This window comes from Epibacterium sp. Ofav1-8 (genome assembly GCF_022348185.1).
GTDB lineage: Bacteria > Pseudomonadota > Alphaproteobacteria > Rhodobacterales > Rhodobacteraceae > Epibacterium.
This window is the reverse complement of record NZ_JAKRFD010000004.1, coordinates 112781-170451: the sequence shown is the minus strand read 5'-3', so window position 1 is coordinate 170451 and position 57671 is coordinate 112781. Positions and strand designations below refer to the sequence as shown.

Annotated in this window: 49 protein-coding genes, 1 tRNA gene and 1 other RNA gene (1 of these 51 cut by a window edge); 28 read left to right on the top strand and 23 right to left on the bottom strand. The window is 63.0% G+C overall.

Annotated features, from left to right (window positions below):
• Window positions 1–97: 97 nt before the first annotated feature.
• The 4 genes from MHM97_RS08220 (at window position 98) to MHM97_RS08205 (ending at window position 7280) form a co-directional block, all read left to right on the top strand.
• Window positions 98–1777: a sensor histidine kinase gene (locus MHM97_RS08220; protein ID WP_370645705.1), complete on the top strand. Its 1680-nt coding sequence runs from the start codon at window positions 98–100 to the stop codon at window positions 1775–1777.
• Window positions 1778–1801: 24 nt separating this feature from the next.
• The gene (locus tag MHM97_RS08215) at window positions 1802–3139 is read left to right on the top strand and encodes a sigma-54-dependent transcriptional regulator (RefSeq protein WP_239321705.1); all 1338 of its coding nucleotides are present in this window, start codon (window positions 1802–1804) and stop codon (window positions 3137–3139) included.
• Window positions 3139–3828 carry an HAD family hydrolase gene (locus tag MHM97_RS08210; RefSeq protein ID WP_370645696.1) on the top strand — a complete coding sequence of 230 codons (690 nt, stop codon included), beginning with the start codon at window positions 3139–3141 and terminating at the stop codon, window positions 3826–3828. The genes MHM97_RS08215 and MHM97_RS08210 overlap by 1 nt, the downstream gene beginning before the upstream one ends.
• Window positions 3829–4424: 596 nt before the next feature.
• Window positions 4425–7280, top strand: a complete 2856-nt coding sequence (locus MHM97_RS08205) for an Rne/Rng family ribonuclease (protein ID WP_239321701.1) — start codon at window positions 4425–4427, stop codon at window positions 7278–7280.
• Window positions 7281–7389: 109 nt separating this feature from the next.
• On the opposite strand, the gene MHM97_RS08200 is transcribed toward MHM97_RS08205, so the two are convergent.
• Complete coding sequence (locus MHM97_RS08200; RefSeq protein WP_239321699.1) at window positions 7390–7626, bottom strand: sulfurtransferase TusA family protein; 237 nt, start codon at window positions 7624–7626, stop codon at window positions 7390–7392.
• 94 nt (window positions 7627–7720) lie between these two features.
• Between MHM97_RS08200 and MHM97_RS08195 the strand changes: the two genes are divergently transcribed.
• From MHM97_RS08195 to MHM97_RS08185, 3 genes are all read left to right on the top strand, one after another.
• Window positions 7721–8473 carry a cytochrome c biogenesis CcdA family protein gene (locus MHM97_RS08195; protein ID WP_239321697.1) on the top strand — a complete coding sequence of 251 codons (753 nt, stop codon included), beginning with the start codon at window positions 7721–7723 and terminating at the stop codon, window positions 8471–8473.
• Between the two features lie 80 nt (window positions 8474–8553).
• Window positions 8554–9801, top strand: coding sequence for a hypothetical protein (locus tag MHM97_RS08190; RefSeq protein WP_239321695.1), 1248 nt, complete (start codon window positions 8554–8556; stop codon window positions 9799–9801).
• Window positions 9798–11156 (top strand): cytochrome P450, encoded by a 1359-nt coding sequence (locus MHM97_RS08185; RefSeq protein WP_239321693.1) that lies wholly within the window; start codon window positions 9798–9800, stop codon window positions 11154–11156. The genes MHM97_RS08190 and MHM97_RS08185 overlap by 4 nt, the downstream gene beginning before the upstream one ends.
• Here MHM97_RS08185 and MHM97_RS08180 read toward each other — a convergent pair.
• The 4 genes from MHM97_RS08180 to fumC all read right to left on the bottom strand — a co-directional run bounded on the left by MHM97_RS08180 (window position 11153) and on the right by fumC (window position 14251).
• Window positions 11153–11383 carry a ribbon-helix-helix domain-containing protein gene (locus MHM97_RS08180; protein WP_239321691.1) on the bottom strand — a complete coding sequence of 77 codons (231 nt, stop codon included), beginning with the start codon at window positions 11381–11383 and terminating at the stop codon, window positions 11153–11155. The genes MHM97_RS08185 and MHM97_RS08180 overlap by 4 nt on opposite strands.
• A gap of 3 nt (window positions 11384–11386) precedes the next feature.
• Entirely contained in the window at window positions 11387–12481 is a 1095-nt protein-coding gene (locus MHM97_RS08175) for a Hint domain-containing protein (protein ID WP_239321689.1), read from the bottom strand.
• Between the two features lie 196 nt (window positions 12482–12677).
• A complete protein-coding gene (locus tag MHM97_RS08170) occupies window positions 12678–12854 on the bottom strand; it encodes a DUF4169 family protein (RefSeq protein ID WP_239321687.1) in 177 nt (58 codons plus the stop codon).
• On the bottom strand, window positions 12854–14251 hold the full coding sequence (gene fumC, locus MHM97_RS08165) for a class II fumarate hydratase (protein WP_239321685.1): 1398 nt from the start codon (window positions 14249–14251) through the stop codon (window positions 12854–12856). Before fumC ends, MHM97_RS08170 begins: the two co-directional genes overlap by 1 nt.
• A 287-nt stretch (window positions 14252–14538) precedes the next feature.
• Between fumC and MHM97_RS08160 the strand changes: the two genes are divergently transcribed.
• Complete coding sequence (locus MHM97_RS08160) at window positions 14539–15081, top strand: hypothetical protein (RefSeq protein ID WP_239321683.1); 543 nt, start codon at window positions 14539–14541, stop codon at window positions 15079–15081.
• A gap of 109 nt (window positions 15082–15190) precedes the next feature.
• Here MHM97_RS08160 and MHM97_RS08155 read toward each other — a convergent pair whose 3' ends face one another.
• The 5 genes from MHM97_RS08155 to MHM97_RS08135 all read right to left on the bottom strand — a co-directional run bounded on the left by MHM97_RS08155 (window position 15191) and on the right by MHM97_RS08135 (window position 19034).
• Entirely contained in the window at window positions 15191–15670 is a 480-nt protein-coding gene (locus MHM97_RS08155; protein ID WP_239321681.1) for an SspB family protein, read from the bottom strand.
• Between the two features lie 115 nt (window positions 15671–15785).
• Complete coding sequence (gene chrA / locus MHM97_RS08150) at window positions 15786–17072, bottom strand: chromate efflux transporter (RefSeq protein WP_239321679.1); 1287 nt, start codon at window positions 17070–17072, stop codon at window positions 15786–15788.
• A 172-nt stretch (window positions 17073–17244) separates the two neighbouring features.
• Entirely contained in the window at window positions 17245–17679 is a 435-nt protein-coding gene (locus MHM97_RS08145; RefSeq protein ID WP_239321678.1) for an ester cyclase, read from the bottom strand.
• A gap of 211 nt (window positions 17680–17890) precedes the next feature.
• Window positions 17891–18242, bottom strand: a transfer-messenger RNA (tmRNA) gene (gene ssrA / locus MHM97_RS08140).
• Between the two features lie 60 nt (window positions 18243–18302).
• Window positions 18303–19034, bottom strand: coding sequence for a FadR/GntR family transcriptional regulator (locus MHM97_RS08135; RefSeq protein ID WP_239321676.1), 732 nt, complete (start codon window positions 19032–19034; stop codon window positions 18303–18305).
• A gap of 124 nt (window positions 19035–19158) precedes the next feature.
• Here MHM97_RS08135 and MHM97_RS08130 point away from each other — a divergent pair, with 124 nt between their 5' ends.
• From MHM97_RS08130 to MHM97_RS08080, 11 genes are all read left to right on the top strand, one after another.
• Window positions 19159–19932, top strand: a complete 774-nt coding sequence (locus MHM97_RS08130; RefSeq protein ID WP_239321674.1) for a DUF2182 domain-containing protein — start codon at window positions 19159–19161, stop codon at window positions 19930–19932.
• Window positions 19933–19950: 18 nt separating this feature from the next.
• A complete protein-coding gene (locus tag MHM97_RS08125) occupies window positions 19951–20595 on the top strand; it encodes a DUF1326 domain-containing protein (protein WP_009176404.1) in 645 nt (214 codons plus the stop codon).
• A gap of 69 nt (window positions 20596–20664) precedes the next feature.
• Complete coding sequence (locus MHM97_RS08120; protein WP_239321672.1) at window positions 20665–21780, top strand: dimethylsulfoniopropionate demethylase; 1116 nt, start codon at window positions 20665–20667, stop codon at window positions 21778–21780.
• A 14-nt stretch (window positions 21781–21794) separates the two neighbouring features.
• A complete protein-coding gene (acuI, locus tag MHM97_RS08115) occupies window positions 21795–22790 on the top strand; it encodes an acryloyl-CoA reductase (RefSeq protein ID WP_239321670.1) in 996 nt (331 codons plus the stop codon).
• Between the two features lie 133 nt (window positions 22791–22923).
• A complete protein-coding gene (locus MHM97_RS08110) occupies window positions 22924–24141 on the top strand; it encodes an aminotransferase class V-fold PLP-dependent enzyme (RefSeq protein ID WP_239322036.1) in 1218 nt (405 codons plus the stop codon).
• 30 nt (window positions 24142–24171) lie between these two features.
• A complete protein-coding gene (locus MHM97_RS08105) occupies window positions 24172–25596 on the top strand; it encodes a cryptochrome/photolyase family protein (protein WP_239321668.1) in 1425 nt (474 codons plus the stop codon).
• 131 nt (window positions 25597–25727) lie between these two features.
• On the top strand, window positions 25728–26168 hold the full coding sequence (locus MHM97_RS08100) for a TrgA family protein (protein ID WP_239321666.1): 441 nt from the start codon (window positions 25728–25730) through the stop codon (window positions 26166–26168).
• A 25-nt stretch (window positions 26169–26193) separates the two neighbouring features.
• A complete protein-coding gene (locus MHM97_RS08095) occupies window positions 26194–27300 on the top strand; it encodes an NUDIX domain-containing protein (protein ID WP_239321664.1) in 1107 nt (368 codons plus the stop codon).
• Window positions 27301–27392: 92 nt separating this feature from the next.
• A complete protein-coding gene (locus MHM97_RS08090; RefSeq protein WP_239321662.1) occupies window positions 27393–28427 on the top strand; it encodes a cysteine synthase A in 1035 nt (344 codons plus the stop codon).
• Between the two features lie 5 nt (window positions 28428–28432).
• On the top strand, window positions 28433–31009 hold the full coding sequence (locus tag MHM97_RS08085) for a DUF3772 domain-containing protein (RefSeq protein ID WP_239321660.1): 2577 nt from the start codon (window positions 28433–28435) through the stop codon (window positions 31007–31009).
• Between the two features lie 259 nt (window positions 31010–31268).
• Window positions 31269–31358 (top strand) — tRNA-Ser (locus tag MHM97_RS08080).
• A gap of 133 nt (window positions 31359–31491) precedes the next feature.
• Here the strand turns inward: MHM97_RS08080 and mtnA are convergent.
• The gene (mtnA, locus tag MHM97_RS08075) at window positions 31492–32586 is read right to left on the bottom strand and encodes an S-methyl-5-thioribose-1-phosphate isomerase (protein ID WP_239321658.1); all 1095 of its coding nucleotides are present in this window, start codon (window positions 32584–32586) and stop codon (window positions 31492–31494) included.
• Window positions 32587–32785: 199 nt separating this feature from the next.
• Between mtnA and MHM97_RS08070 the strand changes: the two genes are divergently transcribed.
• The 3 genes from MHM97_RS08070 to MHM97_RS08060 all read left to right on the top strand — a co-directional run bounded on the left by MHM97_RS08070 (window position 32786) and on the right by MHM97_RS08060 (window position 35721).
• Window positions 32786–33613, top strand: a complete 828-nt coding sequence (locus tag MHM97_RS08070; protein WP_239321656.1) for an inositol monophosphatase family protein — start codon at window positions 32786–32788, stop codon at window positions 33611–33613.
• A gap of 67 nt (window positions 33614–33680) precedes the next feature.
• Window positions 33681–34493 (top strand): enoyl-CoA hydratase, encoded by an 813-nt coding sequence (locus MHM97_RS08065; RefSeq protein WP_239321654.1) that lies wholly within the window; start codon window positions 33681–33683, stop codon window positions 34491–34493.
• A gap of 568 nt (window positions 34494–35061) precedes the next feature.
• Window positions 35062–35721 carry a Hint domain-containing protein gene (locus tag MHM97_RS08060; protein ID WP_239321652.1) on the top strand — a complete coding sequence of 220 codons (660 nt, stop codon included), beginning with the start codon at window positions 35062–35064 and terminating at the stop codon, window positions 35719–35721.
• An 18-nt stretch (window positions 35722–35739) separates the two neighbouring features.
• On the opposite strand, the gene MHM97_RS08055 is transcribed toward MHM97_RS08060, so the two are convergent.
• The 6 genes from MHM97_RS08055 to MHM97_RS08030 form a co-directional block, all read right to left on the bottom strand.
• Window positions 35740–36357, bottom strand: a complete 618-nt coding sequence (locus tag MHM97_RS08055) for a nucleotidyltransferase family protein (protein WP_239321650.1) — start codon at window positions 36355–36357, stop codon at window positions 35740–35742.
• Window positions 36358–36552: 195 nt separating this feature from the next.
• The gene (locus MHM97_RS08050; protein WP_239321648.1) at window positions 36553–38970 is read right to left on the bottom strand and encodes a GcvT family protein; all 2418 of its coding nucleotides are present in this window, start codon (window positions 38968–38970) and stop codon (window positions 36553–36555) included.
• 261 nt (window positions 38971–39231) lie between these two features.
• On the bottom strand, window positions 39232–40545 hold the full coding sequence (locus MHM97_RS08045; RefSeq protein WP_239321647.1) for an HlyC/CorC family transporter: 1314 nt from the start codon (window positions 40543–40545) through the stop codon (window positions 39232–39234).
• 149 nt (window positions 40546–40694) lie between these two features.
• The gene (locus tag MHM97_RS08040; protein ID WP_239321645.1) at window positions 40695–41648 is read right to left on the bottom strand and encodes a site-specific tyrosine recombinase XerD; all 954 of its coding nucleotides are present in this window, start codon (window positions 41646–41648) and stop codon (window positions 40695–40697) included.
• An 18-nt stretch (window positions 41649–41666) separates the two neighbouring features.
• Window positions 41667–43196: a hypothetical protein gene (locus MHM97_RS08035; protein WP_239321643.1), complete on the bottom strand. Its 1530-nt coding sequence runs from the start codon at window positions 43194–43196 to the stop codon at window positions 41667–41669.
• Complete coding sequence (locus tag MHM97_RS08030) at window positions 43186–43335, bottom strand: hypothetical protein (protein ID WP_239321641.1); 150 nt, start codon at window positions 43333–43335, stop codon at window positions 43186–43188. The genes MHM97_RS08035 and MHM97_RS08030 overlap by 11 nt, the downstream gene beginning before the upstream one ends.
• A gap of 83 nt (window positions 43336–43418) precedes the next feature.
• On the opposite strand from MHM97_RS08030, the gene MHM97_RS08025 reads away from it, so the two are divergent.
• A complete protein-coding gene (locus MHM97_RS08025; protein ID WP_239321639.1) occupies window positions 43419–44009 on the top strand; it encodes a shikimate kinase in 591 nt (196 codons plus the stop codon).
• Window positions 44009–45124, top strand: coding sequence for a 3-dehydroquinate synthase (gene aroB, locus MHM97_RS08020; protein WP_239321637.1), 1116 nt, complete (start codon window positions 44009–44011; stop codon window positions 45122–45124). The genes MHM97_RS08025 and aroB overlap by 1 nt, the downstream gene beginning before the upstream one ends.
• Before the next feature lie 108 nt (window positions 45125–45232).
• On the opposite strand, the gene ssb is transcribed toward aroB, so the two are convergent.
• Window positions 45233–45769 (bottom strand): single-stranded DNA-binding protein, encoded by a 537-nt coding sequence (gene ssb, locus MHM97_RS08015; RefSeq protein ID WP_239321635.1) that lies wholly within the window; start codon window positions 45767–45769, stop codon window positions 45233–45235.
• Between the two features lie 274 nt (window positions 45770–46043).
• Here ssb and MHM97_RS08010 point away from each other — a divergent pair, with 274 nt between their 5' ends.
• From MHM97_RS08010 to MHM97_RS07995, 4 genes are all read left to right on the top strand, one after another.
• Entirely contained in the window at window positions 46044–46619 is a 576-nt protein-coding gene (locus tag MHM97_RS08010) for a lytic transglycosylase domain-containing protein (RefSeq protein ID WP_239321633.1), read from the top strand.
• Between the two features lie 150 nt (window positions 46620–46769).
• Entirely contained in the window at window positions 46770–47144 is a 375-nt protein-coding gene (locus MHM97_RS08005) for a hypothetical protein (RefSeq protein ID WP_239321631.1), read from the top strand.
• Window positions 47145–47284: 140 nt separating this feature from the next.
• The gene (locus MHM97_RS08000; RefSeq protein ID WP_239321629.1) at window positions 47285–48427 is read left to right on the top strand and encodes a cytochrome-c peroxidase; all 1143 of its coding nucleotides are present in this window, start codon (window positions 47285–47287) and stop codon (window positions 48425–48427) included.
• A 129-nt stretch (window positions 48428–48556) separates the two neighbouring features.
• Window positions 48557–49972 (top strand): tetratricopeptide repeat-containing sulfotransferase family protein, encoded by a 1416-nt coding sequence (locus MHM97_RS07995; RefSeq protein WP_239321627.1) that lies wholly within the window; start codon window positions 48557–48559, stop codon window positions 49970–49972.
• A 347-nt stretch (window positions 49973–50319) separates the two neighbouring features.
• Here the strand turns inward: MHM97_RS07995 and MHM97_RS07990 are convergent, their stop codons facing one another.
• The 5 genes from MHM97_RS07990 to MHM97_RS07970 all read right to left on the bottom strand — a co-directional run.
• Window positions 50320–52407 (bottom strand): dipeptide ABC transporter ATP-binding protein, encoded by a 2088-nt coding sequence (locus MHM97_RS07990; protein ID WP_239321625.1) that lies wholly within the window; start codon window positions 52405–52407, stop codon window positions 50320–50322.
• 94 nt (window positions 52408–52501) lie between these two features.
• Window positions 52502–53938, bottom strand: coding sequence for an ABC transporter permease (locus MHM97_RS07985; protein WP_239321623.1), 1437 nt, complete (start codon window positions 53936–53938; stop codon window positions 52502–52504).
• 15 nt (window positions 53939–53953) lie between these two features.
• Complete coding sequence (locus tag MHM97_RS07980) at window positions 53954–55006, bottom strand: ABC transporter permease (protein WP_239321621.1); 1053 nt, start codon at window positions 55004–55006, stop codon at window positions 53954–53956.
• 174 nt (window positions 55007–55180) lie between these two features.
• Window positions 55181–56845 (bottom strand): ABC transporter substrate-binding protein, encoded by a 1665-nt coding sequence (locus MHM97_RS07975; protein WP_239321619.1) that lies wholly within the window; start codon window positions 56843–56845, stop codon window positions 55181–55183.
• Between the two features lie 259 nt (window positions 56846–57104).
• Window positions 57105–57671 carry the 3' portion of an AraC family transcriptional regulator gene (locus MHM97_RS07970; protein ID WP_239321617.1) on the bottom strand. 264 nt of this gene lie beyond the right edge of the window, so the window shows 567 of its 831 coding nt (coding positions 265–831); its start codon lies off the right edge, out of view — the gene reads right to left on this strand; the stop codon is at window positions 57105–57107.

Below are 57671 nucleotides of genomic sequence, written 5' to 3'. Positions count from 1 at the left end.
ACAGAAGACGCGGGCGCCCTCCGAGCGCCCTGCCAAGCGTCATGTGTCGCGCTCACGCACCATTTCGTGGCGCGTGCGCGTGGCGCTGGTTGTGTTCATGGCGATTGCCGGGGGCACGGTCTGGTTCACCAATACCACCCTGACCCACAGCTTTACCGAGGCCACCCGCAACCGTGCCGAATTGCGGCTTGCACTCTATTCCGGCAACCTCGTCAGCGAATTGCGCCGCCATGCGATCGTGCCGCAGCTGTTGTCGCGCGATCAGGCCCTGATCTCCGCCCTGCAAAGCCAGGATTTCTCGCTGTCCACGCAACGCTTGATCTCCTTTGTCGAGGAGATCGGCGCGGCGTCGATCACGCTGATGGATCGGGACGGGCGCACGGTGGCAGCCACGGATCGCATTCGTCTCGGCGAGGTCTATCGCAACGCGCCCTATTTCGTCGAAGCGATCCGTTCGAACTCCACGGTGTTTTCGGTGATCCCGCGCGAGGTGCGGGGCTATCTGTTCACCTACTCGCGCCGTCTTGTCGACAGCAGTGGCACGCTGGGTGTCATCATGGTCGAGGTCGACCTGCAGAAGTTCGAGCGCGCCTGGGCGGGGATTTCCGATGCGGTGATGGTCGCCGACAGCACCGGCACCGTGGTACTCGCCACCGAGGCGCGCTGGCGGGGCCTGTCCGAGGCTGAGGCGCTAAAGGAACAAACCCCCGAAGGCGCGATCCAGCGGGCGATCCGGGCCACTGCGGATTGGACCGCGCTGCCGACGGATGTCTACCTGCAGGGCGAGGCGGTGATGCGGCTGGAGACGCGGGTGCCGTTTCAGGGCTGGCGCATGATGTCCTACACCACCTATGATTCGATCCGGGAGCAGGTGAATGCCGTCATTGCCCTCGAAATCATGGGCTTCGCGATCCTGCTGGCGCTGGCCTTCTACGCGCTGAGCCGCAAGACCGCGCTCAGGATGGCATTGTTCCAGCGCGAGTCGGCGGAGCTTCGCGTGTTGAACACCCGGCTCCAGCGGGAAATCGCCGAACGCGAACGGGTGCAGGAGACACTTGCGGTGGCTGAACAGAGCCTTGCGCAAAGCTCCAAACTGGCCGCCCTGGGCGAGATGTCCGCTGCTGTCAGCCATGAACTCAACCAGCCGCTGGCGGCTATGAAAACCTACCTCGCCGGGGCGCGGCTGCTGTTGCAGCGCAACCGCCCGGACGAGGCGCTGTCCTCCTTTGGCCGCATCGACGACCTGATCGAGCGGATGGGCGCGATCACCCGGCAGCTTAAATCCTATGCGCGCAAGGGCGGGGATGCGTTCAGCCCTGTAAACATGGGCGATGCGTTGGCGTCCTCGCTGTCGATGATGGAGCCGCAACTGCGTCAGCGCCATGTGAAAATTACCCGTATACTTCCGGAACAGCCGGTCTATGTCATGGCGGACCGGATGCGGCTGGAACAGGTGATGGTGAACCTCTTGCGCAATGCGCTGGATGCCACCAAATCCGTCGATGAACCCGAGGTGGAGATTATCCTTGCCGCAGGGGAAACCGCGACACTGACCGTGCGGGATAACGGCGACGGCATTCAGGACTTCGACAGCCTGTTCGAACCGTTCTATACAACCAAGCAACCCGGCGACGGCGTTGGTCTTGGGCTTGCTATCTCCTCGGGGATCGTGAACGACCTTGGCGGTCGCCTCACGGCCCGCAATTCCGAGGCGGGCGGCGCGGTGTTTGAAATGCAACTGCCGATCCTTGTGGACGGCATCGAGGCCGCCGAGTAGGCGGCACGACCTGGAGGGCAACTTATGGCACAGGCCATGAAAATTGCGATTGTGGATGACGAGCAGGACATGCGTCAGTCGATCAGCCAGTGGCTGGCACTGTCTGGCTATGACACTGAAACCTTTGCCAGCGCCGAGGACGCGCTGAAGCAGCTGGGGCCGGATTATCCCGGTATCGTGATCTCCGACATCAAGATGCCCGGCATGGACGGGATGCAGTTCCTGAAGAAACTGATGGGATCGGACAGCTCCCTGCCGGTGATCATGATTACCGGCCACGGCGATGTGCCGATGGCGGTCGAGGCGATGCGCGTCGGCGCCTTCGATTTTCTCGAAAAACCCTTCAACCCGGATCGCATGTCGGAGCTGGCCAAGCGCGCAACCGGCGCGCGCCGTCTGACGCTCGACACCCGCGCATTGCGCCGCGAACTCTCCGACGGCGGCCAGATCATGAAGAAACTCATCGGCACCAGCCCGGTGATGGACCGTCTGCGCGAGGATATCCTCGATCTGGGCCAGGCCGACGGCCATGTGCTGATCGACGGCGAGACCGGCACCGGCAAGACCTTGGTGGCCCATGCGCTGCATGCGGTGGGCAGCCGCGCGGGCAAGAAATTCGTGCTGGTGTCCTGTGCCGCGCTGGAAGAAGACGCGCTCGCCAAACGTCTGTTCGGCCCGATGCAGCCCGAAGACAGCATGCTCCCGGCCGTGGAAGAGGCCCGCGGTGGCACGCTGGTGCTGGAGGATGTCGAGGCGCTAAGCGAAGCGCTGCAAGCCAAGCTGTTGAACTTCATCAACGAGCAGGGGATTCCGGGCGAGACGCGCATCATCGCGATCTCCAACCTGCAGGAGGCGGGCAAGACCTCCGAGGATGTGCTGCGTGCCGATCTCTTTTATCGTCTGGCCGCACTGCGGATCACCGTGCCGCCACTGCGCCAGCGTGGCGAGGATATCCTGACGCTGTTCACCCGCCTGTCCGAGCAATTCTCCGAGGAATACGGCTGCGACGCGCCACAGGTGACCGCGCAGGAGGCCGCGCAGCTGTTGCAGGCGCCCTGGCCGGGCAATGTGCGCCAGCTGATCAATGTGGCGGAACGGGCGGTGCTGCAATCGCGGCGCGGCTCCGGCACCATTGCCTCGCTGTTGATGAGCGACCACGAAGACATGCAACCGGTGATGACGACCGAGGGCAAGCCGCTCAAGGAATATGTCGAAGCGTTCGAACGGATGCTGATCGACAACACCATGCGCCGTCACAAGGGCTCTATTGCGTCGGTGATGGACGAGCTGTGCCTGCCGCGCCGGACGTTGAACGAAAAGATGGCGAAATACGGCCTGCAACGCTCCGACTATCTGGGCTGATGCCGGCGGCGTATCTCTTTGATATGGATGGGCTGCTCCTGGATACGGAGCAGCTCACCCTGGATGCGTTCCTCGATTGCGGGCCGGAATTCGACCTCGATCCGCATGAGATGCAGAGATTTTTCATGGGGCTGATCGGCACGGCCAAGGCGCAGGGCGAGCAGATGGTGCGTGAGTTCATCGGTCCCGAACGCGATTTCGAGGCGCTCGATCAGGCCTGGCAGCATCACAGCCAGAAACGCCTTGCGACCGGGATACCCATCAAGCCGACAGTCGCCGATACCCTTGCGGCCCTGCATGCGGACGGCCACGCCATGGCGGTTGTGACCTCGACCTTGGGCGACAAGGCGCGTCATCACCTGGACCGTGCGGGGCTGTTGCCCTGTTTTCGTGCGGTGATCGGCGGCGATGAGGTTCCGGCCAACAAGCCCGATCCGGCCCCTTATGTGCAAGGGGCCGAGCGGCTGGGGGCGGCACCGGGGGATTGTGCGGCCTTTGAGGATAGCGACCTTGGCATCACCGCGGCGGCGCGGGCCGGGTGTTTCGCCGTGCAGATCCCGGACCTGCGGCCCGTATCGCGGGCCTTTCCCGCGGTGGGGCAGCGCTTTGCGCCGACGCTGAAGGAGGCGGTGGCCACCGCACAGGCGCATTTTCAGCAGACGCGCCGTACGGTCAGCCCGGCAGAGTGATGCCTGTTTGCGGGCTTTTCGCGCCAAAATGTCGGATTGGGCGCGCCTGTTAATCTTGCCTTGGATATTTGCGGGCATGACTGGAAAATATCGTTCGCGACGGCCCCGGCGCAGAATGACCATTGTCATTACCTATCCACAGGCCTTATGCTGACTATACGAACACTGCATCTGACGGTGTTCCCACATGAGATTTTCTGTCCTCATGTCCGACCGGCCAAAGCCGGGGCAGGGGTGACAGACCAGATCGTCTCGCAGATTGCGAGGCAGAAGAGTGCCTGCTTTGACGCGGCCGTACCTCGGTCAGATCAAAGAGGAAATAACGGGCAGGGATCGGGATACTCCCACCTGTCGGAGAAGAACCGCGATGACGCGCGCGAGACTATTGAGCACAGAGACAGGTTTTCCGCACTTATGCCGGAAATCCCTTTTGTGCACTCCCTGGTCCGCCACGCAGTCGAAAATCGCCCTGACAAGACACCACCCACAACATGCACGTCCACCCGGACCCGGCGCGGGATCAGGGGCAATCGCCCCGCGTCCCATGCGCCCCGACCGGCGGCGGCCTGTGCTGGCATGGTGCAATCCAAGGACTAATGGCGAAGAAAATGCTGATCGACGCCACCCACGCGGAAGAAACCCGCGTCGTGGTGGTGGATGGAAACAAAGTTGAGGAATTTGACTTTGAGTCTGAAAACAAACGCCAGCTTGCTGGCAATATCTACCTCGCAAAGGTAACCCGCGTCGAACCGTCGTTGCAGGCGGCATTTGTGGACTATGGCGGCAACCGCCACGGTTTCCTTGCGTTTTCCGAAATTCACCCGGACTACTACCAAATCCCCGTTGCGGACCGTGAGGCCCTGATGGAGGAGGAGCGCGCCTATGCCGAGGCACAGCGCGCACGGGACGAGGAAGACGAAGACCCCAAGCCCAAGAAACGCACCCGCTCGCGCAGCAAGACCCGCGCCGAGAAGGCCAAGACGTCGGATGCGGTGGAAACCAAGGACGTCGCCGCCGCCAATGGCGAAATCTCCGGCATGGAGACCATCGACCTGACCGAGGAAGAGGTCGATCTTGCCGAGGTGCCGGAAGCGACCTCGCCGATGGAAACCGTCGCCGAAACCCCCGTGGAGGAGCCCAAGGGGGACGACAGCGCCGAGACCGCCCCGGCGGCCGAGGCTGACGTCGATGATGCCGCTGACGAAGGCGTATCCGCAGAGGCCGCGCCCGCTGAGGACGTCCAGGATGACGACACGGCGCCGGCGGCCAGGGACGACGCGACCGAGGACAAAGCCTCTGACGCGGCCGACAGGGATGACAGCATCGAGTCGGTGGCCGACGACGATGACCAGGAAGACATTCGCCCGCCGCGCAAGCCGCGCCCGAAGCGCTACAAGATCCAGGAAGTCATCAAGGTGCGTCAGGTCCTGCTGGTGCAGGTCGTCAAGGAAGAGCGCGGCAACAAGGGGGCGGCGCTGACCACCTATTTGTCGCTGGCCGGTCGCTATTGCGTGCTGATGCCCAACACCGCGCGCGGTGGCGGCATTTCCCGCAAGATCACCAATGCGGCGGACCGCAAGAAGCTGAAGGACATCGCGGCGGAACTGGACGTGCCGACCGGCGCGGGCCTCATCGTGCGCACCGCCGGGGCAAAACGCACCAAGGCGGAGATCAAGCGCGACTATGAATACCTGCAGCGTATGTGGGAGCAGATCCGCGAACTGACGCTGAAATCCATCGCACCGGCGAAGATCTACGAAGAAGGCGACCTGATCAAACGCTCGATCCGCGATCTGTATAACCGCGAGATCGACGAGGTTCTGGTCGAGGGCGAACGCGGCTACCGCATCGCCAAGGACTTCATGAAGATGATCATGCCGTCCCACGCCAAGAACGTGAAAAACTACCAGGATCAGCTGCCGCTCTTTGCGCGCTATCAGGTGGAGAGCTACCTCGGCGGCATGTTCAATCCGACCGTGCAGCTGAAATCCGGTGGCTATATCGTGATCGGCGTGACCGAAGCGCTGGTGGCGATCGACGTGAACTCGGGCCGGGCGACCAAGGAAGCCTCGATCGAGGAAACCGCGCTCAAGACCAACCTGGAGGCCGCCGAAGAGGTGGCGCGCCAGCTGCGTCTGCGCGACCTTGCCGGTCTGATCGTCATCGACTTTATCGACATGGACGAGCGCAAGAACAACGCCGCCGTCGAGAAGAAGCTGAAAGACAAGCTGAAGACCGACCGTGCCCGCATTCAGGTCGGCCGTATCTCCGGCTTTGGTTTGCTGGAAATGTCGCGTCAGCGTCTGCGCCCCGGCATGATCGAGGCAACCACCGCGCCGTGCCCGCATTGCCATGGCACTGGCCTGATCCGCTCGGATGACAGCATGGCGCTGTCGATCCTGCGCCAGATCGAGGAAGAGGGCACCCGCCGTCGCTCTCGCGAGGTGCTGGTGAAATGCCCGGTGGACATCGCCAACTACCTGATGAACCAGAAGCGCGAGCATATCGCGCAGATCGAGGCGCGCTATGGTCTGTCGGTGCGTATCGAAGGCGATGTGACGCTGGTCAGCCCCGATTTCTCGCTTGAGAAGTTCAAGACCGCCTCGCGCGCCATTCCTGCGGTGACCAGCCCGGTGGTGTCGGTCGACGCCTCCATCATGGATCAGATCGACGCGGTGGAAGAGGTTGCCGAAGCGGTCGTCGAGGAGGCTCCGGCCCCCGTTGAGGCCGAGGAGACCGAAGGCGAAAGCAAACCCAAGCGCAAGCGTCGTCGCCGTCGCCGCAAGAAGTCCGGCAATGGTGAGAACGGTCAGGACAACGGTGGCAATACCGCGTCCGAGGCTGCGGCACCTGAGGAGACCAAAGAGGCCGAGACCGCTCAGGACGCAGAGGCGAAAACTGACGCCAGCGCAGAGCCCGCAGCGGAGGCTGAGGGCGACGCCGAGGCGGAGCCTAAGAAGAAGAGAACCCGGACCCGGACCCGCAGCCGCTCGCGCAAAAAGGCGGATACGGAGCAGGTGACAGAGGCGGAAACCCCCGCCGAAAGCGACGCATCCGAAGCGGCTGAAGCGGGTGCAGAACCCGCCGCGGTCGAGGCCGCTGCCGATGTGGTCACGGAGGCCGCCGACGTGGATGCGCCGGAAGCCGATACCCCCGAGGCAGCCCCCGCACCGGCGGCGGAAGATGCCGCGCCCGTCGTCGCTGAGGCAGAGGCTGACACGCCTCAGCCAGAAGCGGAACAGGCGGCGTCTGAACCCGAGACGACCGGCGAGGAGGCTCCTGCTGCGGCGCAACCGACGGAAGACGCCCCTGTTGAGGCACCTGTCGAAGAGGCCCCGACCGAGGAGAGCGCGCCAGAGCCCGAACCCGAGCCGGAGCTTGTGACAGCGGAGTCCGAGCCGGAACAGCCTGCAAAGCCCAAGCGGCGCGGCTGGTGGTCGGTCGGTCGCTAAGACCAGAGGACAAAACACAAAAGGCGGCCCTCAGCGGGTCGCCTTTTTCATTTCAGGGGGGGCATACAGCGGCGCGGACAGGGATCTGCGGCAGCGGGACTGGCCCGTGTCAGTCTGCGCCCTTGCGGATCAGATAGATCTGGTGCGCGCCGGCGTCTTCCATGCCCAGAAACCCATGCCCGGCCTCGGTGCAGAAATGCGGCACATCGACGATCGCCGCCGGATCATCGGCCAGAATGCGCAAGACACCCCCCTTTGCCAGGGGCTCCAGGCGTTTGCGGGCTTTTAAAACGGGCAGCGGGCAGAGGAGGCCGATGGCGTCCAGCGTGGCGTCAAAATCTGTCATGCCTTCCGAGATAAGCCGCGTGTTACAGCCTGTCCACAAGGATGTGACAAGCCGTGCAGGTGACGCCGCGAATGGCTTCGACTATGCAGGCGCTATGTTTGGAATCGAGATCATCGACGCGAGCCTTCTGCCCGCCATGTTCGTGGCCCTTGTCGGGGGCATCATCAGCTTTCTGAGCCCCTGCGTGCTGCCGATAGTGCCGCCCTATCTGGCCTATATGAGCGGTGTCACCATCGGCGAGATCCAGGGCACGGCGGCGGCGCGGCGCAAGGCGATTCTGGCGGCGGTGTTCTTTGTCATGGGGCTGTCGACGGTGTTCCTGCTCCTGGGCTTCACGGCCTCTGCGTTTGGGGCATTTGTGCTGCAAAATCAGGAGCTTTTCGCCAAAGCCTCGGGCGTCGTTGTGATCGTGTTCGGGCTGCATTTCCTGTCGGTGTTCCGTATCCCGCTCCTGGATCGTGAGGCCCGGATGGAGACCGGGGAATCCGGCGGTTCGGCGCTTGGTGCCTATGTTCTGGGGCTGGCTTTTGCCTTTGGCTGGACGCCCTGTATCGGCCCGCAACTTGGCGCGATCCTGTCGCTGGCGGCCTCCGAGGCCTCGGTCAGCCGGGGGACGATCCTGCTCGGCGTCTATGCGTTGGGGCTTGGGGTGCCGTTTCTGCTGGCTGCGGTATTCCTCAACCGCTCCATGGTGCTGATGAACCGGATCAAACGTCACATGGGATTGATCGAGAAACTGATGGGCGGGTTGCTGTTGTTTGTTGGATTTATGCTGGTGACGGGATTGTTCACCAGCTTCTCGTTCTGGCTGCTGGAAACCTTCCCCGCGCTTGCCACGCTCGGCTGATCCGCTGCACGCACCGTCTTACGCTGCGCGTAAAGCTGCGCTAGGCTCATGGTCAAAAGATCGGGGCAAGAAGATCGGGCATGAGCAGCAACTCCAGCACAAGACCGGTGCGCCGGCGTCGGGTGTTCTACATTCCGGGCTATGATCCGTTCCACCCGCGCCGGTACCGCGAGCTTTATCGCAGCGAGGGCGCAGAACAGGCGCAGATTTCCGGCTATGCACTATCGCTCAGCCCGAAGACGACCGGGGGGCCATTTGGCTGGCATGTCTCGGCCGAGATTGAGGGCGCGCGGGTCGAGACGGATATGGAGGTTCTGGTCTGGTCGGATCTCGTCAAACACAGCATGAACAGCTCGATTGTTGCCACCTATTGGCAACTTCTGCGTACGGCCTGGATTTACATCGGCTCCGGTGCCTTGTGGCGACTGATGCATTTGCGCAAAGGACCGGTAATCGCCGCGCTTTATCCGGTGGTGATTTTGCTGCTTCAGGCGGGACTTGCGGCGCTGCTCGGGGTTGGGGTGGCATCTGGGCTAGGGGTTCTGGCGGGGCTTGTGGCGATGCCGGAATTGGTACTGCGCGCCGCGCAGATCGTCGCAGGCGCAGGGGCGGCTGTGGCGCTTTTGATGGCGTTCAAATCCCGCGACAATAAGCTCTTTGTTTATTATCTGATGCATGACTACGCCTATTCTGCGGGCCAGCGCGGCGCTCTTCCGGCGGAGCTTGAGGCCCGCATGCAGGCGTTCACCGCTGCCATTCACGCCGCACTGGAAGAGAACGCGGTGGATGAGGTTCTGGTTGTAGGGCATTCGTCGGGGGCGCATATCGGCGTCTCTGTGCTGGCGGATCTTCTGCACGCGGGCCTGCCGGAGGAACGCCCCGCCCTGAGTTTCCTCACGCTGGGGCAGGTGGTGCCAATGGTCTCCTTCCTGCCGCGTGCCACGCGCCTGCGCCGGGATCTGCAAGAGATGTCAGAGCAGGAATTGATCCCCTGGTATGATGTCACCGCCCCCGGCGACGGCTGCGCCTTTGCGCTTTGTGATCCCGTTGCGGTGACGGGCGTCGCCACACAGGCGCAGCGTTGGCCCATCGTGTTTTCTGCAGCCTTCACCCAGACGCTTAGTCCCGCGCGCTGGAAGGCGTTGAAACGGCGCTATTTTCGGCTGCATTTCCAATATCTCTGCGCGTTCGACCAGCCCAAGGATTACGACTATTTTCGCATCACCGCCGGACCTTTGACCCTTGGAGAGAGGTTGCGCGACCGGGGGCATTCCCGGTCACGACTGGCAGACCCTGTGAGCGGGTATCGCTCCATGAGTGAAAGATGAGCGTGCTGCCCCCCAAACCTCCGGCGCGTCCGGACAAAGTCTCGCTCTGGCGGTATCTGAAGCTGTTTCGCGCCGATATCCTGTCGGCCCAGCCGCAGCGGCTTTATCGCGCGTGGATGGCTGAGTTTCGCACACCGTTCTTTCGCTCCTTTCTGGTGAACCAGCCGGAGCTTCTGGATGTCCTGTTGAAACAGCGCCCGGATGATTTTCCCAAATCTGATCGCGTGGGCGAGGGGCTGAGGCCGCTTTTGGGAAACTCCGTCTTTCTGACCAATGGCGAAACATGGAAACGGCAGCGGCGCATCATTGATCCGGCATTCGAAGGCGGGCGGCTGCGCGAGACGTTTCCCGCGATGCATGCCGCAGCCGAGGCAGGTGTTGCGCGCCTGTTGCCACGCGCGGATGGCACCCCGCTGGAGATTGAGGCCGAGACCTCGCATATTGCGGCAGATGTGATCTTTCGCACCCTGTTTTCCATCCCGATCGAACATGAGGTGGCTTCTGAGGTCTTTGCCCGCTTTCGCGCCTACCAGCAGGCGCAACCGATCCTTAATCTTGCGGCCTTTGTGCCCGTGCCGCGCTGGATGCCGCGTTTCTATCCGAAAGGCACGCGCACAAATGCCGCCCACATTCGCCGCCTGATCTCTGATCTGACACACGCGCGTCTGGCCGAGATCGAGGCCGGAACCGCCCCTGATGACCTCGCCACCAAGATCATGACGACGCGTGACCCGGACACGGGCGCTGGTTTTGATGCCGAGGAAATGGTCGATCAGGTGGCGATCTTCTTTTTGGCGGGGCATGAAACCAGTGCGTCGGCGCTGGGGTGGGCGCTCTATTTGATGGCACTTTATCCAGAGTGGCAGGACAAGCTGGCGGCAGAGGTCGCGGAACACGGCACTGGGGATTTTGCGGCGGTGTCTCGGTTGCGCCTGACGCGGGATGTGTTTCGCGAGACACTGCGCCTCTATCCGCCGGTGCCGATGATGGTGCGTGAAGCGCAATGCCCGGAGAGGTTCCGTGACCGTGAGGTGCCAAAAGGATCGCAAATGGTGCTGAGCCCGTGGCACCTGCACCGGCACGAACGGCTGTGGGAGCGACCGGATGACTTTGATCCCGGTCGCTGGCAGACCGAGAATGGCAAGACCTGCGCGCGGAACGCCTATATGCCATTCTCAGCCGGGGCACGGGTCTGCACAGGCGCAGGATTTGCGATGGTTGAGGGCGTCTTGATCCTCGCCCAGCTGCTGCACCGTTTTCGCGTTGAGCGCGTGGAGGGGCGTGACCCGCAGCCCGTGGCCCATCTGACAGTGCGCTCGCGCAATGGGATCTGGCTGCGTCTCACAGAGCGTTAGCTGTCAGCCTCGGCCTTCAGCGCCATGAGCACATAGAGGCGAATAGCAGAGGCCAGACCGCAATCGGTGCCGCGCTGTTCGTCAATGTCGGCGGCCAGTTCATTGATGGCGCGCCCCTCTGTTGCGGCAAGGCGTCGGAATTCAGCCCAGAAAGCATCCTCCAGCGAGACCGAGGTGCGATGGCCCCGCAGGGTCAAAGAGCGTTTCTTCGGGCGCTCGCCAATCATGGGTCAGGCCCGCAGCAAACGGGCTTCGCGCACGCTCACCGCAGGGTAGCAGGTTGGCCCGTAGGCGCGCAGATCGGTCGCCAGCTCGGGAAAGATCTGGAACAGTTCCTGGCGCACCGCGTCCTCCGCCGCGCTCAGTACCCATTCGCCGGGATGGTAGCTTTCTGAAAACAGCCCGTCGACCTCGATCACCTCGTGCTGATCGAACAGCAGATGCACGTAAGTCACCGGTGCACCGCTCTGATCCTGATAGACGGAACGCCCGTTCACCAGACCCTTTGCCGGCGCGAGAATGGCGCTATCGGCAAAGAGCAATGCGCTCATGTGGCTCTCGATCAGCATGCGGTGCTGTGGCGAGACCTTCATCCGTCGCTGAGGGCATCCGGGCCCCAGCGCATTTCGTTCGAACACGATGGGGGCCAGATGAGGCTGATCCGCGATCATGGGGCGCGACAGGGTGCGGCGGTGGATCCAGCGGATCGGCTGGTAGCCGCGATCACGGGTCAGCACGTAATCCCCCACCGCAAGCGTCCGGATGCGCTGGGGGCCCTTGGGGGTGGTGACCTGCGAATTGGGTGTGAAACACACCACGACGGCGCCTTCGATTTCGGAATATTCGCCAGGATCGGTGGCATCCTCTCCGACATATTGCGGATAGAGATAGCGATAGTAGCCGGTCAGCTCGTCATCATTGATGACATTGTGGCTGGTATAGCTGTAATCCACATCGCGCAGCAGCGGGGCGCTCGGCAGGTAGCCGACGAAATCACCTCCGCTTTCAAGCACATAGACCTGGATCTCACTGCCGTCGTCGCCGGTCAGCGTCAGCTGGCTTTCGGCATAGATACGGTCGTTGAAGACAAAGCTGCCGTCGACATTGGCGAGGGTGGTGCCATCGCTCTCATACACGGTGCCGCGCTGGTTGCCGTCGGCGCCGGTTTCGTCACTGGTGAAATCCCCGTCGAGGGTGGCGTCATTGTCCTGCAGAGTGACAACGCGGCGGTCTTCTTCGGTGTCGTAGTTCGGGTCCAGACGCACGGTGCCGCCGGAAAAATCCAGCGCATCCGCCGTGTAGACGAAGTAGGTAAATGTGGGCATGCCTGTGATGCCTCCGTGGAACCGATGCTGCTCGACAGTGAGTGGGCCTTGGGGCCTCTTGCGAAGAGATTATGCGTTTGATCGGGCCAAAGGTAAAGAAAGGATGAACAATCCGCACCGACTCCGGCGGGAAACGGCAGGCGGTGTTGCAGAGACGCAAAGCGGTCAGGCTGTCGTCCCCTGTGGCGATGCGCGCTTAGTCGTCCAGTTTATGGCCGTCCTGTCGGGCCTGGTCGCGGCTCAGTTCGGCCTTGTCGCGGGCCTTTTCGGCTTTGCTGCGCCCAAATTTCACAGCATTCTGATCCGCGCGGGCCTTTTTCTCGGCCCGCGCTTTTTCTTTCCGAAACCGGTTCAGGTTGACCGGCTTTGCCATCACTTGGCCTTGGGGCCGATCATCTGCTCGGGGCGGACAACCTTGTCAAAGGTCTCCTCGTCCACAAAGCCGAGTTTGATCGCCTCTTCCTTCAGGGTGGTGCCGTTCTTATGCGCGGTCTTGGCAACGGTGGTGGCGTTGTCATAGCCGATGGTGGGGGCCAAGGCGGTCACCAGCATCAGGCTTTCCTTCATCAGCTTTTCGATGCGCGGCTCGTTGGCCTGGATGCCGTTCAGCATCCGCTCGGTGAAGCTGTCCGCCGCGTCGCCCAACAGCTGAATGGACTGCAGCAGGTTATAGGACATCATCGGGTTATAGACGTTGAGTTCAAAGTGACCCTGAGAGCCTGCGAACTTGATCGCGGCGTCGTTGCCCATGACATGAGCTGCCACCTGTGTGAGCGCCTCGGCCTGGGTCGGGTTCACCTTGCCCGGCATGATCGAGGAGCCGGGTTCGTTCTCCGGCAGGATCAACTCGCCCAGACCGGAACGCGGGCCGGATCCAAGGAACCGGATGTCGTTGGCGATCTTGTAGCAGCTGCCGGCGATGGTCGCGAGGGCGCCGGAGAGGAACACCATCGCATCATGCGCGGCGAGGGATTCGAACTTGTTGGGCGCGGTCACAAAGGGCAGGCCGGTGATTTCGGCCATGTTTGCCGCGACTTCCTCGCCCCAGCCTTCCACGGTGTTGAGGCCGGTGCCAACCGCGGTGCCGCCCTGTGCCAGTTCATAGATGCCGGGCATTGCCGCCTCGACACGGGCCAGACCCTGACGGATCTGATGCGCGTAGCCGCCAAATTCCTGACCGAGCGTCAGCGGCGTGGCGTCCTGCGTATGGGTGCGGCCGATCTTGATGATGTCTTTGAATTCCTCGGCTTTGGCCTCGAGCCCTTCGGCCAGCTTGGTCAGGCCCGGCACCAGCACGTCACGCACCGACATCGCGGTGGCGATGTGCATTGCGGTCGGGAAGGTGTCGTTGGAGGACTGCCCCATGTTGCAGTGGTCGTTCGGGTGCACCGGATCCTTGGAGCCGATCTCGCCGCCGAGGATCTCGATCGCGCGGTTGGCGATCACCTCGTTGGAGTTCATGTTGGACTGGGTGCCGGACCCAGTCTGCCAGACCACCAGCGGGAAGTTGTCGTCGAACTTGCCTTCTATCACCTCACCGGCAGCCTGAATGACCGCATCGCCGATTTTGGCATCCAGCTTGCCGGAGGCCTTGTTGGCCATGGCGCAGGCTTTCTTGATCACGCCCAGCGCGCGCACGATGGCGACGGGCTGTTTTTCCCAGCCGATCGGGAAGTTCATGATCGAACGCTGAGTCTGTGCCCCCCAGTATTTGTCGGAAGGGACCTCAAGCGGGCCAAAGCTGTCGGTTTCGGTGCGGGTGTTCGACATTGTGTCTGTCTCCGTCGCTGGTTCGGCCACTTGGCGCATGCAAGTGGTATACTGATGTATGCCGTTTACCCGGGCTGGCCGCCTGACGCAATTGTTCTGCGTGGTGATGCCCGGAGCATCGGGTCCTCAGCGGTCGGTATACTGCCGCAATTCCGCAAGTGCCATTGCCAGTTTGGGCAAGATGCATAGATTACATCAAAAGAGAGTCGCCAGACCGCCATTCAACAGGAGCTCGAACCCGCGATATGCACAGTATCACCATCCGCCGCACCAGGGCCCTGCCTGACATGACACGTCTCTTGCTGTGGGGCCTTGCCATTCTTGCGGCGGTGGTGCTGGCAACGCAGGCCGCCTATGCCAACGCTGACCTGCGGCGGTTTGTCGGCAAGTATTCCGGCAATGCCGAGGTCGAGCAACTGGATGGGTCGATCGAGCAACGCGACATGAGCGTCACCATCGGTGAAACCTACAATGGGTTCGAAGTGCAATGGAGCACCGCGATCCGCCGGGCGGACGGGCGCAAAAAGACGAAGTCCTACGAAATCGAGTTTCAGCCGACCGAGCGACGGGGCGTGTTTGCAGCGGCGATGAAGACCAATGTGTTTGGTCACACCGTGCAGATGAACCCGATGAAGGGCGAACCCTTTGTCTGGGCGCGGGTGATTGATGATACGCTTACCGTGTTCTCGCTCTATGTGGCGGAAAACGGCGACTACCTGATGCAGCAATATGACCGCACCCTTGCAGATGGGGGCTTGAGGCTGGATTTCTCGCTGCACCGCAACGGCCTGCCATCGCGCACGGTCTCGACCTTCCTGACCCGCGAATAACCCGGCGCGCGGTGATCCGACCGTCATTCAAAACGGCGCCGCGGCCTATGGCCGGGCGCCGTTCTGCATTCGTTGGGCGGCGCGCGCGGGGGCGGCGCCTCGACACTGACTATTTGCGAAAACTGTCGAGGGAGACCACATCGGCATCCTTCTTGGTGTCGGACACGTCTTCCTCCTCATCATCGGGCAGGTCGCTGGCCACTTCCAGCGGCGGCAAGTCCTCGTCATCATCCTCGGCGGCACTTTCAAACCGCAGCCCGAATTCCACCGACGGATCGACAAAGGTCTTGATCGCGTCATAGGGGATATAAAGCGGCTCCGGCGCATCGCCGAAATTCAGCGTCACCGCGAACCCCTCTTCGCCCACGTCGAGATTGTCGAACCAGTGCTGCATGACCACCGTCATCTCGCCCGGGTAGCGGTCCGACAGCCAATCTGCCAGCTCGGCATCCGGATGCGAGGTGTCGAAGGTGATGAAGAAGTGATGAGCCCCCGGCAACCCGTTGGCGGCAACGTCATCGAGGACATTGCGGATCAGGCCCCGCATGGCACGATGCATCAGGTTTCCATAATCGATCTGACGGGACATCGTCTCACCCTTTGTTATTGGCAGGTGCGGGCTTGGCTCCAACAGCGGGTCCCACACCCGTTCCTCTTCAGTTTTGGACCTATTTTGAAGGCATTGCAAGCCAAGGCGGCAGTCTTTAGCCCAGCGTGAAGCTATCGGCAATCAGCCCGAGACATGCCATGGCTGCCAGCAACCAGAGGATGCGGCCGCGCAGGGCAATGGCCAGGACCGGAGCCATCAATGCCAGTGCTACCGCACGTGGGTCAAGGCTCTGCAATGCGGGGGCCGGCAGGCCGATGGGACCGAGCTGGATCTCGTCCAGACTACGAAACAGCAGGTGGAGCAGGAACCACACCGAGAGATTGAGCATCATGCCGGCAACGGCGGCGGTGATGGCGTTCAGGGCGCCGCGCAAACGGGGGTGGTGCGTCAGGCGTTCGACATAGGGGGCCGCGGCAAAGATCCACAGGAAGCACGGCGTGAAGGTGGCCCAGAGCGCCACAGCCCCGGCGGCCAGCGCGGTTGCCGCGCCGCCTGTCTGTGCCCCGGCGAGCATGGCGATGAACTGTGTGACCAGCACAAGCGGGCCGGGCGTGGTTTCCGCCAGCCCCAGCGCGTCAATCATCTGGCCGGTGGTGATCCAGCCATGGGTGGTGACGACGGTTTGGGTCATATAGGCCAGCACGGCATAGGCGCCACCAAAGGTGACCACGGCCAGCTTTGCAAAAAACCATCCGATCGTGGCAAGAAACGTGGCGCCCGACAGGCTCAGCGCCAGCAGCGGCAGCAGCCAGAGACCCGCCCAGATCACGATGGTGCGCCAGTGGTTGGCTGGCACCGACAGATGCGGTGCCAGGTCGTCCTGCGGTGCGGTCCGGCCGATCAGGCCGATCACCCCGGCGCCGAGCACGACCAGCGGAAACGGCAGATCCAGCGCGAAGATCGCCACAAAGCCGCCCAGGGCCAGCGCCCAGGCCGCGGCGGTTTTCAGCGCCTTGCGCGAGATCCGCCAGAGGGCCTGAAGGACAATGACGACCACTGCGGCTTTGATACCCAGAAAGGCCGCCTGGACCGCGGGCAGGGTGCCGAAGGAGACATAGAGCCAGACAAGCGCGGCGATCACCAGGGCGCCGGGCAGGATGAAAAGGCTGCCGGCCAGCAACCCTCCGGCGATGCCGCGCAACCGCCAGCCGGCGTAGGTCGCCAGTTGCATCGCTTCGGGGCCGGGCAGCAGCATGCAGAAGGACAGACCGCGCAGAAACTGGTCCTCGTTGAGCCAGCCATGCCGGTCGACAAGTTCGCGGTGCATCAGGGCGATCTGCGCCGCCGGTCCGCCAAAGCTGAGCAGCCCGATCAGGCCGAAACAGTGAAACAGCCGCGTCCAGCTGGGACAGGGCTCTGTTGATCTGGCGTCGTCCGGCATCCCGCGTCCCTGATTCCCGCTCCGGCGCCGTTGTAACAGAGCACCGTATCAAGACCAGCGCTTTGGCGATCTTTGTCCACGGAGCGTCGGCGCAGGGGCCTATCGATGGGGCTGGTTCGGGGCAGGGGCGACAGTCTGCCCGGATCAGTCTGTCTGGATCAATCTGCCCGGATTAATCTGACCAGGTCAGGCGGGCGCCGGTCAGGCAGACGGGCAGGGAATCGGCGGGCAGTTGCCCGAGCTGTTCAAACATGCGCAGGTAGTCGAAATTGGAATAGAATTCGCAGAACTTGCCATTGCGCACCCGCACCATCATCTGGCCGGTGAAATCCAGCTTGCGGGTATGGCTGTGATCCAGCGCCTCGACCTTGACCCGCACCATGCACAGGTCGCCATCGTCAAGACTGTGGGTAATGGTCACCTGCGGCTGATCCAGCAACGCCTTCATTGCGGTGACGACTTCCTTGTAGTCCACGCCCGGAGAAACGACGGAATCCAGCGCGCCATTGAAGACCACGTCAGGGTCCAGCAAATCGTCGATTATTTCGAGGTTGTCCTTGTTCCAGACTTCTTCGAACCAAAGTTGCAGGAGGGCGCTGTTCGTCATGGATAGATGTGCTTCAGATGTCTCTATGAGCGTGAAGGCGCTCCCCTACAGCGCAAGCGCAGGGAAAGTCGAGAGCAGAGTGTGATATAAGCCGTAAAGACACCGTGAAATATTGAGGTGCGGTCACGCGGCCACTTGGGCAGGGCGCGTGAAGCGGCTGCCACGCCACATGATGCGGCCAATCGGTGTATGAGGTGCGGCGCGGGAGTGAAGTGCAGGTTTCTGTTGCCAGGTACCTGCGAACCCCGCCTAACGCGGCTAGGCGCTAGGGCTTAAAGTCGGTTCGACTCGGACTGCTTACGCAGCCAGAGCAACCGGAGCACGATTGTCGTTTGCAATTGTACTGTTTTCGCCGGTAACGGTGGCAGACAGCCGAGACAAAGCTAACCCCTTTAGACGTCCGTCGATCCTATTTCGGCCCCATAATCCCCAAACGAAGGATATTTGGTGGAGCCGCCGGGTACCGCCCCCGGGTCCGATCCGCTTATTACGAGCGCGTTTATGTCCATAGTTCCCGAAGGAACACACCGAATATAGGGTGGTTCACTGTGGAGTTAAAGGGGGAATTGACGCGCTGACGCGCGTGGCCTCCGGCGGGGATATTTGAAAGAAGATGAAGAGGGTCAGCGCTTTGCCGCGCGGCGGGCAAAGACATCGGCGGCGAGGTTTCGTGTTTCCTCCTCCAGCGCGCTGAGGCCCGCGACGGCTGCGTCTCCATTGCCGGCTTCAATGGCATCGGTGATGCTGGTGTGCAGCGCAAGGATGGTGGCGCGATCCCGCGCTGTGAAGGTGATCATGTTCATCAGCGGCTGCATCGCCTCCACCGCACCGGCAAGCTGATAGGATAGCACCGGATTATGCGCCCCATCCACCAACGCGCGATGAAAGGCCACATCTGACGCACAAAAGGCCTCATCCGTGAGGCCGGGTTGGCCCTGGCGAAAGATCTCTGCCCGCATGGTCGCAAGCTGATCTGCGGTGCGGCGGCTGGCCGAAAGCGGCGCGCAGGCCCGTTCCAGCGCATATCGGGCCTCGCAGGCGGTGTCGAAGCTTACGGCGTTCATGCTCAAGAGCAGCGTCGAGGTGGTGATCTGCTGGCTGTAGGCGTCCTCGAAACTGAGACGGTTGACGAAGGCCCCACCGGTTGCGCCGCGTTGGGTGCGGATCAGGGATTGCGCGGCGAGGCGTTTCAAACCTTCTCGTACGGTTGCGCGAGACACTTGAAATTGCTCGGCCAATTCCGATTCCGAGGGCAGGCGTTCGTCGACGATCAGATCGCCTGCAACAATGGCATCACGAAGGGCCGTGGCAATCTGGGCAGAGAGATCTGCGGTGCTGTTTGGGTCGATCTTCAAAACGGTTTGCCCTCACGTCAGATGGGGTGTCGGGAAATTTTATTTGTCAGACATTTAAAAGTCTGACATTTGATTCACAAGAGCTATCGAGTCGCAGCGATACGGGGAGGTCATCGCAAAAGCCATGCTGAAAACGCGCCTGACAGAGAGTATTCGCCAGATGAGCGGCCTGCATTGGCTCTTGCTCTTTGGCGGTATTCTGCTGGCCTGGGCTGCGTTGTTTGCCATGTCGGTGCCCGCGGAGATGCGCGATGCGGGGGTGCTTTATGGTGCGGATTTCTGGGTGTCGCTGTGTACCATGACGCCGGATGCGGCAGGCGCGGGCAAGATGGCGCTGATGTGGGTGTTGATGTCGGCGGCGATGATGGCGCCCACGGCGCTGCCAGCCTTTGCCACCTATGATGATCTGAGCCAATCGGCGGCTGGCACCCGGTTTGGGGATCTGGTTCTTGGCTATCTGATGGTCTGGATCGGATTTTCGCTGCTGGCAGCCGCGCTGCAACTGGCGCTGGTCCATGCGGATATGGTCAGCGTCTTTGGCGACAGCCGCTCATCCCTCATGTCGGCGGTCCTTCTGCTGATTGCGGGGGGCTACCAGTTCACGCCGCTCAAAGACGCCTGCCTGTCCAAATGCCGCCGCCCGCTGGTGTTCTTTATGCAGCATTGGGAGGAGGGCCCATTGCGCAACGGTTTGCGCCTCGGTGCGGTCTGTCTGGGATGCTGCTGGGCGCTGATGCTTCTGGCCTTTGTCGGTGGGGTCATGAACCTCGTCTTCATGGGGCTGGCGACGATTTTTATGGTTCTGGAAAAACTGCCCGAGATCGGGCGCTGGCTGACCCGTCCAATGGGCGCTGTCCTCTGCGCGTCGGGACTTTGGCTTCTCGTGACATCTGTTTGAATTGGGAGGAAAAATCACATGGCAAATCCGCAAGTCGCATCGGCGCCCGAGCTCATGCCTTGGGCGATCAAAGGAGAGCTGATCCTGAACTGCAACTGTACGGTCTTTTGCCCCTGCGTGGTGTCGCTGGGCAAGCATCCGCCCACCGAAGGTTACTGTCAGGCCTGGGCGGGCGTGCGCATCGATGAAGGGCACTATGGCGACGCCGATCTGTCTGGTCTGAATGTCGGGCTGATCCTGGAAATTCCGGGACTGATGGCGCGCGGCAACTGGAAGGCGGCGGCCTATATTGACGAGCGCGCAAGCGAAGAGGCCTATGATGGTCTGATCGATATTTTCTCTGGAAAAGCAAGGGGAACCACGGGGCTCTTCAAGGTGTTGGTGAGCGAATTCCTCGGGGCGGAGCGCGCGCCGGTGCTGTTTGAAACCGAAGGCAAGACCCGTCGCCTGATCGTGGGCAAGCAGATCCACGGTGAGGTCGTTCCGGTGGGCGGGGCCGACAGCGAACAGGACATTGTGGTCACCAACACAGAGTACTGGATGGGCCCGGACATCACCGTTGCCACGGCCACCAAGGGCCGCGTGCGCGCCTTTGGCCGGGTATGGGATTTTGACGGGCGCTCTGCCGAGATCTGCCAGATCGACTGGAAAGGTCCACGCTAAGGTGGCACCGGGCGGCGGCCAGACTGGCGCGCCGCTCATCCCAACACTCGTGCCATGAAAGGGATCGCCATGGCCGTTATTCAACCTAATATCTCCCTGTCCCGCCGCCTGCGCCGCACCCCGTTTTCCGACGGGGTCGAGGCCGCAGGTGTGAAAGGCTACACGGTCTATAATCACATGCTTCTGCCGACGGTGTTCGACAGCGTCGAGGCGGATTATCACCACCTCAAACGCCATGTGCAGGTCTGGGACGTCGCCTGCGAGCGGCAGGTGGAGTTGCGCGGCCCCGATGCGGGGCGCCTGATGCAAATGCTGACCCCACGGGATCTGCGCGGCATGATGCCCGGTCAGTGCTACTATGTGCCCATCGTGGATGAAACCGGCGGCATGCTGAATGACCCGGTGGCGGTGAAACTGGCCGAGGACCGCTGGTGGATCTCAATCGCCGACAGTGATCTTCTCTATTGGGTGAAGGGCATTGCCAATGGCTGGCGGCTGGATGTGTTGGTGGATGAGCCGGATGTCTCACCGCTCGCCATACAGGGACCGAAGGCCGAGGATCTGATGGCGCGCGTCTTTGGCGAGACCGTGCGCGCGATCCGTTTTTTTCGCTTTGGCGTATATCAGTTCGAGGGGTGCGATCTGGTGGTGGCGCGCTCGGGCTACTCGAAACAGGGCGGTTTCGAGATCTACGTTGAGGGCAGCGACATCGGCATGCCGCTCTGGCATCGGCTGTTTGAGGCGGGCGCGGATCTGGAGGTGCGGGCAGGTTGTCCGAACCTGATCGAGCGGATTGAAAGTGGTCTGCTCAGCTACGGCAACGATATGACCGACGACAACACGCCGCATGAATGCGGGCTGGGCCGCTTCTGCAACACCCATACGGCGATCGGCTGTATCGGGCGCGACGCCCTGTTGCGGGTCGCTAAGGAAGGCCCGGTGCAGCAGATCCGCCCCATCGCCATTGCGGGCGACGCGGTGCCGCCCTGTGACCGGTTCTGGCCGCTCTATGCCAATGGCCGCCGGGTGGGGCGGGTGTCCTCGGCCACATGGTCGCCGGATCATACCACCAATGTCGCCATCGGCATGGTGAAGATGACCCATTGGGACGCGGGCACGCGGGTCGAGGTTGAGACGCCGGACGGCATGCGCGATGCGACCGTCCACGAAACATTCTGGAATTAACGGGAGAGATCAACATGTTCAAAGCACTGGTGATGACGAAAGACGCAGACAGCGGCAAGGCCTCTGCGGCCATTGAAGAGCTGGACGAGGATCAGTTGCCCGACGGTGAGGTCACTGTTGCGGTCGACTATTCCACCGTGAACTACAAGGACGGCCTCTGCCTCAGCGCCAAGGGTGGCGGTTTGGTGCGCAATTATCCGCATGTGCCGGGGATCGATTTTGCAGGCACCGTGGAGGCATCATCGGATCATCGCTACAAACCCGGCGACAAGGTGGTGCTGACCGGTTGGCGCGTGGGCGAGGCCCATTGGGGCGGATATGCGCAAAAGGCGCGGGTCAAGGCGGATTGGCTGGTGCCACTGCCGGATGGGATCACGGCGCGCCAGGCCATGGCGGTGGGGACCGCCGGTTTCACCGCGATGCTGGCGGTGATGGCGCTGGAAGATCACGGTCTGAAACCGGGGAACGGCCCGGTTCTGGTCACGGGGGCTGCGGGCGGTGTCGGATCGGTGGCGACCGCGATCCTTGCGCATCTGGGCTATGAGGTGGCAGCGGTCACCGGGCGGCCAGAGACGGCGGACTACCTCAAAAGCCTTGGCGCGACGGAGATCGTGCCGCGCACGGATCTGAACGAGACCGTCAAACGCCCGCTGGAAAGTGAGACCTGGGCCGGCTGCGTTGACGCCGTAGGCGGCGACATGCTGGCGCGGGTGCTGGGCCAGATGAAATACGGCGCCTCGGTTGCGGCGGTGGGTCTCGCGGGGGGGGCGGCGCTTCCGGCAACCGTGATCCCGTTCCTGCTGCGCGGCGTGAACCTCTTGGGCATCGATTCCGTGATGCAGCCGTTTGAGAACCGTCAGCGGGCATGGCAGCGGATTGCCTCGGATCTGCCGATGGACAAGCTCGACGCCATGGTGCACCCCGCGACGCTAGCAGATCTGCCGCAACTGGGCGCGGATATTCTTGCCGGGCAGGTCAAGGGGCGCGTTGTGGTCGATGTGAACGGCTAAGGCGGCTGACACCTGCGTGACACGCAGCCCCGGCGCGTCCTGGCGTCGCGACGGGGCGTTTCCGGGCTTGATCTTGTGGCGCGAAATTGCACTGTTCCTGCCATTGATCCGCAAAGGGAGCACGCGCCGCGCCATGGATATCGATTTTGTCCGCAAACAGTTTCCAGCATTTGATCAGGCCGCCCTGCAAGGCCAGGCCTTTTTTGAAAACGCAGGCGGGTCCTATACCTGCCGTCAGGTGATCGACCGCCTGTTTCGGTTTTATACAGAACACAAGGTCCAGCCCTACGCGCCTTATGCAGCCTCGCAGGTTGCGGGGGCCGAGATGGACGAAGCGCGCAGTCGTCTGGCGGCACTTCTGGGGGTAGGCGCCCAGGATGTGAGCTTTGGTCCCTCGACCACCCAGAACACCTATGTTCTGGCGCAGGCCTTTCGCAAGTTTCTGAAACCGGGCGAGAAGATCATCGTCACCAATCAGGATCACGAGGCCAACACCGGCCCCTGGCGGCGTCTGGCGGACGAGGGGATCGAGGTGCTGGAATGGCAGATCGATCCGGCGACGGGTCATCTTGACCCAACCACGCTGGAGCCGTTGCTGGATGAAAGCGTCCGTCTGGTCTGTTTCCCGCATTGTTCCAACGTGGTGGGCGAGATCAATCCGGTGACCGAAATAACCGCGCTGGCGCACGCCGCCGGGGCCTTTGTCTGTGTCGACGGGGTCTCTTACGCGCCCCATGGCCTGCCCAATGTGGGGGAGCTGGGGCCGGATATCTATCTGTTTTCGGCCTATAAAACCTACGGGCCGCATCAGGGGATCATGGTCATCAACCCGGCGCTCGCTGAACTGCTGCCCAATCAGGCGCATTATTTCAACGCGGATGTGCCCTACAAGCGTTTTACCCCGGCAGGGCCGGATCATGCGCAGGTCGCCGCTTGTGCCGGGATGGTCGACTATTTTGAAGCACTCGCCGCTCATCACGGTGCGACGGAAACCAAGGGCGCAGCCATGGGGGCCTTTGTGCACGATTTGATGCGGCAACGCGAAATTGCCCTGTTGCAACCGCTTCTGGACGCCGTGAAGGATCGCAACGACATCCGGCTGCTTGGCCCTTCGGCGGCTGAGGATCGCGCACCAACCGTGGCGCTTGCGCTGGGGCGTGCGGCAGAGCCGGTGGCAAAGCAACTGGCAGAGCTGGGTATCATGGCCGGCGGCGGTGATTTCTATGCGGTGCGTGCGCTCAATGCTATGGGGGTGGACCCGTCCGAGGGCGTGCTGCGGCTGAGTTTTACCCATTATACCGATCAATCGGAGGTGACAGCGCTGATCGAAGCCCTAGATCGCGTCCTGTAACATCTGATTGAGCAAGGACTATGACTGACCATGGCTGACACCCGACCGGTGATCTGGTGGATCAGGCGCGACCTGCGCCTGCGTGACAATCCGGCCCTGACGGCGGCCCTAGAGACGGGCGGACCGATCATTCCGCTTTATATCCACGACCCGCAGGACGAGGCCTTGGGCGCGGCTCCAAAGTTTCGGCTTGGGCTTGGGCTTGAGCATTTTGCCAAAACGCTCGAGGGGCACCGCAGTCGATTGACCCTGCGAAAGGGGAATGCGCTTGCGGTGTTGCGCGAGGTGATCAAGGAGAGCGGAGCCGGGCATGTGGTCTGGTCCCGGCTCTATGATCCAGAGGCGATCAAACGCGACACTGAGATCAAGGAACAGCTCAAAGCCGCTGATATTGCGGTGAAATCCACCGGGGGGCGGCTGATGTTCGAACCCTGGACGGTCGAGACCAAAGACGGCGGCATGTATAAGGTCTACACGCCGTTCTGGAAGGCCGTGCGCGACCGCGAGGTCGAGGGTCTGATTGATGCGCCTGCAAACCTGCCAAAGCCGGATGCGTGGCCTGCAACGGACAAGCTTGCGGATTACAACATGAGTGCCGCCATGCGCCGCGGTGCTGAGATCGTCGCAGGATACTGCCGGGTGGGTGAGGACGCGGCGTTGGAGCAACTGGACCGATTCCTTGAGGAACGTGTCGCCACCTATAAGGCGGATCGCGACTTTCCGGGGCGCGCGGCCACGTCAGAGCTGTCGGAAAATCTTGCCTGGGGTGAAATCAGCCCGCACCGGATGTGGCATCTGGGCGCGCAGGCAATGCGGGACGGCAAACAGGGCGCGGAACATTTCCTCAAAGAGGTGGTCTGGCGCGAATTTGCCTATCACCTGATGTATCACTCGCCGCAAATCCTGACCCGCAACTGGCGCGAGGAATGGGACGGTTTTCCATGGCAAGACGACCCGGGCGAGGCGCTCTTGCGCTGGCAACAAGGGCAAACGGGCTATGACTTTGTCGATGCCGCAATGCGGGAACTCTATGTCACCGGTAAAATGCACAATCGCGCCCGGATGATTGTGGCAAGTTTCCTCACCAAGCATCTGATGATCCATTGGAAATTCGGGATGCAGTGGTTTGAGGACTGTTTGGTCGACTGGGATCCTGCGTCCAATGCCATGGGCTGGCAATGGGTGGCCGGATCGGGGCCGGATGCCGCGCCTTTCTTTCGGATTTTCAATCCCGATGGCCAGTTGGAGAAATTCGACCCCAAAGGGCACTATGTGCGCAGCTGGTTGGCGGAGGGGCAGTCGAACCCGCCCCAGACCGCGACGGATTTCTTTGCGGCCACGCCAATGAGTTGGGAGTTGCAGCCCGGGATGCCGCGGGCCACGGCGCTGGTCGATCTGAAGGCTGGACGTGAGCGGGCCTTGAACGCCTATCATGACAGCAGAGGGTCAGACTAAGGCGCGATCGGTGCTGCCGATGCGCCCAACCTGCGGCTATATTGCGGAAAAGGCGCCATCGGCTCTGGATTTGTCGCCGTGCTGCGCCTACCGTGGCCGCATTCGAGCAGACGTGCAGGACGAGAGAAAACATGCCCACCGCAGCGCGCCTTGTGGCAGCCCTTGCCCTTGCGGCCTTGGCCTTTGTGGTTTCCGGACAGATCATGCCGCTGATGCCGGAGAACACCGACTTTGGCTATTTTACCCATGTGAACATGGCGTTGGCTGCGGTTGTTGGCTGGAAGATCATCGGCCCGCGCGCCGGTCGCGGATTTGTGCCCGGAGTGAACAACGGGTTGACTGGCATGGCGGTCCTTGTCCTGTTGGCGCTGTTCCTGCAAGGGGCGGTCGAAATGTTCCGCCTTGCGCATCGGCACGTGTATGACGATCCCTTCGAAGCGCTGGCTGCGATTTTCACCATCGGTCTGGAGTATTTCTTCATCATGGCCGTTCCGACGGTTCTGGTCACCCTGGTGATTGGCGGCGCATTGGTCGGAGTGATCGTCGACGTGTCTGCAAGACGTTGGAAATAGACATTTTTTGAGAGGTTTGATCCGGATGGATGTGTTTGTTGCCGGGGCGCTGTGCCTGCCGGAGGTGAGAGAGGCCGTGCTGGGCGCGGGGGATATTGATGCGGTCCCGGCGACCCTGCCGGACCATCGGCTGATGTTGTGCGGGCCCGCCGCGCACCCCGCGCTGGTGTGGCAGGAGGGCGACCGTGTCGATGGCCTCTGTCTGCGCGGCCTCACCGAACCGCAGCGTGCGGCCTTGACCTATTATCACCGCTGTTTCCGGCAGCGCGCCACCAGTCTGGCGGCAGAGACGGGCACCGGCACGTGCGAGGTGGTCGCGTTTCGCGATGATGCGCCGGAGGACGGGACGCCGGTGTCACTGGCCGAATGGGTACAGGAGTGGGGCGCGGTTGCGGCGCGGATGGCGGCAGAGATCATGGCCTATCACTCCCGCAAACCCGCAGAGGAGATGACCAAATCGCTGGCGCCGATGCGCCGTCGCGCCACGGCCTGGTGTGCCGCGCGGGCGCGTCCCGCCGACCCGGCGCATGATCTGGCGCGCGACGTGGTCGTGCATGCCCACAAGCGGGAATACGTGAATTTCTTCGCCATGGAAGAGATGGACCTGCAACACCGCAAGTTCGATGGCAGCATGGGGCCGGTGATGAACCGCGGCGTGGCGCTGGTCGGCGAGGCGGCGGTGCTGCTGCCCTATGATCCTGCGCGTGATTGCGTCCTGTTGATCGAACAATTCCGGGCGGCGATCTATATTGCCGGAGAAGCCGCGCCCTGGACCTGGGAGCCGCCCGCGGGGCTGATCGACCCCGGCGAGACACCCGAGCAGGCCGCCCGGCGCGAAGCCAAGGAGGAAGCCGGGCTGGACGTGCCGCATCTGGAGCGAGTCGGCAGTCTCTACCCCTCCAGCGGTTCGTCGGGCGAGTATATCCACATCTTCTGCGGCCTCGCCGACCTCTCCGTGATCGAAGGCGGTGGCGGCGTGCCGAGCGAAGGGGAGGATATTCGCAGTAAAGTCATCTCGTTCCAAGAATTGATGGCAGGCGTGGACGATTGTACCTTTCAGGACATGCCTTTGGTGACAGCGGCGCTCTGGCTGGCGCGTCACAGGGACCGTCTCCGCGCTGAATTCTGCTGACATCGCATCGAGACCGCCGAGCGGATGCACGCACCCTTGTGATCGCGTGGACCCCCGGCTACATCAATGGGGAACGAGTGAAAGGGACCTCCATGCGCATTGCACGTGATCTGGCCGATGCGGTCGGCCATACCCCGCTGATCCGGCTGAACAAAGTCAGCGAAGAAACCGGCTGCGAAATCCTCGGGAAGGCCGAGTTCATGAACCCGGGCCAATCGGTCAAGGACCGGGCCGCGCTCTATATCATCAAGGATGCGATTGCCCGGGGCGACCTGAAACCCGGCGGCACCATTGTCGAGGGCACCGCTGGCAACACCGGTATCGGTCTGGCGCTGGTTGGGGCCTCCATGGGCTTCAAGACGGTGATCGTCATCCCCGAGACCCAGTCTGAAGAAAAGAAAGACATGCTGCGCCTCGCTGGCGCGCAACTGGTTCAGGTGCCCGCAGCGCCCTACAAGAACCCCAACAACTATGTGCGCTATTCGGAACGTCTGGCGGCGGAGCTGGCCAAGACCGAACCCAATGGTGCGATCTGGGCCAATCAGTTCGACAATGTGGCCAATCGTCAGGCCCATGTCGAAACCACCGGCCCCGAGATCTGGGATCAGACCGGCGGCAAGGTTGACGGGTTCATCTGTGCCGTCGGCTCTGGCGGGACATTGGCGGGGGTGGCCGAGGTGCTGCAACCCAAGGGCGTCAAGATCGGCCTTGCCGACCCCAATGGCGCTGCGCTCTATTCCTATTACGCCACTGGCGAGCTGAAATCCGAAGGCTCCTCCATCACCGAGGGGATCGGACAGGGGCGGATCACCAAGAACCTCGAAGGGTTCACCCCGGATTACAACTACCAGGTGCCAGATGCCGAGGCGCTGCCCTTTGTGTTTGACCTGCTGCATGAAGAAGGTCTGGTGCTTGGCGGATCCTCGGCCATCAATATCGCCGGTGCGGTGCGGCTTGCCCGCGAATTGGGGCCGGGTCATACGATCGTCACCATCCTGTGTGACTATGGCACGCGCTATCAGTCAAAACTGTTCAATCCCGACTTCCTCAGGGACAAGGGGTTGCCGGTGCCCGAATGGATGACACACGCGCCCGCCTCGATCCCGGGTGTGTTCGAGGACGCCTGATCCCCATGATCCGTATAAAAACACTCTTCCAGGTCGGCCTTCTCGGGCTGACCTGTTTGCTATTTCCGATGGCGGTTTCGGCGCAGTCGACCGAATCCACCGCCGCGCCCGCAGCCGCTGGAGCGCCGTCCGATCCTGCCGCGCCCCGCACGGAGGCGGGACTGTCCCAGGCGCGCAACCTGGCGCAATCGAACCTGTCCGGTCCGCTTGGCGAATATTACGAAACCTGGCAACGCACGGCCAACCGGGCCGAACGCGTGCTGGACGCCAAGCGCGCCTCCAACGGGGCGCTGGAATCGCTGCGCCTTGAATTGACCGAGTACCGGCAACAGTTCCTCGATGCCGGCAGCCAGAATGCCGATCGCATCAAGACGCTGCGCGCCCAGATCGAGGCGCTTGGCCCCGCGCCCGAAGAGGGCAGCAGCGAGCCGGACAACATCGCCACCCTGCGCGACGAGCTGCAGAGCCAGCTGGCGAATCTGACCGCACCGCAGGTGTTGGCCGATCTCGGCTACAGCCGCGCCCAGGGGTTGATCTCCGAAATCGACAAGCTGATCCGTGACCGCGCGACGCGCAAGTTGCTGGAACGGGCGCCGATGCCGCTCAACCCGGAGAACTGGCCATCCGCGGCAACTGACACCGCCAATGTGCTGGCGGCTTTCTGGAACGAAACCGCAGGTCTCCTTGCCAATGCCACCACCCGGGAGAGCATTCGGTCGCGGTTGCCGCTGCTGTTGTTGCTGAGTGCGGCCGCGCTGCTGCTGCTGGGACGCGGGCGGCACTGGGCCAAACGCGCGGGCGCCTATCTGCGCGAGCTTGGCGGCAAGGGCACCGGCGTCTGGCGTTTCATTGTGTCGCTGTTGCAGGTCCTGCTGCCCTACATCGGCACCGTGCTCCTGGTGCGGGCGATCGACCTGTCGGGCATCCTCGGCGTGCGGGGCACGCTGCTGCTGGATGATGTGCCGCTGTGGTCGTTCCTGCTCTTTGCCTCCCACTGGCTGGGGGAGCGTTTGTATGTCTATCAGATCACCAATGAGCTGATCCCCTTTGAACCCAGATCCCAGGGGCAGGTGCGGGTCTTGCTGGCCTCGCTGGCCTTTGTGCTGGTGCTGCAACTGATGCTGGATCGTCTCGATGTGATCGAGAATTTCGACGATGGCACCTTTGCGGTGCTCAGCTGGCCGCTGATCCTGCTGGCGTCATTGCTGCTGCTGCGGCTGAACCGCATTCGCGCAAAGCAGCGCCGACAGGATCCCGATCCGGCAGGGGACGACGACGAAGGCGCGATTGCTGCCGGGGCCAGCCGGGCCATGTCCGTATTGCGGCGCCTGGTGTTTGTGCTGGCGGTGGTGGCACCGGTGGTCGGCGCCTTTGGCTATATCAACGCGGCCATCGCCATCATCTATCCGGTCATCCTGACGCTGGCGCTGGTTACCACCCTCATGGTGGTGCAGCGCTTCCTGTCCGACATCTATGGCTGGCTGACCCGCGACGGGCAGGGCGCCGAGGATTCGCTCTTTGCGGTGATGACGGGGTTTGTGCTGGCGCTTGTCTCCCTGCCGTTCCTGGCCCTGATCTGGGGCGCTCGCACGTCGGACCTGACCGAGCTCTGGTCTCGCTTCCTCGAAGGGTTCAATATCGGCGATACCAAAATCTCGCCCACGATCTTTCTGACCTTTGTGGTGGTGTTTGCCGCCGGCTATGTGCTGACACGCCTGTTGCAGGGCAGCCTGCGCTCCTCGCTGCTGCCGAAGACCAAGATCGACCCGGGCGGGCAGAATGCGATCGTCTCGGGCGTCGGCTATATCGGCATCTTCCTCGCGGCGCTGATCGCCGTGTCGACGGCCGGGCTGGACCTGTCGTCGCTGGCGATCGTGGCTGGTGCGCTGTCGGTCGGGATTGGTTTTGGCCTGCAGACCATCGTGTCCAACTTTGTCTCCGGCATCATCCTGCTGATCGAACGTCCGGTCTCCAAGGGCGACTGGATCGAGGTCGGCGGTCTGATGGGCTATGTGCGCGACATCTCGGTGCGCTCGACCCGGATCGAGACCTTTGACCGCACCGATGTGATCGTGCCGAACTCCGACCTGATTTCCGGAACCGTCACCAACTACACCCGCGGCAATACCGTGGGGCGGGTGATCGTGCCGGTGGGCGTGGCCTATGGCACCGATCCGCGCAAGATCGAGGAAATCCTGATGGATGTCGCCAAGTCGCACCCGATGGTGCTGATGAACCCGGCGCCTGCCGTGGTCTTCCAGGGGTTCGGTGCCGACAGTCTCGATTTCGAGATCCGTGCCATCCTGCGCGATGTGAACTGGGTGTTGTCGGTGAAATCCGACATGAACTACGAGATTGCCAAACGCTTTGACGAGGCGGGCATCGAGATCCCGTTTGCCCAGCGTGACATCTGGATTCGCAACCCCGAAGCCCTGAAGGGCGAGGCGGCAAGCGCGGACACCGCGCCGGAGGACGCAGTCACGCCTCAGGAGGACGCGCGGGCAGCGCAGAGCGCCCCGCCAAAGCCCGATCTGACGGATCTCTCACCGGATGACGGCGCAGAGGGGGAGGCGGACCGCTAAGGCGATCACAGGCCCCCGTGCCCTTGCACCTATGACGCCGCCGCGACCTTCGTGGCGGCGTTTGTCGTCCGGGGCTCCCGGCGGCCATGCGGGCGGGCAGAAGACCGCCACACCGGTTTCACATGCCCCGTTTTGAAGGGGCGATTCATACCATATTCACAGGTGGTTAGGCCGAAATGGGAGGTCGCGAAAAAAACTGATCTTTTTCTCGCAAAGCCTATTGCAATCCCTCCCGAAATACATCAGATATGCGCCCCACGGAGAGGTGGCCGAGTGGTCGAAGGCGCACGCCTGGAAAGTGTGTAGGCGGGAAACCGTCTCCAGGGTTCGAATCCCTGTCTCTCCGCCATAACCCCCACGATTGGTTTTTGGCACAAGATCCGGCTCGATTGAGCGAATCGTCCCTTTCTTGTCACATCGTTGATCGACATGAAAACGGGCGCACGCAGCGCCCTGTCTCCTGTTTGGTTTTGACCGTTGGCTCAGCCCGCCAGATCCGGGAACAAGCCCGCCAGACCCTCGGCGCTGGCCTCGCAGATGCCGCGTTCGGTGATGAGGCCGGTCACAAGCCGGTGCGGCGTTACATCAAAGGCGGGGTTGCCTGCGGGGGTGCCTTCTGGCGTCACCCGAACCGGACTGATCCGCCCGCTGGTGTCGCTGCCCTGGACATGGGTCACCTCCTGGCCGGGACGTTCCTCGATCGGAATGTCACCGATGCCATCGGTGACGGTCCAGTCGATGGTGGGCGAGGGCAGGGCGACATAGAAGGGCACGCCATTGTCCTTGGCCGCCAGCGCCTTCAGATAAGTGCCGATCTTGTTGCAGACATCGCCCTGGCGGGTGGTGCGGTCGGTGCCGGTGATGACCAGATCGACCTGACCATGCTGCATCAGATGCCCGCCGGCATTGTCGGTGATGTAGCTGTGCGAGATGCCGTGGCTGCCCAGCTCCCAGGCGGTCAGCGCGCCCTGGTTGCGCGGCCGGGTCTCGTCCACCCAGACATGCAGCGGCAGGCCCGCGTCATGGGCCTGATACATCGGGCTGGTGGCAGTGCCCCAGTCCACGGTGGCGATCCAGCCAGCGTTGCAATGGGTCAGGATCTGCACCGGCGCGCCATCGGCCTTTTGCGCGGCGATCTCCCGGATCAGGGCAAGGCCATGTTCGCCGATGCGCCGGTTGATCTCCACATCCTCGTCCGCGATCTCATGGGCGAGGCGGAGCGCGGCGTCGGCCCGCGCGCCCGGCTCCAGCGGCACGAGCGCCGCGCGGCAGCGATCGAGCGCCCAGCGGAGATTGATGGCGGTGGGGCGGGTGGCATGCAACAGCTCCCAGGCGCGGGCGAGGGCGGCGTCGGAACTGTCCTGCGCCATTGCCAGCGCCATGCCATAGGCCGCCGTCGCCCCGATGAGCGGCGCCCCACGAACATGCATGTCGGTGATCGCAGTGGCATAATCCGCCAGCGTGTCCAGCTGCTGAATACGGAAGTCATGGGGCAGCCAGCGTTGATCGATGATCTGCAGCGCCCCTTTCTGCGCATCCCACCAGAGCGAGCGGTAGTGCGTGCCGTTGACTTTCATCGGGTCTCTCCTCGTGCCGTTGCACCAATGCGGTTTCGCCCCAGTGTTAGGACCGCAGAGAGCACGGCGAAAGGTCAAACGCGCCATCCTCCGATCTGCTGTCGTGAAAATTTCATGGAGCGACGCGCCGCTTGCGCGTGAGTTTCGTTCGGCAACGGGGTAGGAGGGCACGTGACTGCTGGCAGAGGAGAAACGGGTGATGCGGCTGGATCAGAACACCGAGGGCGCGTTGATTGCCATGGTTCGTGCGGCCGCGCAGGCAGAGATCATGCCCCGTTTCCGCAATCTCTCCGCCGCAGCAATTACAGAGAAATCCTCCACCATCGACCTGGTCACCGAGGCGGATGTGGCAGCTGAACGGCACATGACGCGGCGCGTGGCGGACATCCTGCCGGGCGCCGTGGTGATCGGTGAGGAAGCGGTCAGCGCCGATCCGGCCACGCTGGCCCGGCTGCCGCAGGCGGAGGTTGCGGTGATCCTGGACCCGATCGACGGCACCTGGAACTTTGCCAATGGGCTTGCGACCTTTGGCGTGATCCTCGCGGTTGTCGTCCGGGGGCGGACGGTGTTTGGTCTGCTCTATGATCCGGTCATGGACGATTGGGTGCAGGCAAGCCTCGGGGGCGGCTGCTGGTTTGCAGCACCGGATCGGGCGCCGGAGCGGTTGCAGGTCGCAGCGGAGCGTTCCTTTGCGGAGGCGACCGGGTTCTTGCCACATTACCTGTTCCCGGCAGCCGAGCAGCCCCGACTGGTTCAGGGCATGATCGCCGCGCGCCGGGTCAATGCGCTGTGCTGTTCGTGTCATGAATACCGGATGATGGCGCAGGGCAACGCGGACTTCATCCAGACCGAGGGGCTTCATTGCTGGGATCACGCCGCAGGTGTGCTGGCGGTGCAGGAGGCTGGCGGTTACGCGCAGCTTGTGGACGGGCGCGACTATGCGCCGGTGATCTCGGAGGGGCGGTTGACCGTTGCGACCGGGCCGCGCATGCGGGATGAGGTTTGCGCAGCGTTTGATCTGGGATGATCCATCCTTCCCCTTGGCGCATGCCGGGGGCTGCACTAGGCTCTCTCTGAAAACCGGGAGGCGGCGCATGGCAGAGGATCAATCAATCGACCCGTTGGTCACACGGCAGGATCAGGCCGGCGTCACCACGCTGACGCTGAACCGGCCGCGCAGAATCAATGCGCTGTCCGAGGCCATGCTTTGTGCCCTGCAAGCGGAGCTGGACGGGATTGCGCAGGACCGCTCGGTCCGGGTGGTGATCCTGCGCGGCGCCGGAGATCACTTTTGTGCCGGCCACAACCTCAAGGAAATGACCGCGGCGCGCGAGGCCACGGACGGGGGATTTCAGTATTTTCAGGATCTCTTTGCCACCTGTTCGCGCATGATGCAGACGCTGGTGGAGCTGCCCCAGCCGGTCATCGCCGAGGTGTCGGGGATCGCCACGGCTGCGGGCTGCCAACTGGTGGCAAGCTGCGATCTGGCGGTTGCGTCGGAGGAGGCGCGCTTTGCCACGTCCGGTGTCAATATCGGCCTGTTCTGTTCGACGCCCATGGTGGCGCTCTCGCGCAATGTGGCGGCCAAACATGCGATGGAAATGCTGCTCCTCGGCGATTTTATTCCCGCGGCGCGGGCCGCCGAGATGGGCCTGATAAACCGTGTGGTGCCCCTCGACCAGCTGTCGCAGGCTGCTGCCGACATGGCGCGCCGGATCGCGGAGAAATCGCCAGCTGCGGTAAAGATCGGCAAGCGGGCCTTTTACGCCCAGGCCGAAATGTCGCTGGACGCGGCCTATGCCTACGCCGGTCGCGTCATGGCCGAAAACATGATGGCACGAGATGCGGAGGCCGGTATCGGGGCCTTTCTGTCGAAATCCGACATGCCGGACTGGACCGGAGAATAGGGCTCACGCCGCGACAGCTGGAATATGGCAGAGGGGGAGCGCGCCCGGATGCGCCTCTGTGCCCGAGCAGCGAATCGAATCGCCTCTGCGTCATTCTGGGCTCAGACTGGGGTTGCGCGGCCCGGTCGGGAAACAATCCGGCGCGTAGGTCGCGTTTGTTCGGACAACCCGCGTTGATCGGACGTGTCGGGACGGCTCATGGCGCAGGCTATCGCCAAAACATCGTGAAGCCTTGCGGTTTCGAAACCGGAAACAATGGCCCGGGCCTCATCTGAAGCCGGAACAGATTGTGGCAAATTTTAGCCAAATGCGTGCCATTCCTGCGCCGAATGTTCAGCCTGCCTCTGCGGCAATCGGGAAACAATCCTGTCGCCTGCGGTCAGGCGCTCAGGCCGGGCGCTGGCGTTCAGCCCCAATGTCGAAAGTTTTAACTGTGTTTTAGCCTATGGTCCTGTGCGGGGCTCCGGTATTCCTGAGGTCCACCAAGAGGTTGCTGTCAGGACAGGTCGCGGCCTGTTGCGGAACGACCAAAGCTCCTGGGGGGGGCAAGAGCGAAGGAGAGCACAAAATGGGCCGCAAAGACGAGACATCCGCCACATCACCGACCGAGGCCGCGCCGGCACGATCCTGCAAACGGGTCACCCCGTGTTTTACGCCCGGAACCTTGATTGCGACCCCGAATGGAGAGCGCCCGGTTGAAAATCTTCGGGCCGGAGACCGTGTCATCACCCGCGACAATGGCATCCAGGCGATCCGCTGGGTCGGGCGCAACGCGATGGGCAAGGAGGATCTTGCACATGCGTCCTATCTACAGCCGATCCTGATCCGGCAGGGGGCGCTTGGCAACGGTCTGCCGGAACGCGACATGATGGTCAGCCCGAACCACCGGGTGCTGGTCGCCAATGACAAGACCGCGCTCTATTTCGAAGATCGCGAGGTTCTGGTGGCCGCCAAACACCTCACCGGTCTGATCGGCATCGATGCGATCGAGACCACGGCGGTGACCTATATCCACTTCATGTTTGCCGAGCATGAGGTGGTGCTCTCCGACGGTGCCTGGACCGAGAGCTTTCAGCCGGGGGACCAGTCGTTGCGGGGGCTCGACAATGCGCAACGCACGGAGATCCTGGAGCTGTTCCCGGAGCTGCGGAACGCGGAACCGGAAGAGGTCTTTCCCTCGGCCAGACGGGTGCTGAGAAAACGCGAAGCAAAGATGATCCTGCACTGAGGCACAGCCTCCCGGTCGTCAGCGCCGGTCGTGCTGCTGCCGCCACGCGTCCCAGGCTTCGGGGGTATCCAGATCGGTGAGCGCATGCGCTGCCGGAAGCGCGACAGAGCGCAGCTGTTCCCCGTTCAGAACGTGCCGGGCGCCGGCGTCTCCGCTGAGCTGCTTCAGCGCGTCGAAACAGCGGCGCGGGAACAGGACCGGATGACCGGGCACTGTGTGTCCGGCCTGATCTTGACCGGTGGCACGGCAGATGGCGCCCTCCGGGTCAGATCCCGATGCCTCAAACGCCTCGCCCATGTTGCGCAGGTCGGCGGTGGTCAGTTCAGGCATATCGGCTGGCAGGATCATCACGCCGGTGATGTGCCCCGGCAGCGCCCGCACCCCGGCACGGATGGAGGCAGCCATGCCCTCGGCGGCGTCCGGAACCGGCACGCGATGGGTGTCCTTTGCCAGCAACGCCCGTGGATGGGCGAGGTCGGGCAGGGTGACCAGAACCTCGTATCCGGTCGCCTGTGCTCTTGCGATCATCCGGGCAAGCAGCGGCTGTCCGGCGACCTCCTCCAGCAGCTTGTCCCGTCCTCGCATGCGGGTCGCGGCCCCGGCGGCCAGCAGCAATACCGCGATGTGATCATGCATGGGCGTGCCCCGATATCCTGTTTCACAACGGTGATTTCTTGGCGTCATTCTGGTCAGGATAGCACGCGCTGCCAAGAGGTCATGGCCGGTTTGGGCTGGCAACGCCCGTCTGCGCGCGCAGCGCGGTGGCCAAAAAAAACGACGCGCGCCCCGTAAGGGACGCGCGAATGACAACAGCGCAGACCGTTCGCCGTGCTACAGGCCCCGCATGCGGGCGCCATCGGCATCAAACAGCGGCGTGGTAATCAGCCGGGCCGCATGTGTCTTGCCGAGGATTTCGATCTCGACCTCCAATCCGTCCTGCGCCCGATCCGTGGGAACAAAGCCCAGCGCGATGGATTTCTGCGCGTGGTGGCTGTAGCCCCCGGAGGTGCAGAACCCGACCACTGCGCCATCCAGCCAGATCGGCTCATAGGCGACCACATCGGCGTCATCGGCATCCACCTCAAAGGCGCACAGGCTGCGTTCCGGTCCCGTGTCGCGTTCAGCTTCGGCAGCAGAACGGCCAATGAAATCAACAGGTTTCTTGAAGGAGATAAAGCGGTCCAGCCCGGTTTCTGCCGCCGTGTAATCGGGCGAGAACTCCGACAGCCAGGAGCCAAAGAACTTGTCCAGACGCAGGCTCATCATCGCGCGCATGCCAAAGGGCTTCATTCCGTGGCTTTGCCCCTCCGCCCAGAGCGTTGACCACAGGGCGCGTTGGCTGGCGAGGTCGCAATAGATCTCATAGCCGAGATCGCCGGTATAGCTGACGCGCTGCACCACACAGTCCACCATTCCGATCGTCATCCGACGCACATCGAGGAACTTCAGGTCGGTGGCATCGCGGGTGACAGCCGCCAGCACCTCCCGTGCGCGCGGTCCCGCAATCTGGAAGCCGTTGACCTGATCGGAGACGTTGTCGATGGTGACGCCCTCGTCCAGATTCTGCAGGAACCAGCGCATGTGATAGGCCTGCGCGCCGTAGGAGGCGGTCAGCTGGAAGTCATCTTCTGCCAGGCAGGAGATGGTGAAATCCCCGATCAGGCGTCCCTTGGGCGACAGCATCGGGGTCAGGCTGAGACGTCCCTGCTGCGGCACGCGTCCGGCCATGATGCGGTCGAGCCAGGCGCGCGCGCCCGCGCCTCTGATGCGGTATTTGCCAAAGTTGTGAATTTCATTGATGCCAACGGCTTCGCGCACGGTCTTCACCTCGCGCGCGGTGGCGTCAAAGGCATTGGAGCGGCGGAAGGACGGGGTCTCGTATCGCGCTTCTCCTTCGGCGGCAAAGTAGTTCGGGATCTCCATGCCGTAGTAGTGGCCCCAGACCGCGCCCAGCCCGTCAAAGATGTCGTACATCGGCGTGGTGCGGAAGGGGCGCGCGGCGGGCAGCTCCTCGTTTGGATAAGCGATGGAGAAGCGTTTCTGATAGTTCTCGATCACTTTGGGCCGGGTGTAGCCCGGGGTGATCCAGTCGCCATAGCGGGCCACGTCCATCGCGGCGGTGTCACGCTCGCATTCGCCCTCGACCATCCATTGCGCCAGCATCAGCCCGACGCCGCCGCCCTGGCTGAAACCCGCCATGACCGCGCAGGCGGACCAGTAGTTGCGCACGCCCGGCACGGGGCCGACCAGCGGGTTGCCATCGGGGGCAAAGGTGAAGGGGCCGTGGATCACCGATTTCACCCCCGCCTCGGCCAGCGCCGGGAAGCGTTTGTAGGCAAAATCAATGCTGTCTTCGATCTTGTCAAAGTCGTCGGGCAACAGTTCGTGGCCGAAGTTCCACGGTGTGCCGTCGACGGCCCAGGGGCGGCAGGGCTGTTCGTAAAAGCCGATACAGAGGCCGCGCCCCTCTTGCCGCAGATAGCTTTCGCCGGCCGGGTCCATCACATGCGGGTGCTCGCCGCCGCTGTCGATGATCTCGGCGATCATCGGCACCTCGTCGGTGACGATATACTGGTGTTCCATCGGGTGCAGCGGGAAGTAGATGCCGGCCATGGCGCCAACCTCACGGGCCCAGAGGCCGCCCGCGTTGACGATATGCTCGGCGTGGATCGTGCCCTTTTCGGTGACCACGTCCCAGCTGCCGTCGGGGCGCTGGTTGGTTTCGATCACCTTGCAGTGCGTCTCGATGGTGGCGCCGCCCATACGCGCGGCCTTGGCATAGGCATGGGTGGTACCAGAGGGATCAAGGTGCCCGTCCAACGGATCATAGAGCCCGCCGATGATGCCCGCTGTATTGGTGACGGGCGCGATTTTTGCAATTTCCTCGGGGCTTACGATCTCTGTCTCAAGCCCCATGAAGCGATGCTTGGCGCGCTCCGCCTTGAGCATGTCAAAGCGTTCCTTGTTGTCCGCAAGGGTGACGCCGCCGACGTGGTGCAAGCCACAGGACATGCCGGTGATCTCTTCCAGCTCCTTGTAGAGCTTGATGGTATAGCCTTGCAGCGCCGCCATATTGGTGTCGCCGTTCAGGGTGTGGAATCCCCCGGCGGCGTGCCAGGTGGACCCGGAGGTGAGTTCGGACCGTTCAATCAGCATCACGTCGGACCAGCCGAGCTTGGTCAGGTGATAGAGGACGGAGCAGCCTACGACGCCGCCGCCGATCACGGCCACACGAGTGGTGGTTTTCATGGGGTCTGTCTCCCTGTCAGGATCGCGTTTCCCATCATTCTGGACACTTCTGCCCAGTAGTCCAGTCAAAATGCGACAGCAGATGTCGGAGGCAAGCGGATCGGGGGAGGCTCCCGCCCAAAGGCCCTGCCGCTGTTGCGCCAGGTCTTCGGTTGGGCCCAGCGCCGCGCGCGCCCCGCAGGGGCGCGCGCGGCGCTGGTCGCTTCGGGCATTGCCCGAAGCGAAACACCTCGTTGTTCAAGGGATCAGCGGAACGCGGGCCTAAATGTCCAGGGGACGGATCTTCAGCCCTGTCACCCGGTTGCCTTCGCGGGCGGTCACTTCGAAACGGAACCCGTGGAAGGAGAAGACCTGGCCAACGGTCGGAATCATCTGTGCCTCGTGGATGACCAGCCCGGCGACCGTATTGGCCTCGTCATCCGGCAGCGACCATTCCATCGCGCGATTGAGGTCGCGGATGGTCGTCGCGCCTTCAACCATGTAGTTGCCGTCGCCGGTCTTGTGGGCAAAGCTCTCTTCCGCCGGATCAAACTCATCGGTGATTTCGCCAACGATTTCTTCCAGGATATCCTCGAGTGTGATCAGCCCCTGAAGCGAGCCGTATTCATCCACCACCAGCGCAAAATGCGTCCGCATGCGCAGGAACTGGCGCATCTGATCGTCCAGCGTCGTGGTTTCGGGAATGAAATAGGGCGGCTTGCTCACCTCGGTGATCCGGAAGTCGCGCAGCGCAGAGGCATCGCCGTCGGGACCGCCGATCTTGGCATACATCTTGCGCAGCAGGTCCTTGGCATGCACCACGCCGATAATATTCTCCTGGTCGTCCTGGTAGAGCGGCAGGCGCGTGTGCGAGGAGGTCAGACATTGCTCCAGGATGGCTTCGGGGTCGGCGCTGGCATCGATCATCTCGATCTTGGACCGGTGCAGCATGATCTCTTCGACAAACCGGTCCGAGAGATCGAGTGCGCCGAGGATGCGGTCCCGGTCCTCTTTTTCGACCACCCCTTCGGAATGGCCGATCTGAAGCGCGCCGACGATCTCTTCGCGGACCGCCATGATGTGGCTGTCCGGGTCGATCTTTACGCCGAACAACCGCAGCACACCGCGCACCAGTAGCCGCACCGCGCCGACGACGGGCGCAAGGAAGGTCACCAGCGTTCCGATCACCGGGGCGACGGCGGCGGCGGCTTTCTCCGAGTTGGTGATCGCATAGGTCTTGGGCAGGACTTCGGCAAAGATCAGCACCAGCAGCGTCATCACCAATGTGGCAAGCGCAACACCGCTTTCGCCAAAGAGGCGGGTAAAGAGTGCGGTTGCCAGCGATGCGGCGAGGATGTTGACGAGGTTGTTGCCCAGCAGGACCGATCCGATCAGCCGTTCGTTGTCCTCGGTGATTTGCAGCGCCCGCTCTGCCCCGCGCGAGCCCTTGTCGGCCTGGCTGCGCAGTTTTCCGCGCGAGGCGGCGGTCAGCGCGGTTTCAGAGCCGGAAAAGAACCCGGAAAGAACCAGCAGCATCACGATGCCGCCGGCGGTGATCCAGAAAGAGCTGTCGAGCATGGAGGTTGTGCTGTCCATTGGGGGTCCTGAAGATCCTTCGATTTCTCATGGTTATGGGGGCTGGAGGACGCCGGATCAAGGCTTGTCGGGGCGCAATCTCCGGCGGGTGGCGTGCGGGTTCCGACGCTCTGACACAGTCGCACTGTCCGGCGGCTCAGGTGGGGAGGTCAGTCCTCCTCCGGGGGCTGCTGCGCCAGCGGATGATGCTGGTGCACCAACTCGGCCAGGCGGGCATCGAGGACATGGGTGTAGATCTCGGTGGTGGCGATATCCGCATGTCCCAGCAGCGCCTGGATCGCGCGCAGATCGGCGCCGTTTTCCAGCAGATGGGTGGCAAAGGCATGGCGCAGCGTGTGCGGTGTAACCTTGTCGGGGGAGACCCCGCCGGCGACCGCCAGTTCCTTGATCAGCAGGTAGAACCGGTGACGGGTCAGATGCCCCTCCTTGCTGCGGGAGGGAAACAGGAAGCGAGAGGGTTTGTACCCCTGTGCCGCGCGGTGCTCCTCATGCGCATCACGGCTCGTGAGCCACTCTGACAGGGCGGCGCGGGCAGGTGGGGACAACGGCACCATCCGTTCCTTGCCGCCCTTGCCCCGGATCAGCAGCAGATTGGGATCTCCGCGCGCGGCGGAGACCGGCAGCGACACCAGTTCGCTCACCCGCATCCCGGTCGCATAGAGAAGCTCCATCAGGCAGGTGTTGCGCTGTCGATCAATCTCGCGCCGGCCGCTGTTGCGGGCGGCCTCCAGCAGGCGGTCGACTTCGGCGATGTCCAATGTCTTGGGCAGCGATTTGGCCCGTCCCGGTCCCTTGATCTGAAGCGCGGGATTGTCGTCGCGCCAGCCTTCCTCAAAGGCAAACCGGTATATCTGCTTGATTGCCGACAGGCGTCGGGCGCGGGTCGCGCGGCTCAGCCCCTCGGCATCGCAGGAGATCAGATAGGCCTCGACGTCGCCCTGCTGAACCTTGGCAAAGCTCAGTTGTCTGACCGCCATCCATTGCACCAGATCACGCAGATCGCGCCCATAAGCGAGCAGCGTATTGCGCGCCGCGCCCAGCTCTGCGGCCTGGGCATCGAGAAAGGTCGAGATCCACTGAAGGTCCTGGTCCGGTGCGCGCATGAGCGGTCGATGCCTCCTCTAGCCGCGCGGCAGCAGCAGCAATTGCAAGGCCGCCCGCCGGGCCGTGTCCTCAAGCCCCATCTGGCGAAACGCGGTGAGCGACAGCACCGTCGCCTCCAGGTTGCCATCCGCGGCATGGGAAAAACTCTTCATGGTCACCAGGATCGACTCGCCGAGGCGCCCCTGATCCAGCAGCAGCTTCTGCGCGGCTGGCAGCGGGGCCCCTGGGGCAAAGCCACGGGCGATGGCCTTTTCCAGCGCGCTGCTGGCGAGATCCGCATCCGGTTGGCCCTGCGCGAGCGAGGCGAGAAAGCGGCTCTGGCGGCTGTTGTCCGGCGGTGTGGCGGCAGCGCTCTCATATTCCGAGGACAGCAGTCGCAACCGCCAGGCGATGCGCGCCGCCTTGCCGTCCAGTGCCACCGGCGCCAGTCGTGGTGCAAACAGATCCGCCAGGGCAATTTCAAGCCCCGCCTCACGCGCTGCGGCCCAGAGGGCGGGCAGGGTCTTCTGGACCGCTTCCGTGCTGCCGGTGGCCAGTGCCGTGTCAAACCGCTGCACCGCCGCCACCCGGTCCCAGATCCCGCCAGAGGCGGCCGGTTGCCGTTCGGTGAACAGGCCCAGCAGCTGGTTCGGGTTCATGGCCCGGCTTCGGGTCAGGCGTTCCGAGGCCTCAAGCTGCGCTTTCCAGCCGGTGATGTCGCGCAGATCGGCGCTGGCAAAGGCACGCGGCAGGGCGCGGGTTGGCATCGGCTCGCCGATGGCCTCGAACATGCGAAATTCCAGCGGCGAGGGGGCAGAGGGCATAGGCAAGGGCGGCATGCCCTCATAGAGATCCGGATTGAGGAACCGGTCCAGAAGCGCCATTTGATCGCCGTCCAGCAGGTCCAGCGCATGCGCCGTTTCCATCATCAGGGCCGCCGTGGGCCAGTCGCCGCGCCGGGCGGCACAAAAGATGCGCGCGGTATAGTCCTGCTTCAGGTACGGATCGGCGGTCAGGGCAGCGCAGCTGCGGTCCTCGTCGCCATTCAGCAGCGTCGCATCGAACCAGCGCTCAAACCGCGCCGCCGTCACAGTGGGGCCTGCCTCCTGGACCAGCGCCTGGGCCGGGTCGGTGGCGCCGATTTCGGTCAGCCGGTCGAGACGGGCTAGCAGCACCTGATCCGCATCGCGAAACGGCGGACGCGCCTCGCTCAGGAGGAGGGTCATCAGCAGCGACTGCATCGCTGGCAGGCCGGAGACCGGGACCTCGCGGATCAGATCCGACACCCGGTCCGGCGGGCTGCCCTGCCACAGGGTGATCGGCAGGCCCGTGCGCACATGCGACACCAGCCCCACCGGCGGCAGCAGCCGCTCCAGCGGAGTCACGGTGATTTCCGGCCCGTTGGCGCTCTGTGCGACCGGGGGTTCAAGCAGCAATGTGTCGGGAATATTGGCCACCGGCGGTGCGGTCTTCAGCCAGTCGATCGCGGCCAGCGGGTCGCGGGCCAGACCGGACGTGGCTGTCAGCAAAAGACCGCCGAGGGCCAGGGCAGCAATCCTAGTCGGCATTAAGCACCACGGGCTTGCGCACTTCCTCGGACGGGGCCGAGAAATCCGCGCCGAACCAGGGGCCGACATAGGCATAGCCGACCAATGCGATCGCTGCCAGTAGAATGAGGAAAGCCAAGTATTTTGCCAAACGTGCCATGGGGGTCCCGGTGCCTGCTTCTTTGCCTGTTTTGCGAGTTTTATATATGGCCTTTTCGGCAATATCACGTCATTCACGGAAGAATGAGCGAAAAAGACCAAATCACCGATGCGACGGCAGAAAGTCGCGTGCCGGGAAAGCTGAAGAAGACCATCGTGCTGGTGGGCATGATGGGGGCGGGCAAGACAGCTGTCGGGCGCGCGCTGGCCGCCCGGCTAGATGTGCCGTTTCTGGATAGCGACCACGAGATCGAGACGGCGGCGAACATGTCGATCCCCGAGATCTTTGCCCGCGATGGCGAGCCCTTCTTTCGCGAGAAGGAACATCAGGTCATTTCCCGACTGTTACAGGAACAACGCGGTGTCTTGTCGACCGGTGGCGGCGCTTTTCTGGCAGAGCGTAACCGCGCCGTGATAAGCGCCGCGGGCGTGTCCGTCTGCCTGCAAGCCGATCTCGAGGTGTTGTGGAAACGGGTCAAGGGGCGCGATACACGGCCGCTGTTGCGATCCGCCGATCCCTACAAGACCCTGTCCGACCTTTATCATGCGCGGGTGCCGGTCTACGCACAGGCCGATCTGACCGTGCATTCCGATGGTCAGGTCTCGATCGACAATATGGTGGACCGGGTGCTGGAGGCACTGCGGAGCCGGCCGGATGTACTGGAGTTTGAGTGATGGAACAGACTGTTCATGTGCCGCTGGGGGACCGGGCCTATGATGTGGTGATCGGCCCGGGGCTGATTGCCGAGGCCGGCAAGCGCATTTCCCCCTTGCTGACCCGCTCCAGGGTGGCGGTGCTCACGGATGAGACCGTTGCCGCGCTGCACCTGGACAGTTTGCGGGCCGGGCTGGCCGCCGAGGGGATCGAAATGGACGCCCTGGCACTGCCGCCGGGCGAGGCCACCAAGGGCTGGCCGCAGTTCACCCGCGCGGTGGAATGGCTGCTGGAACAGAAGGTGGAGCGCGGCGATGTCGTGATCGCCTTTGGCGGCGGGGTGATCGGGGATCTGGCCGGTTTCGCCGCGGCGGTCCTGCGCCGGGGCGTGCGATTCGTGCAGATCCCGACCTCGCTGCTGGCGCAGGTGGACAGTTCGGTGGGCGGCAAGACCGGCATCAACGCGCCCCAAGGCAAGAACCTGATCGGTGCCTTTCACCAACCGGCGATGGTGCTGGCCGATACCTCGGTTCTGGGCACCCTGAGCGCGCGGGATTTCCTCGCCGGTTATGGCGAGGTCGTGAAATACGGCCTGTTGGGGGATGCGGCATTTTTTGATTGCCTCGAAGCCAACGCGCCTGCGATGGCGGCGGGCGACATGGCGCTGCGGGTCGAGGCGGTGGCCCGGTCGGTCCAGATGAAGGCCGACATTGTGGTGCGCGACGAGACCGAGCAGGGGGATCGCGCGCTGCTGAACCTCGGCCATACCTTCTGCCACGCGCTGGAGGCGGCGACCGGCTACAGCGACCGGCTGATGCATGGTGAAGGCGTGGCGATCGGCTGCGCGCTGGCCTTTGAGCTGTCGGCGCAGCTCGGCCTGTGCAGTCAGGAGGACCCAAGCCGCGTGCGCGCCCATCTTAAGGCGATGGGGATGAAGACCGATCTGGCGGATATCCCCGGCGATCTGCCCCCGGCTGCGGATCTCGTGGCGCTGATGGGGCAGGACAAAAAGGTGGTGGACGGCCAGCTCCGGTTCATTCTGGCCCGTGGCATCGGCGCGGCTTTCGTGACGGCAGATGTGCCGCAGGACAAGGTTCTGGCGGTGCTGGAAGAGGCGTTGCGCCAGCGCGCCTGAGGTAGCGGCGCGGAACGGGCCCTGTTCCGATCAAGAGTGAGATGAAAAAAACACCCGGCGCGGACAGCACCGGGTGTTTTCTTGTGCGAATTGGTCCGGGCCGGGGCCTCAGAACGGGATTTCGTCGTCGTCGATGTTCTGCGAGGGGCCACCGCCGCCAAAGCCACCGCCCTGGTTGCCACCGCCGCCGCCGTAGCTGCCGCCGCCACCATAGCCGCCACCGCCGCCGCCGTAATCACCGCCGCCACCTTGGCCTCCGCCGTAGCCGCCGCCACCACCGCCGCCGCCTTCGCCGCGACCGTCGAGCATGGTCAGCGTGCCGCCGATGCCCTGCAGGACCACCTCGGTGGAATACCGGTCCTGACCATTCTGGTCCTGCCATTTGCGGGTTTGCAGCTGGCCTTCGACAAAGACCTTGGAGCCCTTGCGCAGATATTGTTCGCACACGCGGACCAGACCCTCGCTGAAGATCGCGACGGAGTGCCATTCGGTCTTTTCACGACGCTCGCCGGTGTTGCGGTCTTTCCAGGTCTCAGAGGTCGCGATGCGCAGGTTGCACACCTTGCCGCCATTCTGGAAGCTGCGCACTTCCGGGTCGCGGCCCAGGTTGCCGATGAGCATTACTTTGTTCAGGGATCCGGCCATGTGGGTCCTGTCCTTTGTGTCTTTGTCTTGTTCTGTATCGTGTCAGATCTACAGCGGTCGCGGCGGGCCGCCGGGACAGGAGGTCGAATCCCGTCCGTTGCCTGACCGTTACAGTAGCGACCCTGACCGGTTGATGAAAGAGCGGCGGGCCACCTCCGGCGTGCGGAGACGGCGTAAAAACGACCTCCGCGCCAGATAGATGTGGATATCTTCCATTTGCGGTAAACTCGTTTATAGTGCGCTCAGCCGAAAAATCAGATGTGCTGCCCATTCGATGCGACGCTTTGCTATTGCTACTCTTATCCTGTCCGTCTGCACCAGCCCTGCGGCGGCGGCGGACCTGTTTCAGAACAAGTCCAAGCGCAAGGTCTTTGCCGCCCAGACAAAGTTCCTCGACACGCGGGGGGCCACGCAATATCGCGGGTCGGCGCGGTTGAAGCCCGACAGCCTCAAGGATGATATCCTGCCGATCTACAACGGCAACTATCGCGGGGAATACCTCGAGGTGGCGCGCAGCGCTGCCCGGGCCCATGGGGTGCCCGAGGACCTGTTCCTGCGTCTGGTACAACAGGAGAGCAACTGGAACCCGGCGGCGCAGTCGCACAAGGGCGCGCTGGGGCTGGCGCAGCTGATGCCGCAGACGGCCCGTATCCTTGGCGTTGACCCGATGGTGCCGGCAGAAAACCTGCGCGGGGGGGCCAAATACCTGGCCCAGCAATACCGCAAATTCGGCTCCTGGCGGCTGGCCTTGGCCGCCTATAACGCCGGCCCGGATGCGGTCAGCCGTTACGGCGGCGTGCCGCCCTACAAGGAAACCCAGACCTACGTGCGCAAGATCCTCGGCAGCTGAGGGCTGCCCCTGAGCCGGATCTTGCCAGTTTGCCCAGCGGCGCGGCGTGTTTCCGCCGGCGTTAACCATTTGCCTCTGCGCTATCGTTAACCGGTCATTAATCCGCCTTAATCGGAGGTAAATTTCGCCCTCAACACGGAGGGAAGACTGGTGAGTGGGAAAACATTTCAAGGACAGGTGACACGCCTCGGTTGGGAAGCCGGTGCGAAACCCCGGCCCGAGCTGGTGGATCTGATCCTGGATCAACATGGACGCGGACAACGGCGCGAGATCGGCCCGACCGTGTTGGGAGTGGCCTTTGGCGCGGTGGTGGGCCTGCTGTTGAAAGCGCTGGTGCTGGAAACTGCCCTTGGGGACGCGCAGGGCGGCTGGGTGGCTGTCGCGCTCACGGCCGCTGGCGTGCTCGGCCTTGCCAGCGCCGTCGGGCTTGCGGCCTGGGCCGTGCTGCGCGCGGGCAAGCGTCCGGTGTTGTTGCAATTTGCCTCGATCAACCTGCTGACGCTGGGGATCGTCGCCGTGGCCTGATCCTGGCCACACCAAAGAATACCCGCGGGTGGGACTGTGGGAGGGAGAAAGGGCGCGTTCCGCAAGGGATGCGTCCTTTCTGCATCTGGATTCTCGGGAACCGCTGCGCTAGGTCGATCCGCAAGTCCAAGGAGGGTTTCATGTCCGTGCTTTTGCGTTTGGTCGCCTGCGCTGCCCTGGCGGCGACGCCTGTCTGCGCCGAGGAATTTGCGACGCCGGAGGCGCTGGGGCAGGCCCTGTTTTTTGAAACCGACCTCTCTGCCAACCGCAGCCAGTCCTGCGCCAGCTGTCATGATCCGGAGGCGGGTTTCGCCGATCCCCGGCGCGATGCGGCGGGGGCTTTCTCACGCGGGGACGACGGGCAGTCGCTGGGCGCACGGCACGCGCCGACGACAAGCTATGCGATGCTGTCGCCTGCCTTTCACCAGAATGAAGCCGGCGACTGGGTCGGCGGTCAATTCTGGGATGGGCGTGCGGGCGACCTGGCGGTACAGGCCGGCGGTCCGATCCTCAATCCGATCGAACTGGGGCTGAAAACAGAGGCGGAGGCGGTCGCGCGCCTGGCCGAAACCCCGGCCTATGTGACCGCATTTCGCGACCTCTATGACGTTGATATTACAGACCCTTCAGAGGCCGAGGCAGGTTATGATGCACTTACCCTGGCGCTGGCGCGGTTCGAACAGACCGAGGTCTTTCGGCCCTTCGACAGCAAATACGACCGCTATCTGCGCGGCGAGGCCGAACTGACAAAGATGGAGGAACTGGGGCGGCTCCTGTTCTTTTCGCAACAGTTCACCAACTGCAACCAGTGTCATCAGTTGCGCCGCAGTGCGATGGACCCGGCCGAGCCCTTTACCGATTTCAAGTACCACAATATCGGCGTGCCGGCGAATTTGCCGGGCCGGCAGGAAAACGGGGTTGCGGCGGAGTGGGTCGACAACGGCCTGCTGGACAACCCACTTGTGGATGATCCGCACCAGCGCGGCAAGTTCAAGACACCGACCCTGCGCAATGTGGCGGTGACTGGCCCCTATATGCACAATGGCGTCTTCCAGGATCTGCGCACCGTGGTGACCTTCTACAACCGCTACAACAGCAAGGCGGATGTGGCGCAGATCAACCCGGAAACCGGCGCATCCTGGGGACCGATCCCGGTGCCGGACACCCTGTCGACGACAGAGCTGACCCATGGGCCGGCGCTGGACGAACGCCGGATTGATGCGCTGGTGGCCTTTCTGAAAACGCTGACCGATGCGCGCTACGAACCGCTTCTGAGCGAGTAACGGGTAACCTTTGCGGCGATGCTGCGTTAAATTCCAAGAAAAAGACACAAATTCGAACCAAGCGCTTTACCGCTGATTCACTTCTCTCCAGCAGGTTCGGCCTCATCGTTACAGAAGGGCGAACATCACATGCTGGTAGAAAACAGCCAAACTCCCGATGCCTTGGCTGAGGCATTTGCAACCGTCGACGGTCTCATGGCCACGGGTAAATTTGCGCGCTCCCTTAGCGTGATGCTGCCCTATGTCCAAGCGGGCGAGCTGGACATCGGCCTGCTTGAGCGGACCGCCGACTGCTTTTTTGAGATGCGCGATTATCCCAATGCCATCAAGGTGATGCGCCACATCACCGAAGCCGCGCCAGAGGATGCCGCGGGCTGGGGCAAGCTGGGGCTGATGCTGCAGACCAATGGGGATCTGGCCAGCGCCGCGCATGCCTTTGAAGAGGTGCTGCGACTGGACCCCAATTCGATCCCGGCGCTGACCGCGCTCAACGGGATCGAGACATTTGGCGTCGACAGCATCTACGCACAGCGTCTGTTGTCGCTGTCCGAGCGCACCAACCTGGATACGCGCCACCGGGCGCTGGTTCATCACGCGCTGGCGCAGATTGCGCATGCGGCGGGTGAGACCGATGTCGCCTACACCCTGTTCCAATCCTCCCGCCAGGAGGTCGCAGGCGCCTTTGCCCCGGCGATCTTTGACGAGATGGTTGCAGAGCAGGAAGCCCTGTTCGAACCGCGTCCGGCCTCCGAGGATGCCACCCTCCTGCCCAAGATCGTCTTTGTCGGCGGCATGCCCATGGCCGGCACCGGTCTGGTGGAGCGGATCCTGGCCAAACACCCCGGCGTGTTCAGCGTTGGCGAAAACACGGCGCTGTCGCGCACCCACGGTGCGATCCGCATGCATCTGGCCAAAACTGACCGTCCCTGCAACTACTGGGACTGGATGGACCAGCTGACGGCGGAAGAGGTCGATATTTTCCGCCAGTACTATCTGGAACGTGCCCTGGGTGGGCAGGTTGCGGGCGGCAAGACGATCGTGGATGCCCATCCGCTCGGCTGCCTGGAGTTCGCGCTTGCGCAATTCCTGTTCCCCGAGGCGAAGTTTGTCTTCCTGTCGCGCCATCCGCTGGATACGGCGCTGGCAAATGTCGCCTCCAATGTGCTGAACGGCAACGCGCTGGCGTCGCGCCCGGAATGGATCGCCAAGGTCACGCGCACGGTCTACTCCTCGGCGACCAACTATGCCGCGACGCTGGGCGATGCGATGCGCCTGCAATCCTACGAGGCGCTGGTGCAGCGTCCCGAAACGGAAATCGCGCTGCTGCTAGATCATGCAGGGCTGGATTTCCACGTGGATTGTCTGACGCCCAACGCGCTGTGCAACCTGGATGCGATTTCCGGGATGCTGGGACAAGAAGAGCTGACGCCGGACACCCAAGGCCAGTGGCAGGCCTATGAAGAACAGCTGAAGCCGGTCTATGACGCCCTGGGCGGCGCCCGCTGGGTCGAGGCCTGGGAGGCGTTCGACGCAGCCCTGCGCTGAATGCGCGCCGTGACCGCTTGCAAGAGCGGGCACGGGCATCGGCAAAGATCCCGTCCGGCTGTAGAGGTGCGATCTTGATTCAACGTCCTGCCCCTCGTCCCTCGGGGGGGCAGAGACGGTTGGCGGTTGTGCCCGGTACACAAACAAAACGGCTCCACCCAACGCAGGGTGGAGCCGTTTTCTGTGCTGTCCGACGCGCGGGGCCGGCCAGATTGGCCGTTCAATGGGCCGTAGAGCCGAAGTCATTCAAATCGGGCCGTTTTCTCAGGTCTGCCGGGCCGTGCAGACCCGGGGCAGAGCCTGCCCGGGCCTGCGCCAAAGGCCGGATGGCCCGACCCGGAGCAGTCTTATTCGGCGGCGATCTTGATCACCGGCTCCATGCGTTCGAGGATCTCTTCGCTCAGGTGGCACTTGATCTGGTGGCCCCCGTCGAGGGTCCGGATCGGTGGCACTTCCTTTTCGCACAAGCCCCCGGGGACTTCGGATTTCCAGCGGCACCGGGTCTGGAAGGGGCAGCCGGACGGCGGGTTCATCGCCGAGGGAATGTCGCCCTCCAGCACGATGTGGGTCTTTTCCACCGAGGTGTCGGCGATCGGAACCGCCGACAAGAGCGCTTCGGTATAGGGGTGATAGGGCGGCGAGAACACCTGTTCGGTGTCCCCGAGTTCCACCACATGCCCGAGATACATCACCATCACCCGGTCCGACAGGTAGCGCACGATCGACAGATCGTGGGAGATGAACAAGAGCGTGGTCTTCTCGTTGCGCTGGATCTCCATCAAGAGATCGGTCACCGCCGCCTGCACGGAGACGTCAAGCGCCGAAACCGGCTCGTCCGCGACCACGATCCGGGCCCCGCCAGCAAAGGCGCGAGCGATGCCCACCCGCTGCTTCTGGCCACCGGACAGCTGTCGCGGCATGCGGTCGGCAAAGGCGCGCGGCAGTTTTACCAGATCCAGCAGTTCCAGCATGCGTTGCTTGCGTTCGGCATCATTCTTGCCGATGCCAAAGATATCCAGCGCGCGGATGATCTGACGGCCCACGGTCATCGAGGGGTTCAGCGTGTCGAACGGGTTCTGGAACACCATCTGCACATCGGCGATGGTGCCGGCGTCGCGCTGCTGGATCGGCACCTGTTCGATATTGCGGTTGTCCAGCAGGATCTCGCCCTCGGTGGCTGTCTCCAGCCCCATCAGCACCTTGGCAAAGGTCGACTTGCCACAACCCGACTCGCCGACGATGGCTAGCGTTTCGGATTCGCGGGCTTCGAAACTCAGCGTCTCGTTGGCCTTCACAACCTTCTTGGTGCCGCCGCCGAACAGCGCATTGGCCGCGACCTCGTAGTATTTCTTGAGATTGTCCATCTTCAGGACAACGCGGCCGGGTTCGTTTTTTTCCTTCTGCTCGCCCGCATTGATGGGGGCGTTCCAGTCGATCTCCTGGAATTTGAGGCAACGGGTATGGTGACGGTCATTGCCCGGCACCGGTTCCATCAGGATGTCACCGGCGTCACACCGCCCGGCTTCGAAATAATCGCAGCGCGGGCCGAAGTTGCAGCCCGGGGGGCGTTCATGGGGCAGGGGGAAGTTGCCGGGGATCGCCACCAGCGGGCGCGCGTTCTTGTCGGCGCCGGGCAGCGGGATCGAGCGGAACAGCGCCTGCGTGTAGGGGTGGCGCATGTCGTCGAACACATCCTCGATCGAGCCGCGCTCCACCGCCTCGCCGGAGTACATCACGCAGAGCCGGTCGCACGTTTCCAGCACCAGCCCGAGGTTGTGGGAGATGAACAGCATCGAGGTGCCGTATTTCTTGCCCAGATCCTTGACCAGCTCGACCACCGCGGCCTCCACCGTCACGTCGAGCGCGGTTGTGGGCTCATCCAGGATCAGCAGCGAGGGTTTCGACATCAGCGCCATGGCGATGACGATCCGCTGCTGCTGGCCGCCCGAGAGCTGGTGCGGATATGAGTTCAGCATCCGCTTGGGGTCCGGCAGCTTCACGTCCGTCACCACCTCGAGGGCGCGCGCGTAGGCGTCCTTTTCGTTGAGCCCCTCGTGGATCATCGGCACTTCCATCAGCTGCTTGCCGATCTTCATCGCCGGGTTCAGCGAGGCCATCGGTTCCTGATAGATCATCGCGATCTCGTTGCCGCGCACATCGCGCAGCTCTTCCGTGCTCATTTCGGCCAGATCGCGGCCCTTGAACTTGATCGAGCCACCGACGATGCGACCGTTCTTGCCAAGGTCCTGCATGACGCCCAGCGCCACGGTGGATTTGCCGCAGCCCGATTCCCCCACAAGGCCCACGGCCTCGCCGGGTTGCACCGCCACGGAGAAATCCATCACCGCCGGAATTTCGCGCAGGCGGGTGAAGAAGGAGATCGACAGCTTGTCGATTTCGAGAATCGGACCGTCGTAGTCTGCAAGTTTGCTCATCTTTGTCTCCCTGGTGGGCCGGGCGATATGGGATCGCTTCTTTTGGCCCTGAATATCTTGGGGGCCGGGGGCGGTGCCCCCGGCAAAGCTCACATCAGTCCTTGAGGCTCTCTTCGCGCAGGCCGTCGGCCAGCAGGTTGAGGCCCAGCACCAGGCTCATCAGCGCCACCGCGGGCGGCAGGGCCGGGTGCAGGTAGATCGACAACAGCTTGCGCCCGTCGTTGATCGTGGAGCCCCAATCCGGGCTTTCCGGCGGCAGGCCGAGGCCAAAGAAGCCGAGCGTCCCAAGCAGGATCGTGGTGTAGCCGATGCGCAGGCAGAAATCGACGATCAGCGGACCGCGCACGTTGGGCAGGATCTCCCACAGCATGATGTACCAGGGCCGCTCGCCCCGGGTCTGCGCCGCAGCCACGTAATCGCGGGTCTTGATGTCCAGCGCCAGGCCGCGAACGATGCGGAACACGGTGGGCGAGTTCACAAAGACCACCGACACGAACACCACCAGCACGCCGCCGGGAATGTCAAAGAAATCAAGCGGCCAGAAGTCGATCTTGGAGCCGCGCGCATTGATCAGCGACATGTAGAGCAGGAACATGGGCACCAGCACCAGCGCCAGCCACATGTAGTCCTTGTTGGGCTGGGTGCGGAACCGCGAGTGGATCAACACGCCGCAGAACACCATCGGAAAGGCAAAGAGCACGACAGCCATGAACTGCGGCAGGCCGGTGGCCACGATCTCCGGCGTCACCAGCAGATAGAACAGCAGGATCACCGGGAAGGCGAGGATGAGGTTGGCAAGGAACGACAGCACCGTATCCAGACGACCACCGTAGTAGCCCGCCGGAAGCCCCAGGGTGATCCCCACCATAAAGGCAAAGAGCGTGGCCAGCGGCGCGTATTTCAGCACCTCCCAGGCGCCTTTGACCATGCGCGAGAACACGTCGCGGGCGAGGTTGTCACCGCCCAGAAGATACCAGGCGTATTCGCCGTCTTCGGCCCCACGCAGCGGTGTGCCGGGAACCTTGTTCTTCATGCCGGAGACCTGTGCCAGCGGGTCATGCGTGGCGATCAGGTCGGCGGCGGCAAAGATTCCGGTGAACACCCAGAACATGACAAGGCCAAAGCCGATCATGCCGATGGGGCTGTCAAACAGTTTGCCATAGAGGCCGAGGCGACGCTTGAAGCTGATCGACAGGCCAAAGAGCACAACCAGCGCGACCCAGGTCGGCAGCAGTTGGCGCGACATCGCGCCGACGATGCCGGCGCCGGTGTTCATCACCAGCCCCAGCAGGAGGTAGGCCAGCGACAGGGCGGCGACCGCAAGGAACGCAAAGCGCACGCCCAGGCTCGCCATCGCCTGCGGATTGCCCGCCAGCGTGACGGTGCCGTCCGCATTGGCCACCTGACGGGTGCCGGCGCTGAGGATGGACATCACCATCCAGATCACGATCGCCGCAGCCAGCAGCAGAAGCGCGATCTGGTAGATCGGGTTGAGAAAGGCAAGAGCGCCTGTCCAGGTCAAGGGATCCATGAAAAGCCTCCTGCCTTAAGAGATACGGATACGTGGGTTCAGGAAGATATAGCCGATATCGGAAATCAGCTGCGTCAACAGAACCACGACGACGGAGACAACGGAGACCGCAAGAAGCAGCTCGATGTCGTTGTTGCTGGCGGCCTCCACAAGCGCCCAGCCAAAGCCTTTGTAGTTGAACAGGCTTTCCACGATGACCACGCCGTTCAGGAGCCAGGGGAACTGGAGCATGATGACCGTGAAGGGGGCGATCAGCGCGTTGCGCAGGGCGTGTTTCAGAACGATGTTCGGAAAGCTGACCCCTTTGAGGCGCGCGGTGCGGATATATTGCGCGGTCATCACCTCTGTCATCGAGGCGCGCGTCATCCGCGCGATATAGCCCATGCCATAGAGCGCGATGGTCAGCACCGGCAGGAAGAAGTTCTCGAACGTCGGGTTCTCCATTGCCGCCGTGGCGGTGCCCTTGAACCATTTGAGCCCCACGGTGGAGGAGGCAAACACCGCGATGAAGATCACGCCGGAGACATATTCGGGGGTGGCCGTGGTCATGATCGACAGGGTCGACAGCGACCGGTCGGTGGCCGATCCCTCGCGCATGCCGGCCAGGACGCCGATGATGAGTGCGGAGGGCACCATCAGGATCAGCACCCACATCATCAGGTAGCCGGTGTTGCCCAGACGGGTTTCGATGATTTCGCCGACCTCGGTCTTGAACCGGGTCGAATAGCCCCAGTCGCCCTGGATGATGCCACAATAGCGCGGCGCATCCGCCGCCACTTCGGGCGAGACGCCGCCATCCAGACAGCGGCCGGTCACCGTGCCGTCTTCGGTGCGGGTCCAGCCGGGCACAACCCCGAGCCACTGGCCGTATTTCACCGCTATGGGCTGGGCGTAGCCGTTCTTCTCAAGCCAACTGGCGACGGCCTCGTCCGACATGCGGAAGTTGCCCTCGGTCTTGGCGAGTTTTTCAAGGTTCGGATAGAGGTTGGTCAGAAAGAACACGATGAACGTCAGGCACAATGCCGTGATGATCATCACGCCCGAACGACGCAATATGAATAGTCCCATGTGATCCCCTGCAGACTGGCGGTCGGCTGGCCCTGATGCGGTCCGGAACTGGGTCTTCCGATCCGGTGGGGGCCGTTTTTATCGTGTAGCTGTTCTTGTTTTTCTTTGGGTTGTCCGCCCCCGGACCGCAGGGGCCGGGGACGGAGCATCAGGCGTGGGCGTGATCTCAGGCGATCAGGCCGCCCAGCCCCACTTGTAGTGGTGGTGCTCGTAGGAGATGTGCATGTCAGCCCCCATCACGCCCTCGCGCATGTGGCGGAACAGTGATTTCCAGTAGGGCTGGATGGTGACACCCTCGTCCTGGATCAGCTTCTCGCCCTTGGCGACGATTTCGCGGCGCTTGTCGGCATCGGCGATCGCCAGCGCGTCGGACAGGATCTGATCGAACTCCTCGTTGGACCAGCCGAATTCGTTCCAGGCCTCGCCCGAACGATAGGCCAGCGCCCAGATCTGAACGCCAAGCGGACGGTGGTTCCAGTTGGTGGAGCTGAACGGATATTTGGTCCAGTCGTTCCAGAAGGTGGAGCCGGGCAGGACGGTGCGCTTCACCTTGAAGCCCGCGTCGCGCAGCTGAGCGGCCACCGCATCGGTGGTGTTCTTGCGCCAGTCGTCGTCGATGGAGATGATCTCGTGCTCGAAATCCATCATGCCGGCTTCTTCCATCAGGGCGCGGGCGCCTTCGACATCGACTTCCTGCTTGGGCAGTTCGGCATATTCCGGGTGCGCCGGGCCGACATGGTGATGCTCGGCGACAACGCCGCGGTTGCCATATCCCAGTTCCAGGCAGACATCATTGTCGATCGCCATCTGCAACGCCTTGCGCACGCGCTGATCGGCATAGGGCTTCTTGCCATCGATCTCGGCCAGCTGGTTGGGACGGATCACGATGGTGGACATGGTCACAACTTCGGACTTCACAAAGCCCAGCGCGTCCATCACGTCGATGAATTCGCCCACGGATTCGTAGAGCATGTCCACTTCTTCCGCTTCCAGCGCCGACAGCCACGAGGACGGGTCGGTGCCGAAGTCGATGTATTCGATGCTGTCCAGCGCCGGACGGCCAAAGACCTCTTCGCCCCACCAGGTGTGGTCCTCGTTGCGGGTCAGGGTGCATTTCACGCCGACCTCGAGTTCGGAGATCAGATAGGGGCCGGTGCCGACCGCGTTCTGTGCATCATCCGCGCTAAAGCTGGCGTGGGTGATCGCCGCCGGATAGTCCGCCATGCCCGGAATGATCGAGATGTCGGAGTTCGGAAGCTTCAGCTTCACGGTGTGGCTGTCGACCACCTCGATCGCGCCGTCGATGGCCTTGTTGGTGTCGGGGTCGATCAGGCTGCCGAAACGGCCGGCCATGGAGTTGCCTTCCATGTCCTTGTCGCACCAGCCGGCGATGTTGCGCGCCACGTCCTCGGCGGTGAAATCGTCGCCGTTGTTCCATTTCACGCCCTTGCGGACATTCAATGTATATTCGTCGGCGCTGTCGTTCACTTCCCAGCTTTCCAGCAGCATGGGGGTGAAGGTGCCGTCGTTGTTGTATTCGACCAGATACTCCAGCGTGCCGCGGGTCTCGTTGCCGATTTCGGACCAGTCATAGGTGCGCGGATCCTTCAGGCCGCGGACGTTCATCTGGACACGCATGGTGCCGCCTTCCTGCATGTCGCCGGCAGCGCGGGCCGGGGCGGACAGGCCGATCATGCCGTAGGCGGCAGTGGCGGATACGCCCAGAGCGGTGGCACGGGTCAGGAATTCGCGCCGGGAGATCTTGCCGGCTTTCAGTTCCTGCGCGTGCATCTCTGCCGCCCAATGGGGGGTCGAGCTCTTGAGTGTGGTGGTGGTCATTGATGTCTCCCTGTTCTAGACCGTCATTTGAAGGGCGCCCTCGGTCACGAGGTTCTCAGTCGCGGGCTATTTTATATCGCGCTGAGGTAGTTGAATTGTCACAATGTTTCTCAGCCTCACCATACGGCAACAGATCCGGGCCGACGTCAATGCACAGTATCGGCACCAGACGGTAAAAATGCGACATTCTCCCTGTCGGTTTTGACAAAACGACACTTGTGTCCAGTTTGGTGGCGCAATCAGGATACACGCACCGATGTCAGGACGCCAGCGCCGCGGGGCGGGCCGACTCGCGTGCCATCTTGCGCAGGGCGCTGGGGGTTTCGCCGGTGTGCTGGGTGATGAAACGGGTGAAATAAGCCGCGCTGCCAAAGCCCAGCGAATGGGCAATGTCGCGCATCGGCAGGCTGGTGCGGACCAACAGGCTGCGAGCGGCGTGCAACTGGCGTTCGGTCAGCAGCGCGGCGGCGGTCTTGCCGGTTTCCTGCTTGCAGACCCGGGTCAGATGCGTCGGCGTCACCCCCAGTTCCGCCGCGTGGCCCGCCATGTTGAAGACGCCCTCGGAATCCGCAGCAAGCCGCTGGCAAAAGGCCCGCGACAGGCGTCGGGCCGCGCTGACCTTGCCATTCTCGGGCGCTGCCGCCCACAGGCGTTGCAGGTGGATGCCGATGAGTTCGCCGTAGCTGAGGATTGCGCGGGGGCTGTGGGTGTCCCCCAACTGCTGTTCGCGCTGGGTCGCCTCGAACAATGTGTTGAGACGGGCCTGTTCCTGCATATCACCGATCCGCATCTGCATCGGCTGGTCGGGCAGGGCGCAGGGCATGGT

Excerpts from the sequence above, each read along its gene's own strand:
- MHM97_RS08220 (WP_370645705.1), top strand. The coding sequence starts at position 98 with ATGGCGATTGCCGGGGGCACGGTCTGGTTCACCAATACCACCCTGACC.
- MHM97_RS08215 (WP_239321705.1), top strand. The coding sequence starts at position 1,802 with ATGGCACAGGCCATGAAAATTGCGATTGTGGATGACGAGCAGGACATG.
- MHM97_RS08210 (WP_370645696.1), top strand. The coding sequence starts at position 3,139 with ATGCCGGCGGCGTATCTCTTTGATATGGATGGGCTGCTCCTGGATACG.
- MHM97_RS08205 (WP_239321701.1), top strand. The coding sequence starts at position 4,425 with ATGGCGAAGAAAATGCTGATCGACGCCACCCACGCGGAAGAAACCCGC.
- MHM97_RS08200 (WP_239321699.1), bottom strand. The coding sequence starts at position 7,626 with ATGACAGATTTTGACGCCACGCTGGACGCCATCGGCCTCCTCTGCCCG.
- MHM97_RS08195 (WP_239321697.1), top strand. The coding sequence starts at position 7,721 with ATGTTTGGAATCGAGATCATCGACGCGAGCCTTCTGCCCGCCATGTTC.
- MHM97_RS08190 (WP_239321695.1), top strand. The coding sequence starts at position 8,554 with ATGAGCAGCAACTCCAGCACAAGACCGGTGCGCCGGCGTCGGGTGTTC.
- MHM97_RS08185 (WP_239321693.1), top strand. The coding sequence starts at position 9,798 with ATGAGCGTGCTGCCCCCCAAACCTCCGGCGCGTCCGGACAAAGTCTCG.
- MHM97_RS08180 (WP_239321691.1), bottom strand. The coding sequence starts at position 11,383 with ATGATTGGCGAGCGCCCGAAGAAACGCTCTTTGACCCTGCGGGGCCAT.
- MHM97_RS08175 (WP_239321689.1), bottom strand. The coding sequence starts at position 12,481 with ATGCCCACATTTACCTACTTCGTCTACACGGCGGATGCGCTGGATTTT.
- MHM97_RS08170 (WP_239321687.1), bottom strand. The coding sequence starts at position 12,854 with ATGGCAAAGCCGGTCAACCTGAACCGGTTTCGGAAAGAAAAAGCGCGG.
- fumC (WP_239321685.1), bottom strand. The coding sequence starts at position 14,251 with ATGTCGAACACCCGCACCGAAACCGACAGCTTTGGCCCGCTTGAGGTC.
- MHM97_RS08160 (WP_239321683.1), top strand. The coding sequence starts at position 14,539 with ATGACACGTCTCTTGCTGTGGGGCCTTGCCATTCTTGCGGCGGTGGTG.
- MHM97_RS08155 (WP_239321681.1), bottom strand. The coding sequence starts at position 15,670 with ATGTCCCGTCAGATCGATTATGGAAACCTGATGCATCGTGCCATGCGG.
- chrA (WP_239321679.1), bottom strand. The coding sequence starts at position 17,072 with ATGCCGGACGACGCCAGATCAACAGAGCCCTGTCCCAGCTGGACGCGG.
- MHM97_RS08145 (WP_239321678.1), bottom strand. The coding sequence starts at position 17,679 with ATGACGAACAGCGCCCTCCTGCAACTTTGGTTCGAAGAAGTCTGGAAC.
- MHM97_RS08130 (WP_239321674.1), top strand. The coding sequence starts at position 19,159 with ATGCTGAAAACGCGCCTGACAGAGAGTATTCGCCAGATGAGCGGCCTG.
- MHM97_RS08125 (WP_009176404.1), top strand. The coding sequence starts at position 19,951 with ATGGCAAATCCGCAAGTCGCATCGGCGCCCGAGCTCATGCCTTGGGCG.
- MHM97_RS08120 (WP_239321672.1), top strand. The coding sequence starts at position 20,665 with ATGGCCGTTATTCAACCTAATATCTCCCTGTCCCGCCGCCTGCGCCGC.
- acuI (WP_239321670.1), top strand. The coding sequence starts at position 21,795 with ATGTTCAAAGCACTGGTGATGACGAAAGACGCAGACAGCGGCAAGGCC.
- MHM97_RS08110 (WP_239322036.1), top strand. The coding sequence starts at position 22,924 with ATGGATATCGATTTTGTCCGCAAACAGTTTCCAGCATTTGATCAGGCC.
- MHM97_RS08105 (WP_239321668.1), top strand. The coding sequence starts at position 24,172 with ATGGCTGACACCCGACCGGTGATCTGGTGGATCAGGCGCGACCTGCGC.
- MHM97_RS08100 (WP_239321666.1), top strand. The coding sequence starts at position 25,728 with ATGCCCACCGCAGCGCGCCTTGTGGCAGCCCTTGCCCTTGCGGCCTTG.
- MHM97_RS08095 (WP_239321664.1), top strand. The coding sequence starts at position 26,194 with ATGGATGTGTTTGTTGCCGGGGCGCTGTGCCTGCCGGAGGTGAGAGAG.
- MHM97_RS08090 (WP_239321662.1), top strand. The coding sequence starts at position 27,393 with ATGCGCATTGCACGTGATCTGGCCGATGCGGTCGGCCATACCCCGCTG.
- MHM97_RS08085 (WP_239321660.1), top strand. The coding sequence starts at position 28,433 with ATGATCCGTATAAAAACACTCTTCCAGGTCGGCCTTCTCGGGCTGACC.
- mtnA (WP_239321658.1), bottom strand. The coding sequence starts at position 32,586 with ATGAAAGTCAACGGCACGCACTACCGCTCGCTCTGGTGGGATGCGCAG.
- MHM97_RS08070 (WP_239321656.1), top strand. The coding sequence starts at position 32,786 with ATGCGGCTGGATCAGAACACCGAGGGCGCGTTGATTGCCATGGTTCGT.
- MHM97_RS08065 (WP_239321654.1), top strand. The coding sequence starts at position 33,681 with ATGGCAGAGGATCAATCAATCGACCCGTTGGTCACACGGCAGGATCAG.
- MHM97_RS08060 (WP_239321652.1), top strand. The coding sequence starts at position 35,062 with ATGGGCCGCAAAGACGAGACATCCGCCACATCACCGACCGAGGCCGCG.
- MHM97_RS08055 (WP_239321650.1), bottom strand. The coding sequence starts at position 36,357 with ATGCATGATCACATCGCGGTATTGCTGCTGGCCGCCGGGGCCGCGACC.
- MHM97_RS08050 (WP_239321648.1), bottom strand. The coding sequence starts at position 38,970 with ATGAAAACCACCACTCGTGTGGCCGTGATCGGCGGCGGCGTCGTAGGC.
- MHM97_RS08045 (WP_239321647.1), bottom strand. The coding sequence starts at position 40,545 with ATGGACAGCACAACCTCCATGCTCGACAGCTCTTTCTGGATCACCGCC.
- MHM97_RS08040 (WP_239321645.1), bottom strand. The coding sequence starts at position 41,648 with ATGCGCGCACCGGACCAGGACCTTCAGTGGATCTCGACCTTTCTCGAT.
- MHM97_RS08035 (WP_239321643.1), bottom strand. The coding sequence starts at position 43,196 with ATGCCGACTAGGATTGCTGCCCTGGCCCTCGGCGGTCTTTTGCTGACA.
- MHM97_RS08030 (WP_239321641.1), bottom strand. The coding sequence starts at position 43,335 with ATGGCACGTTTGGCAAAATACTTGGCTTTCCTCATTCTACTGGCAGCG.
- MHM97_RS08025 (WP_239321639.1), top strand. The coding sequence starts at position 43,419 with ATGAGCGAAAAAGACCAAATCACCGATGCGACGGCAGAAAGTCGCGTG.
- aroB (WP_239321637.1), top strand. The coding sequence starts at position 44,009 with ATGGAACAGACTGTTCATGTGCCGCTGGGGGACCGGGCCTATGATGTG.
- ssb (WP_239321635.1), bottom strand. The coding sequence starts at position 45,769 with ATGGCCGGATCCCTGAACAAAGTAATGCTCATCGGCAACCTGGGCCGC.
- MHM97_RS08010 (WP_239321633.1), top strand. The coding sequence starts at position 46,044 with ATGCGACGCTTTGCTATTGCTACTCTTATCCTGTCCGTCTGCACCAGC.
- MHM97_RS08000 (WP_239321629.1), top strand. The coding sequence starts at position 47,285 with ATGTCCGTGCTTTTGCGTTTGGTCGCCTGCGCTGCCCTGGCGGCGACG.
- MHM97_RS07995 (WP_239321627.1), top strand. The coding sequence starts at position 48,557 with ATGCTGGTAGAAAACAGCCAAACTCCCGATGCCTTGGCTGAGGCATTT.
- MHM97_RS07990 (WP_239321625.1), bottom strand. The coding sequence starts at position 52,407 with ATGAGCAAACTTGCAGACTACGACGGTCCGATTCTCGAAATCGACAAG.
- MHM97_RS07985 (WP_239321623.1), bottom strand. The coding sequence starts at position 53,938 with ATGGATCCCTTGACCTGGACAGGCGCTCTTGCCTTTCTCAACCCGATC.
- MHM97_RS07980 (WP_239321621.1), bottom strand. The coding sequence starts at position 55,006 with ATGGGACTATTCATATTGCGTCGTTCGGGCGTGATGATCATCACGGCA.
- MHM97_RS07975 (WP_239321619.1), bottom strand. The coding sequence starts at position 56,845 with ATGACCACCACCACACTCAAGAGCTCGACCCCCCATTGGGCGGCAGAG.